General features: G+C 65.4%; 52 protein-coding genes (2 of these 52 only partly in view). 23 read left to right on the forward strand and 29 right to left on the reverse strand.

The features are described 5' to 3' along the window. Positions 1-775, forward strand: the 3' portion of a protein-coding gene (locus tag ACTUWL_RS13700; protein WP_021080187.1) for a M48 family metalloprotease. The gene continues 719 nt to the left of window position 1, outside the view; only the last 775 of its 1,494 coding nucleotides appear in the window; the start codon falls outside the window, past its left edge; it ends in the stop codon at positions 773-775. A 164-nt stretch (positions 776-939) separates the two neighbouring features. Here the strand turns inward: ACTUWL_RS13700 and ACTUWL_RS13705 are convergent, their stop codons facing one another. After that, positions 940-1,341: a c-type cytochrome gene (locus ACTUWL_RS13705; RefSeq protein WP_021080186.1), complete on the reverse strand. Its 402-nt coding sequence runs from the start codon at positions 1,339-1,341 to the stop codon at positions 940-942. Between the two features lie 279 nt (positions 1,342-1,620). Between ACTUWL_RS13705 and ACTUWL_RS13710 the strand changes: the two genes are divergently transcribed. Then, positions 1,621-2,385, forward strand: a complete 765-nt coding sequence (locus ACTUWL_RS13710; RefSeq protein ID WP_021080185.1) for a transporter — start codon at positions 1,621-1,623, stop codon at positions 2,383-2,385. Between the two features lie 65 nt (positions 2,386-2,450). Here the strand turns inward: ACTUWL_RS13710 and ACTUWL_RS13715 are convergent, their stop codons facing one another. Next, positions 2,451-3,761: an MFS transporter gene (locus tag ACTUWL_RS13715; RefSeq protein ID WP_373010339.1), complete on the reverse strand. Its 1,311-nt coding sequence runs from the start codon at positions 3,759-3,761 to the stop codon at positions 2,451-2,453. A gap of 171 nt (positions 3,762-3,932) precedes the next feature. Between ACTUWL_RS13715 and cyoA the strand changes: the two genes are divergently transcribed. The 7 genes from cyoA (at position 3,933) to ACTUWL_RS13750 (ending at position 11,033) form a co-directional block, all read left to right on the forward strand. Next, positions 3,933-5,099 carry a ubiquinol oxidase subunit II gene (gene cyoA, locus ACTUWL_RS13720; protein WP_035652122.1) on the forward strand — a complete coding sequence of 389 codons (1,167 nt, stop codon included), beginning with the start codon at positions 3,933-3,935 and terminating at the stop codon, positions 5,097-5,099. 10 nt (positions 5,100-5,109) lie between these two features. After that, positions 5,110-7,113: a cytochrome o ubiquinol oxidase subunit I gene (gene cyoB / locus ACTUWL_RS13725; RefSeq protein WP_021080182.1), complete on the forward strand. Its 2,004-nt coding sequence runs from the start codon at positions 5,110-5,112 to the stop codon at positions 7,111-7,113. Beyond that, on the forward strand, positions 7,110-7,745 hold the full coding sequence (gene cyoC, locus ACTUWL_RS13730) for a cytochrome o ubiquinol oxidase subunit III (RefSeq protein WP_021080181.1): 636 nt from the start codon (positions 7,110-7,112) through the stop codon (positions 7,743-7,745). Before cyoB ends, cyoC begins: the two co-directional genes overlap by 4 nt. Continuing rightward, positions 7,742-8,146: a cytochrome o ubiquinol oxidase subunit IV gene (gene cyoD / locus ACTUWL_RS13735; protein WP_021080180.1), complete on the forward strand. Its 405-nt coding sequence runs from the start codon at positions 7,742-7,744 to the stop codon at positions 8,144-8,146. Before cyoC ends, cyoD begins: the two co-directional genes overlap by 4 nt. A 200-nt stretch (positions 8,147-8,346) precedes the next feature. Continuing rightward, entirely contained in the window at positions 8,347-9,150 is an 804-nt protein-coding gene (locus tag ACTUWL_RS13740) for an SURF1 family protein (RefSeq protein ID WP_035652119.1), read from the forward strand. Next, positions 9,122-10,507: an ATP-binding protein gene (locus ACTUWL_RS13745; RefSeq protein ID WP_021080178.1), complete on the forward strand. Its 1,386-nt coding sequence runs from the start codon at positions 9,122-9,124 to the stop codon at positions 10,505-10,507. The genes ACTUWL_RS13740 and ACTUWL_RS13745 overlap by 29 nt, the downstream gene beginning before the upstream one ends. Beyond that, positions 10,497-11,033, forward strand: coding sequence for a response regulator transcription factor (locus tag ACTUWL_RS13750; RefSeq protein WP_021080177.1), 537 nt, complete (start codon positions 10,497-10,499; stop codon positions 11,031-11,033). Before ACTUWL_RS13745 ends, ACTUWL_RS13750 begins: the two co-directional genes overlap by 11 nt. 42 nt (positions 11,034-11,075) lie before the next feature. Here ACTUWL_RS13750 and ACTUWL_RS13755 read toward each other — a convergent pair whose 3' ends face one another. From ACTUWL_RS13755 to ACTUWL_RS13780, 6 genes are all read right to left on the reverse strand, one after another. After that, positions 11,076-12,296, reverse strand: a complete 1,221-nt coding sequence (locus ACTUWL_RS13755) for an MFS transporter (RefSeq protein ID WP_021080176.1) — start codon at positions 12,294-12,296, stop codon at positions 11,076-11,078. A gap of 224 nt (positions 12,297-12,520) precedes the next feature. Then, entirely contained in the window at positions 12,521-13,321 is an 801-nt protein-coding gene (locus ACTUWL_RS13760; protein ID WP_168470977.1) for a CarD family transcriptional regulator, read from the reverse strand. Positions 13,322-13,740: 419 nt separating this feature from the next. Further along, positions 13,741-14,079: a ferredoxin FdxA gene (gene fdxA / locus ACTUWL_RS13765; protein ID WP_016844914.1), complete on the reverse strand. Its 339-nt coding sequence runs from the start codon at positions 14,077-14,079 to the stop codon at positions 13,741-13,743. 195 nt (positions 14,080-14,274) lie between these two features. Further along, entirely contained in the window at positions 14,275-14,559 is a 285-nt protein-coding gene (locus ACTUWL_RS13770; protein WP_106940345.1) for an RNA-binding S4 domain-containing protein, read from the reverse strand. A 19-nt stretch (positions 14,560-14,578) separates the two neighbouring features. After that, positions 14,579-18,121 carry a helicase-related protein gene (locus ACTUWL_RS13775; RefSeq protein WP_035652116.1) on the reverse strand — a complete coding sequence of 1,181 codons (3,543 nt, stop codon included), beginning with the start codon at positions 18,119-18,121 and terminating at the stop codon, positions 14,579-14,581. 498 nt (positions 18,122-18,619) lie between these two features. After that, positions 18,620-19,450 (reverse strand): DUF3108 domain-containing protein, encoded by an 831-nt coding sequence (locus tag ACTUWL_RS13780; RefSeq protein WP_106940344.1) that lies wholly within the window; start codon positions 19,448-19,450, stop codon positions 18,620-18,622. Positions 19,451-19,804: 354 nt separating this feature from the next. On the opposite strand from ACTUWL_RS13780, the gene rpmB reads away from it, so the two are divergent. Next, positions 19,805-20,113: a 50S ribosomal protein L28 gene (gene rpmB / locus ACTUWL_RS13785; protein WP_021080171.1), complete on the forward strand. Its 309-nt coding sequence runs from the start codon at positions 19,805-19,807 to the stop codon at positions 20,111-20,113. Positions 20,114-20,292: 179 nt separating this feature from the next. On the opposite strand, the gene ACTUWL_RS13790 is transcribed toward rpmB, so the two are convergent. Next, positions 20,293-22,425, reverse strand: a complete 2,133-nt coding sequence (locus tag ACTUWL_RS13790; RefSeq protein ID WP_021080170.1) for a COG3904 family protein — start codon at positions 22,423-22,425, stop codon at positions 20,293-20,295. A gap of 979 nt (positions 22,426-23,404) precedes the next feature. On the opposite strand from ACTUWL_RS13790, the gene ACTUWL_RS13795 reads away from it, so the two are divergent. Continuing rightward, complete coding sequence (locus ACTUWL_RS13795; RefSeq protein WP_448213873.1) at positions 23,405-23,593, forward strand: hypothetical protein; 189 nt, start codon at positions 23,405-23,407, stop codon at positions 23,591-23,593. Positions 23,594-23,865: 272 nt separating this feature from the next. Then, positions 23,866-25,068, forward strand: a complete 1,203-nt coding sequence (locus ACTUWL_RS13800) for an ABC transporter substrate-binding protein (RefSeq protein ID WP_021080168.1) — start codon at positions 23,866-23,868, stop codon at positions 25,066-25,068. A gap of 410 nt (positions 25,069-25,478) precedes the next feature. Here ACTUWL_RS13800 and ACTUWL_RS13805 read toward each other — a convergent pair whose 3' ends face one another. The 4 genes from ACTUWL_RS13805 to ACTUWL_RS13820 form a co-directional block, all read right to left on the reverse strand. After that, the gene (locus ACTUWL_RS13805; RefSeq protein ID WP_021080167.1) at positions 25,479-26,441 is read right to left on the reverse strand and encodes an alpha/beta hydrolase; all 963 of its coding nucleotides are present in this window, start codon (positions 26,439-26,441) and stop codon (positions 25,479-25,481) included. A gap of 9 nt (positions 26,442-26,450) precedes the next feature. Beyond that, the gene (locus tag ACTUWL_RS13810; protein WP_021080166.1) at positions 26,451-28,241 is read right to left on the reverse strand and encodes an NAD(P)-binding domain-containing protein; all 1,791 of its coding nucleotides are present in this window, start codon (positions 28,239-28,241) and stop codon (positions 26,451-26,453) included. Positions 28,242-28,328: 87 nt separating this feature from the next. Further along, positions 28,329-31,781: an acyl-[ACP]--phospholipid O-acyltransferase gene (locus tag ACTUWL_RS13815; RefSeq protein ID WP_021080165.1), complete on the reverse strand. Its 3,453-nt coding sequence runs from the start codon at positions 31,779-31,781 to the stop codon at positions 28,329-28,331. Between the two features lie 288 nt (positions 31,782-32,069). Further along, on the reverse strand, positions 32,070-32,315 hold the full coding sequence (locus ACTUWL_RS13820) for a hypothetical protein (RefSeq protein ID WP_021080164.1): 246 nt from the start codon (positions 32,313-32,315) through the stop codon (positions 32,070-32,072). A gap of 52 nt (positions 32,316-32,367) precedes the next feature. On the opposite strand from ACTUWL_RS13820, the gene ACTUWL_RS13825 reads away from it, so the two are divergent. Further along, positions 32,368-32,988 carry a TetR/AcrR family transcriptional regulator gene (locus ACTUWL_RS13825; protein WP_199196605.1) on the forward strand — a complete coding sequence of 207 codons (621 nt, stop codon included), beginning with the start codon at positions 32,368-32,370 and terminating at the stop codon, positions 32,986-32,988. Here ACTUWL_RS13825 and ACTUWL_RS13830 read toward each other — a convergent pair whose 3' ends face one another. The 7 genes from ACTUWL_RS13830 to cobS form a co-directional block, all read right to left on the reverse strand. Continuing rightward, the gene (locus ACTUWL_RS13830; RefSeq protein ID WP_021080162.1) at positions 32,989-33,408 is read right to left on the reverse strand and encodes a hypothetical protein; all 420 of its coding nucleotides are present in this window, start codon (positions 33,406-33,408) and stop codon (positions 32,989-32,991) included. It abuts the gene before it with no gap. Positions 33,409-33,718: 310 nt separating this feature from the next. After that, positions 33,719-34,819, reverse strand: coding sequence for an LLM class flavin-dependent oxidoreductase (locus tag ACTUWL_RS13835; RefSeq protein ID WP_106940342.1), 1,101 nt, complete (start codon positions 34,817-34,819; stop codon positions 33,719-33,721). Positions 34,820-35,002: 183 nt separating this feature from the next. Next, a complete protein-coding gene (locus ACTUWL_RS13840; protein ID WP_021082247.1) occupies positions 35,003-36,115 on the reverse strand; it encodes an NADH:flavin oxidoreductase/NADH oxidase in 1,113 nt (370 codons plus the stop codon). A gap of 156 nt (positions 36,116-36,271) precedes the next feature. Further along, a complete protein-coding gene (locus tag ACTUWL_RS13845; RefSeq protein WP_035653545.1) occupies positions 36,272-37,366 on the reverse strand; it encodes an esterase-like activity of phytase family protein in 1,095 nt (364 codons plus the stop codon). A gap of 3 nt (positions 37,367-37,369) precedes the next feature. After that, the gene (gene cobT, locus ACTUWL_RS13850; RefSeq protein ID WP_021082245.1) at positions 37,370-39,268 is read right to left on the reverse strand and encodes a cobaltochelatase subunit CobT; all 1,899 of its coding nucleotides are present in this window, start codon (positions 39,266-39,268) and stop codon (positions 37,370-37,372) included. Next, positions 39,265-39,675, reverse strand: coding sequence for a GNAT family N-acetyltransferase (locus tag ACTUWL_RS13855; RefSeq protein ID WP_021082244.1), 411 nt, complete (start codon positions 39,673-39,675; stop codon positions 39,265-39,267). Before ACTUWL_RS13855 ends, cobT begins: the two co-directional genes overlap by 4 nt. Positions 39,676-39,678: 3 nt before the next feature. Then, the gene (gene cobS / locus ACTUWL_RS13860) at positions 39,679-40,677 is read right to left on the reverse strand and encodes a cobaltochelatase subunit CobS (protein ID WP_021082243.1); all 999 of its coding nucleotides are present in this window, start codon (positions 40,675-40,677) and stop codon (positions 39,679-39,681) included. 295 nt (positions 40,678-40,972) lie between these two features. Between cobS and ACTUWL_RS13865 the strand changes: the two genes are divergently transcribed. After that, the gene (locus tag ACTUWL_RS13865) at positions 40,973-41,635 is read left to right on the forward strand and encodes a DedA family protein (RefSeq protein ID WP_021082242.1); all 663 of its coding nucleotides are present in this window, start codon (positions 40,973-40,975) and stop codon (positions 41,633-41,635) included. Positions 41,636-41,638: 3 nt separating this feature from the next. Here ACTUWL_RS13865 and ACTUWL_RS13870 read toward each other — a convergent pair whose 3' ends face one another. Continuing rightward, complete coding sequence (locus ACTUWL_RS13870) at positions 41,639-42,862, reverse strand: citrate/2-methylcitrate synthase (protein WP_021082241.1); 1,224 nt, start codon at positions 42,860-42,862, stop codon at positions 41,639-41,641. 76 nt (positions 42,863-42,938) lie between these two features. On the opposite strand from ACTUWL_RS13870, the gene ACTUWL_RS13875 reads away from it, so the two are divergent. Next, positions 42,939-44,033 carry a citrate synthase/methylcitrate synthase gene (locus ACTUWL_RS13875; protein WP_021082240.1) on the forward strand — a complete coding sequence of 365 codons (1,095 nt, stop codon included), beginning with the start codon at positions 42,939-42,941 and terminating at the stop codon, positions 44,031-44,033. Between the two features lie 188 nt (positions 44,034-44,221). On the opposite strand, the gene ACTUWL_RS13880 is transcribed toward ACTUWL_RS13875, so the two are convergent. Continuing rightward, on the reverse strand, positions 44,222-44,857 hold the full coding sequence (locus ACTUWL_RS13880; RefSeq protein WP_021082239.1) for a J domain-containing protein: 636 nt from the start codon (positions 44,855-44,857) through the stop codon (positions 44,222-44,224). Positions 44,858-44,966: 109 nt separating this feature from the next. On the opposite strand from ACTUWL_RS13880, the gene ACTUWL_RS13885 reads away from it, so the two are divergent. From ACTUWL_RS13885 to ACTUWL_RS13895, 3 genes are all read left to right on the forward strand, one after another. Continuing rightward, entirely contained in the window at positions 44,967-45,242 is a 276-nt protein-coding gene (locus tag ACTUWL_RS13885) for a BolA family protein (protein WP_021082238.1), read from the forward strand. Between the two features lie 129 nt (positions 45,243-45,371). Beyond that, entirely contained in the window at positions 45,372-45,821 is a 450-nt protein-coding gene (locus tag ACTUWL_RS13890) for a hypothetical protein (RefSeq protein ID WP_021082237.1), read from the forward strand. Positions 45,822-46,055: 234 nt separating this feature from the next. Next, a complete protein-coding gene (locus ACTUWL_RS13895; RefSeq protein ID WP_106940575.1) occupies positions 46,056-47,384 on the forward strand; it encodes an IS1182 family transposase in 1,329 nt (442 codons plus the stop codon). Positions 47,385-47,515: 131 nt separating this feature from the next. Here the strand turns inward: ACTUWL_RS13895 and ACTUWL_RS13900 are convergent, their stop codons facing one another. The 3 genes from ACTUWL_RS13900 to ACTUWL_RS13910 all read right to left on the reverse strand — a co-directional run bounded on the left by ACTUWL_RS13900 (position 47,516) and on the right by ACTUWL_RS13910 (position 50,718). Further along, positions 47,516-48,826 carry an HlyC/CorC family transporter gene (locus ACTUWL_RS13900; protein WP_021081573.1) on the reverse strand — a complete coding sequence of 437 codons (1,311 nt, stop codon included), beginning with the start codon at positions 48,824-48,826 and terminating at the stop codon, positions 47,516-47,518. Positions 48,827-48,943: 117 nt separating this feature from the next. Next, the gene (gene aroB, locus ACTUWL_RS13905; protein WP_021081571.1) at positions 48,944-50,086 is read right to left on the reverse strand and encodes a 3-dehydroquinate synthase; all 1,143 of its coding nucleotides are present in this window, start codon (positions 50,084-50,086) and stop codon (positions 48,944-48,946) included. Then, positions 50,083-50,718: a shikimate kinase gene (locus tag ACTUWL_RS13910; RefSeq protein ID WP_021081570.1), complete on the reverse strand. Its 636-nt coding sequence runs from the start codon at positions 50,716-50,718 to the stop codon at positions 50,083-50,085. The genes aroB and ACTUWL_RS13910 overlap by 4 nt, the downstream gene beginning before the upstream one ends. A 145-nt stretch (positions 50,719-50,863) precedes the next feature. Between ACTUWL_RS13910 and ACTUWL_RS13915 the strand changes: the two genes are divergently transcribed. The 5 genes from ACTUWL_RS13915 (at position 50,864) to ACTUWL_RS13935 (ending at position 55,685) form a co-directional block, all read left to right on the forward strand. Next, positions 50,864-51,010, forward strand: coding sequence for a hypothetical protein (locus tag ACTUWL_RS13915; protein ID WP_021081569.1), 147 nt, complete (start codon positions 50,864-50,866; stop codon positions 51,008-51,010). An 80-nt stretch (positions 51,011-51,090) separates the two neighbouring features. Continuing rightward, complete coding sequence (gene xerD, locus ACTUWL_RS13920) at positions 51,091-52,041, forward strand: site-specific tyrosine recombinase XerD (protein WP_035653089.1); 951 nt, start codon at positions 51,091-51,093, stop codon at positions 52,039-52,041. Positions 52,042-52,243: 202 nt separating this feature from the next. Then, complete coding sequence (locus ACTUWL_RS13925) at positions 52,244-53,206, forward strand: acetyl-CoA carboxylase carboxyltransferase subunit alpha (protein ID WP_035653081.1); 963 nt, start codon at positions 52,244-52,246, stop codon at positions 53,204-53,206. A gap of 229 nt (positions 53,207-53,435) precedes the next feature. Beyond that, positions 53,436-54,893, forward strand: a complete 1,458-nt coding sequence (locus ACTUWL_RS13930; RefSeq protein WP_021081566.1) for a L,D-transpeptidase family protein — start codon at positions 53,436-53,438, stop codon at positions 54,891-54,893. A 396-nt stretch (positions 54,894-55,289) separates the two neighbouring features. Beyond that, positions 55,290-55,685, forward strand: a complete 396-nt coding sequence (locus ACTUWL_RS13935) for a nuclear transport factor 2 family protein (RefSeq protein ID WP_021081565.1) — start codon at positions 55,290-55,292, stop codon at positions 55,683-55,685. 28 nt (positions 55,686-55,713) lie between these two features. Here ACTUWL_RS13935 and ACTUWL_RS13940 read toward each other — a convergent pair whose 3' ends face one another. The 4 genes from ACTUWL_RS13940 to ACTUWL_RS13955 all read right to left on the reverse strand — a co-directional run. Further along, a complete protein-coding gene (locus ACTUWL_RS13940; protein ID WP_021081564.1) occupies positions 55,714-55,944 on the reverse strand; it encodes a cysteine rich repeat-containing protein in 231 nt (76 codons plus the stop codon). A 63-nt stretch (positions 55,945-56,007) separates the two neighbouring features. Continuing rightward, positions 56,008-56,709 carry a branched-chain amino acid ABC transporter ATP-binding protein gene (locus ACTUWL_RS13945; RefSeq protein WP_021081563.1) on the reverse strand — a complete coding sequence of 234 codons (702 nt, stop codon included), beginning with the start codon at positions 56,707-56,709 and terminating at the stop codon, positions 56,008-56,010. Continuing rightward, complete coding sequence (locus tag ACTUWL_RS13950) at positions 56,702-57,436, reverse strand: ABC transporter ATP-binding protein (protein ID WP_021081562.1); 735 nt, start codon at positions 57,434-57,436, stop codon at positions 56,702-56,704. Before ACTUWL_RS13950 ends, ACTUWL_RS13945 begins: the two co-directional genes overlap by 8 nt. Continuing rightward, positions 57,423-57,671: the final stretch of a branched-chain amino acid ABC transporter permease gene (locus ACTUWL_RS13955; protein ID WP_021081561.1), read on the reverse strand. 846 nt of this gene lie beyond the right edge of the window; 249 of the gene's 1,095 nt are visible here — the last part of the coding sequence; the start codon falls outside the window, past its right edge — the gene reads right to left on this strand; the stop codon is at positions 57,423-57,425. Before ACTUWL_RS13955 ends, ACTUWL_RS13950 begins: the two co-directional genes overlap by 14 nt.

A 57,671-nucleotide genomic window follows, 5' to 3' on the forward strand; every position in this document is an offset into this window, starting at 1 on the left:
GACCGCACTTGATCCGCGTGCGCAGGATTTCACCTCGTCGCATCCGGCGACACCGGAGCGCATCGCCAATGCGCAGACCACCGCGCGGCAATACTCCTCGCCCGAGAACGACGAGCGCGACCGCGAGACTTATCTCGCCGCGATCGACAACATCGTCTATGGCGAGGACCCCAGCGAAGGTTTTGTCCGTGGCCGCAGATTCCTGCATCCGAAGCTCGGCTTCACCTTCACCGCGCCCGAGAATTTCACGCTCGACAACACCGCGCAGGCCGTGATCGGCGTCCGCGAGGGCGGCAGCCAGGCGATGCGCTTCGACGTGGTGCGGGTGCCGGCCGAACAGTCGCTCGGCGACTATCTGAATTCCGGCTGGATGGAAGGCGTCGAGAAGTCGTCGACCGAGGACCTCAACATCAACGGCTTTCCGGCCGCGTCAGCCACGGCGCATGGCGACCAGTGGCAGTTCAAGGTCTATGCGCTGCGCTTCGGCAGCGACGTCTACCGCTTCATCTTCGCCGCCAAGCAGAAATCCACCGAGAGCGAGCGCAACGCGCGCGAGACCGTCAATTCATTCCGTCGCCTGACGCTGGATGAGATCCAGGCCGCACGGCCGCTGCGCATCAAGGTCATCACCGTACAGCCCGGCGACACCGTGGAATCGCTGTCGCACCGCATGGCCGGCGTCGATCATCCGGCCGAGCGCTTCCGGATGCTCAACGGCCTCGACGCGCATGCCCAGGTGAAGCCGCGCGACCGCGTCAAGATCGTGGTGGATTGAGGCTGCGTTGGCGCATCGCCGCCGCCGTCGTCCCGGCGAAAGCCGGGACCCATAACCACCGTCGTTCATTGTCGGACGAAGCTGGGGCCACAGCGCGCTCGAACAACGCAGCCCTGTGGTTATGGGTCCCGGCGTTCGCCGGGACGACGGAGAGAGAAAACGGCCTACTTCGCCTTCTCCTTGAGGAAGGCGATGATGTCGGCCCGATCCCTCGGATCCTGAACCTCGTAGAACATCTTGGTGCCCGGAACCATCGCATCGGGACCGGTCAGCCATTTGTCGAGATTGGCCTCGGTCCACACGATCTTCGAGTTCTTCAACGCAGGCGAGTAATTGTAGCCTGCGACCGATCCGGCAAGCCGGCCGACGACACCCTTGTGCATCGGTCCGACGTCGTTCTTCTCGATCGAATGGCAATCGCCGCAGCCCTGATACAGCGTGGCGCCGCGCGCGGCATCTCCCGCCGCACGGGCGCTGTTCAGGGCGAGCAGGATCGCGATCGCCGCCATCGCGGCGGTTTTGGCGTGCCGCGGCGCCAGCGCGCCTGCGATCGAACGGATGGTCATTCCCGGGGGTCTCCTGTTTGTCACCACAACAGGAGCAGCCCCACCGGCGATCTATTCCCGGGAATTCCGCCGGTTCGCGATTGAGCTGGACGCAAGCCGGATCGATCGCCGAGAATGGCAGTTGTTGCCGAAGTTTTTTCCCGCCCGCGTGGAATATCCGCGCGGCCCACCGATCTCAATTCGCAGCTGCCACCTCCGCAGCGGCGCCGGGCTATTGGAGCATCCCCAGTGTTTCGCAATCGGCTCGGCGCCGTCGCTCGACTTGCCGGACTCGCGTGCATGCTGCTCGCTGCGCTCACAGCCGCAGCAGCCACCACCGCCGCGCGCGCGGACGGCTGCCCCAGGTCGAGCGACGAAATTGCGACCGACCGGCCCGACGTCACCAATTCAAGTATCGTCGTGCCGGTCGGGAGCCTGCAGAGCGAGAACGGCGTCAATGCCACCGGCCGCTCCGCCGGCCGCAGCGTCGACGGCAGCAACAGCCGCTGGCGGCTCGGGATCGCGCCCTGCCTCGAGGTGCTGGTCGACCTGCCGAGCTGGTCCGGCAGCGTGAAATCGCCCGGCGTATCGGGCTTTTCCGACGTCGCGCCCGGCATCAAATGGCAGATCAGCCCGCTGCCGGGGAAGATCGCCCTGTCGATCACCGCCGGCGTCGCGCTGCCAACCGGCGCGACTACGATCGTCGGTCGTGGCGCGCAGCCCTACATCCAGCTGCCATGGTCATGGGAGCTGCATGACGGCTGGGGCGTCAGCGGCATGTTCACGGAATTCTTCCACCCTGCCGAGCTGACCGGCCGGCAGGTGTCGGAAGCGACCTTCGTGATCGAGAAGAAGCTGACCGAGCGGATCAGCATGTTCACCGAATATGTCGGCGACTATCCGGGCGGCGCGCGGCCGACCCAGCTGATCAATTCCGGCGGCGTCTACCGGATCACGCCGACCCAGCAGCTCGATCTTCATGTCGCGTTCGGGCTCAACCGCAACTCACCGAACTACATTGTCGGCCTCGGCTATTCGTTCCGCGTCGACGGATTGTTCCGGTAACGAAGGTCCGTGGCCCGGATGCAGCGCAGCGCAATCCGGGCCACAAGACGAACGAGGCTGCCTGATCAATTGACTTCGGCTTCGCGCAGGCCGCTCAGCCACAGCGCCAGCAGCGTCCACACCGCGCCGGACAGCAGATAGGCGCCGGCCGAGATCAGGCCGAAATGGGTGGCGAGCAGCAGCGCTGCGAGCGGCGCGAAGCCGGCGCCGAACAGCCAGGCGAAATCCGAGGTCAACGCCGAGGCGGTGTAGCGATAGTTGCGCGCGAAGCTCGAGGCGATCGCGCCCGACGACTGGCCGAACGACAGGCCGAGCAGCACGAAGCCGAGCACCATGTACACCGTTTCGCCGAACGCACCGGCGTCGAGCAGTTGCGGCGCAAAACCGCTATAGACCGCAATCGCGACCGCCGAGCCAAGCAGCAGCGGCTTGCGTCCGACGCGGTCGGCGATCATGCCGGAAGCGACGATCGCAACGACGCCGACCATGGCGCCGATCATCTCGATGATCAGGAAGCGCACCGGGCTTTCCCTGGTGAACAGGAACACCCAGGACAGCGGAAACACCGTGACCATGTGGAACAGGGCAAAGCTCGCCAGCGGCGCGAAGGCGCCGAGCAGGATGTGACGGCCTTCCTGCGCGACGGTCTCGCCGACGCGCGCCGGCTCCAGGTCGCGGCTTTCGAACAGCTCGGAATATTCATCGGTCGCCACCATGCGCAGCCGCGCGAACAGCGCCACCACGTTGATGGCGAAGGCGACGAAGAACGGATAGCGCCAGCCCCAATCGAAGAAATCATCCGCCGAGAGGTTGCCGGCGAAGAACGCGAACAGCGCGCTCGCGACGATCAGCCCGAGCGGCGCGCCGAGCTGCGGCACCATCGCGTACCAGCCGCGCTTGTTCGGCGGCGAGTTCATCGCGAGCAACGAGGCGAGGCCATCCCACGCGCCGCCCCAGGCGATGCCCTGCAGGACGCGCGCGGCGGCAAGCAGCCAAATCGCCGCGACGCCGATCGTGTCGTAGCCGGGCAGGAAGGCGATCGCCACCGTCGAGGTACCGAGCAGGAACAGCGCGATGACGAGCTTGGCGCCCTTGCCGTGGCGGCGGTCGACCGCCATGAAGATCACGGTGCCGAGCGGCCGCGCGGCGAACGCCAACGCGAAGATGCCGAATGAATAGAGCGTGCCGGTCAGTTCGTTGACGAACGGGAACACCAGCTTCGGGAACACGATCACCGAGGCGATCGCATAGACGAAGAAATCGAAGAATTCCGAGGTGCGCCCGATGATGACGCCGATGGCGATTTCGCCGGGTTTCGCCTGCCCGTGACCTGACGCGGTCGGGGTGCCGTGAGCCATTGCTGGGGCCTGTGCCATCGCGCCGAAATCCATCCTTAGAGATGCCACCGCAGGCGCTTTGCCACGCGGTCCATCTCACCTTCTGACCTCCCATCCCGCAGTGCAACATTGGACAAATTGTCCAATGTCAACTTTGCTGCATCGCAGCTACCCCTTGGCGGAACTCATAAAATTCAAGTGGGGTGAGCCGTGCGCGCCTTGAAATTATTGGCCTTATTGCCGTTCGCGGCGCTTCTTGGCGGGTGCGATTTCGTCGTCCTGGCGCCGGCGGGCGACATCGCCGCCCAGCAGCGCGACCTCGTCGTCATCTCGACCATCCTGATGCTCATCATCGTGCTTCCGGTGATGGCGCTGACCATCTTCTTCGCCTGGCGCTACCGCCAGTCCAACACCGCGGCACCCTACGAGCCGGAGTGGGATCACTCCACCCAGCTTGAGCTGGTGATCTGGTCCGCCCCGCTGCTGATCATCATTTGCCTCGGCGCGCTGACCTGGATGGGCACCCATCTGCTCGATCCCTATCGCTCGCTCGGCCGCATCGCCGCCGACAAGCCGATCGAGAGCAAGGACGCCCCGCTCAATGTCGAGGTGGTCGCGCTCGATTGGAAGTGGCTGTTCATCTACCCAGATTACGGCGTTGCCGCCGTCAACGAGCTCGCCGCGCCCGTCGACCGCCCGATCCGCTTCCGCATCACGGCCTCGTCCGTGATGAACTCGTTCTACATCCCGGCGCTTGCCGGTCAGATCTACGCCATGCCGGGCATGGAGACCAAGCTGCACGCGGTCGCCAACAAGGAAGGCAGCTTCCGCGGCTTCTCCGCCAATTACAGCGGCGCCGGCTTCTCCGGCATGCACTTCGAATTCAAGAGCCTGTCGGCCGGCGGCTTCGACAAATGGGTCGCCAACGCCAAGGCCAGCACCAACATGCTCGGCCGCAGCGACTATCTGCAGCTCGAGCGTCCGAGCCAGGACGATCCGGTGCGGCTCTACGGCACCGTCGATCGCGATCTATACAAGGCGATCCTCAACATGTGCGTCGAGCCCGGCAAGATGTGCATGAGTGAGATGATGGCGATCGACGCCAAGGGTGGCCTCGGGCGCGAAGGCCTCAACAACACGCTGCCGCTGACTTACGACAAATACGCCCGCCGCGGCGCGCCGCTCGGCACCGAGCCGACCTTCGTCGCCGGCATCTGCTCGATGGACGAGATCAAGAACGCGCCGTCACGCGAGGTCACCGCGCCGCTCGACCTGACGCCGCTGCGCGGCTTCGGGCTGAAGCGTCCGCCGTTCTCGCCCGCGCATCCGTCGTCGACATCCCAGCTGCTCGGCCAGCGTCCGAAATCAGAGTCCTGAGGAGGACCGCATGAATCCCGATCTCGTCAAGATGATCTTCGGCCGCCTCGATCTGGATGCGCTGCCGCTGCATGAGCCGATCCTGGTCGGAACCTTCGCGGTGGTCGCGACCGGCGGCCTCGCGCTGTTCGCGCTCGTCACCTACTTCCGGCTCTGGGGCTATCTGTGGCGCGAGTGGTTCACCACCGTCGACCACAAGCGCATCGGCATCATGTACATGATCCTCGGCATCGTGATGCTGCTGCGCGGCTTTGCCGACGCACTGATGATGCGCATGCAGCAGGCGATCGCGTTTGGCGGCTCTGACGGCTACCTCCCGGCGCATCACTACGACCAGGTCTTCACCGCCCACGGCGTGATCATGATCTTCTTCGTGGCGATGCCGCTGGTGACCGGCTTGATGAACTACGTGGTGCCGCTGCAGATCGGCGCCCGCGACGTCTCCTTCCCGTTCCTCAACAATTTCTCTTTCTGGATGACGGTCGGCGGCGCCGTGCTGGTGATGATGTCGCTGTTCGTCGGCGAATTCGCCCGCACCGGCTGGCTCGCCTACCCGCCGCTGTCGAACATCGGCTACAGTCCTGATGTCGGCGTCGACTATTACATATGGGGACTACAGGTCGCCGGCGTCGGCACGACGCTATCGGGCATCAATCTGGTCTGCACCATCGTCAAGCTGCGCGCGCCGGGCATGACGATGATGAAGATGCCGGTGTTCACCTGGACCTCGCTCTGCACCAACGTCCTGATCGTCGCCTCCTTCCCGGTCTTGACCGCGGTGCTGGCGCTGCTGTCGCTCGACCGCTACGTCGGCACCAACTTCTTCACGAACGACTTCGGCGGCAACCCGATGATGTACGTGAACCTGATCTGGATATGGGGCCATCCGGAGGTCTACATCCTGGTGCTGCCGGCGTTCGGCATCTTCTCCGAGGTGACCGCGACGTTCTCCGGCAAGCGATTGTTCGGCTATACCTCGATGGTCTACGCCACCGTCGTCATCACCATCCTGTCCTACCTGGTCTGGCTGCACCACTTCTTCACGATGGGCTCCGGCGCCAGCGTCAACTCGTTCTTCGGCATCACCACCATGATCATCTCGATCCCGACGGGCGCGAAGATGTTCAACTGGCTGTTCACGATGTACCGCGGCCGCATCCGCTTCGAGCTGCCGATGATGTGGACGGTGGCGTTCATGCTGACCTTCGTGATCGGCGGCATGACCGGCGTGCTGCTCGCGGTGCCGCCGGCCGATTTCGTGCTGCATAACAGCCTGTTCCTGATCGCGCATTTCCACAACGTGATCATCGGCGGCGTGCTGTTCGGCCTGTTCGCCGGCATCAACTACTGGTTCCCGAAGGCCTTCGGCTTCAAGCTCGATCCGTTCTGGGGCAAACTGTCGTTCTGGTTCTGGGTCTCCGGCTTCTACTTCGCCTTCATGCCGCTCTACGTGCTCGGCCTGATGGGCGTGACGCGACGGCTCCGCGTGTTCGACGATCCGTCCCTGCAAATCTGGTTCGTCATCGCCGCCTTCGGCGCCTTCCTGATCCTGCTCGGCATTGGCGCGATGCTGGTGCAGTTCGCGGTCAGCATCCTCAGGCGCGAGCAGCTCAAGGACACCACCGGCGATCCCTGGAATGCGCGGACGCTGGAATGGGCGACCTCGTCACCGCCGCCGGACTACAACTTCGCCTTTACTCCGGTGGTCTACGACAACGACGCCTGGTGGGACATGAAGCGCCGCGGCTACAAGCGTCCGCTGACCGGCTTCAAGCCGATCCACATGCCGTCCAACACCGGCACCGGCATCATCCTCGCCGGCCTTGCAACCGTGATGGGCTTCGCCCTGATCTGGTACATCTGGTGGCTCGCCGCCGTCAGCTTCGTCGCGCTGCTCGCGGTCGCGATCGGCCATACCTTCAACTATCACCGCGACTTCCACATCCCGGCGGATGAGGTGGTGCGGACCGAAGATGCGCGGACGCGCGTTCTCGCCGCGGGAGCCCAGCCATGAGCGTAGCAACCACCCAAATCTCCGTCCAAGGCTCCGAGCCGATATTCCACGTCATCGACGAGCACGATCATCCGGAAGGCGCCAGCACCATGCTGGGCTTCTGGATCTACCTGATGAGCGACTGCCTGATCTTCGCGATGCTGTTCGCGGCCTATGGCGTGCTCGGCGGCAACTATGCCGCCGGCCCGGCGCCGAAGGACCTGTTCGACCTCAAGCTGGTCGCGCTCAACACCACGATGCTGCTGCTCTCCTCGATCACCTATGGCTTCGCCATGCTGACGATGGAGAAGTCGAAGGTCGGCCAGACCCAGCTCTGGCTCGCGATCACCGGCCTGTTCGGCCTCGCCTTCCTCGGCATCGAGCTCACCGAGTTCGCCCACATGATCCATGAGGGCGCGACGCCGCAGCGCAGCGCCTTCCTGTCGTCGTTCTTCACGCTGGTCGGCACCCACGGCCTGCACGTCACCTTCGGCCTGGTCTGGCTGGTGACGCTGATGGTGCAGACCGCGCGTTTCGGCCTGACCACGGCGAACCGGCGCCGCCTGATGTGCCTGTCGATGTTCTGGCACTTCCTCGACGTGGTCTGGATCGGCGTCTTCACCTTCGTCTATCTCCTGGGAATGCTGCGATGACATCAAATTCTCACGCCGACGCTCATACCCTCGAAGCCAATGCCGGCGGCCACGGCCATGACGACCATGGCGGCGCCGCCCACGGCTCGCTGAAGAGCTATCTGATCGGCTTCGGCCTCTCGGTCGTCCTCACGGCCATTCCGTTCTGGCTGGTGATGACCGGGACCATCGCCGACAAGGCGGTCACCGCGCTGATCGTGCTGGTGCTGGCGGCGGTGCAGATCGTGGTCCACATGATCTACTTCCTGCACATGAACACCCGGTCGGAGAACGGCTGGACCATGATGGCGCTGATATTCACCGTGATCATGGTGGTGATCGCGCTGACCGGCTCGCTGTGGGTCATGCATCATCTCAACATCAACATGATGCCGATGCACGACATGAGCCAGATGCCGTGACGATGCGGGGCGCCTCAGGCCCCTCTTCACCTCTCCCGCTTGCGGGGGAGGTCGACGCGCGCGCAGCGCGCGGCGGGTGGGGGCTCCCTCCACTCAATGATTCTTCCGATTCGCGGCGACACCCCCACCCCAGCCCTCCCCCGCAAGCGGGAGAGGGAGTGCAGTCCCGACGCGGGCGCAAGATTGCTCTGCGCCGTTACGTGTTGCTCACGCTCGGCATGCTGGGCGTGGTGCTGCTGAGCGCGCTCGGCGTCTGGCAGATCGAACGCAGGACCTGGAAGCTGGCGCTGATCGAACGGGTCGAGCAGCGCATGCATGCGGCACCGGTCGCCCCGCCGCCGCCCTCGTCATGGCCTGATGTCGCGGCCGCGCGCGACGAATACCGCCGCATCACCGTGCACGGCACCTTCCTGAACGCCGACGAGACGCTGGTGCAGGCTGTGACGAACGAAGGTCCCGGCTTCTGGGTGCTGACCCCACTTCAAACCACGGGCGGAGCCATCGTGCTGGTCAATCGCGGCTTCGTGCCGCCCGACCGACGCGATCCCGCGACGCGCAGCGGCGGCAACCCGCAGGGGCCGGTCAGCGTCACCGGGCTGCTGCGGATGTCGGAACCGAAGGGCGGCTTCCTGCGCAGCAACGATCCGGCGGCCGGCCGCTGGTATTCGCGCGACGTCGCCGCGATCGCCGCCACGCGCGGATTGTCGCAGGTCGCCCCCTACTTCATCGACGCCGATGCGACGCCGAATCCGGGCGGCACCCCCCTCGGCGGACTCACGATCGTGCGGTTTCCGAACAACCACCTGATTTACGCGCTGACATGGTTCGCGCTGGCCTTTATGCTGGCCGGCACGCTCCTGCGCATCGTCAGCAGGAACCGTGCCGGCGCCTCCGATCCAGGGTGGAGTTCAAGGCGCGCCGCCGTGCGCCGCCTGATCGGCGCAGCCCGCAATCTGTCTCGCGACCCAGGCCCAGATGCTCGAGCGCACATCGGATCTGCATGAGGAGAACGCCGCGACCGGCAGGGCCGTGATGCCGTCCGCCGTGAGCGCGGCCGCCGGCATGCCGTTCGATCTCGCAGCACCCGCCGACATCGCGACCAATCGCAAGAACATGGCCCTTTTGGTCCAGTTGCGCTGGATCGCCGTGATCGGCCAGATCATCACCATCGGCTTTGTGCAGTTCTGGATGGGCGTTGCCCTCCCGCTGCTGCCGTTGGCCGCCGTGATCTCCGGGCTGGTGGCCCTCAATGTCGTCAGCCTGCTGTGGCTGCGCTACCGGGCGGACATCAACAACCGCGAGCTCTTGATCGCGCTGGCGCTCGACGTCGCGGCCCTGACCGCCCTGCTCTATCTCAGCGGTGGCGCCACCAATCCCTTCACCTCGCTCTATCTGCTGCAGGTGACGCTCGGCGCGGTGCTGCTCGATGCGCCCTCGACCTGGTCGCTGGTGGCGCTGGTCTGCGTGAACTTCGCCTGGCTGACCAGCTACTACCGCCCGCTGGAGCTCCCGCAGCACGGCTTTGCCGACGCCTTCAACCTCTATATCGCCGGCACCTTCATCGGCCTCGTGCTCGACGCGGTACTGCTCGTGGTGTTCATGACCCGGATCAACCGCAACCTGCGCGATCGCGACCTCCGCCTCGCCGCGCTGCGCCAGCATGCCACCGAGCAGGACCACATCGTCCGGATCGGCCTCTTGGCCTCCGGCGCCGCGCATGAGCTCGGCACGCCACTCGCCTCGCTCTCGGTCATCCTGGGCGACTGGCGCCGGATGCCTGCACTCGCTTCCGATCCCGAGCTGTCGCAGGACCTCGGCGAGATGGAAATCTCGGTGCAGCGCTGCAAGTCGATCGTGACGGGCATCCTGCTATCGGCCGGCGAAGCCCGCGGCGAAGGCTCCTCGCCGACCACGGTGGCGGCGTTCCTGACCGCACTGGTGCAGGAATGGCGGACCACGCGGCCCTCCGCCACGTTGTATTTCCGCAATGCGTTCGGCGCCGACCTGGCGATCGTCTCGGATATCGCGCTCAAGCAGGCGATCTTCAACGTGCTCGACAACGCCGCCGAGGTCTCGCGCGACTGGATCGAGCTGATGGCCGAGCGCAATGCCGACAAGCTGCTGCTGTCGGTGAACGATCGCGGCCCGGGCTTCTCGCGCGAGATGCTTTCACATATCGGCAAGCCGTATCAGTCGACCAAGGGCAACCCCGGCAGCGGCCTCGGCCTGTTCCTGGTCGTCAACGTGGTGCGCAAGCTCGGCGGCGTGGTGACGGCGCGCAACCGGCCGGACATCGGCGCGGCGGTCCGACTCGAGCTGCCGCTCGCGACGCTTGCGATCGGAGACGATCTTGACGGATGACCGCCAGCTCCTGATCGTCGAGGACGATTCCGGCTTTGCCCGTACCCTGAAGCGCTCGTTCGAGCGCCGCGGCTACGGCGTCGCGGTATCGGCCTCGCTCGACGAGGTCCGCGCGCTGCTCGAGCAGCAATCGCCGGGCTATGCGGTGGTCGACCTGAAGCTCGCCGGCGGCGCCTCGGGCCTTGCCTGCGTCGAGGCGCTGCATGCGCATGACCCCGAGATGCTGATCGTGGTGCTGACCGGCTTTGCCAGCATCGCGACCGCGGTGGAGGCGATCAAGCTCGGTGCCTGCCACTACCTCGCAAAACCGTCGAACACCGACGACATCGAGGCCGCATTCCAGAAAGCCGCCGGCAACGCCGCCATCGAGGTCGGCGCGCGGCCGACCTCGATCAAGACGCTGGAATGGGAACGCATCCACCAGACCCTGATCGAAACCGACTTCAACATCTCCGAAGCCGCCCGCCGCCTCGGCATGCACCGCCGCACGCTGGCGCGGAAGCTGGAGAAGCAGCGGGTGAGGTAGCAACTCCATCCACGGCTACCTACGAGGACCGCGGCCGCAGCATCAAGCAGCGCTCATGTTGAGCGCGCGGCGCGGCAGCAGCAGCGGGGTCAGGAGCATCAGCAGGCCACTGAGCGCAATCGCCGTGCGCACGCCGGCAAGGCCCGCCAGCACGCCCCACAGCGCCGTCAGCAGCGCGGTCATCGCCAGGCTCGAGATCGACCAGGCCGCCAGCATCCGCGCGGTCCGCTCCATTTCGATATGGCCGAGGCGATAGGCCGCCAGCACCGGATTGAAGACGCCGGCGCAGGTGACGAGGCCGAGCTGAAGACAGAGCACCACCACGATGCCGGCCGTGCCGCCAGGTATGAAGGCAAGGCCGAGCGACCAGCACGCGCGCAGCGCACCGGCAGCGAGCAGGATGTTGTGCTGCCCGAACCGCGCCGCCAGCACCGGCGCCAACCGTGCGCCGAGCAGCCCGCCGACGCAGGGCGCCCCGAAAGCGAGGCCGTATTGCCACGGCGCGAATGCGAGATCGCGGAGCATGAGCAGCGCCAGCGGCGGTGCCGTCGCCATGATCAGGCCATTGACCAGCACGGTGTTGAGGAACAGCGACCGCAGCACCGGATGTGCCAGGATGTATCGCCATCCCGCGAGCAGATCGGTCATGCTGTAGGACGGCGCCGCGCGCCGTGCGGGCTCCGGCTCGGTCGCGCCGATCGAACGAATTCCGGCCGCCGATAACAGGAAGCTGACGGCATCGGCGATCACGGTGACGACCGGACCGAACAGACCGATCGCGACGCCGCCGAGCGGCGGGCCGACCGCGGTCGCCATCCACATGGTGGATTCGAGCCGCGCGTTGGCGAGCACCAGATCCTCGCGCCTGACCAGGCTCTTCAGGCAGGCGCCGCTCGCTGCACGGAACGTGATGTCTGCGGCCGCCGCGATCACCGACACGATGACGAGCTGGATGAAGCTGAGCTGGCCGAGCGCGAATGCGATCGGGACGCTCATCATCGCGGCAAAGCGGATCAGGTCCATTGCGATCATCACCGGCCGCTTACGGCGGAATTCGACCCACGGCCCGAGCGGCACCGCCAGCACGGCACCGGCCAGCATCCCGACCGCAGCGAGTGCAGAGACCGCCGCCGGCCCGACATGCAGCACGAGGATTGCGATCAGCGGGAAGGCATCGAAGGCCAGTCGCGTGCCGAGCGACGAAACCGCGAACGCGGCCCACAGCGTGTCGAACCCGCGCCCCAGCGATCGTCCCGCAAGCATGCCGCGCCCCTTGCCGGCGCGATATCGCCGCCAGCGCGCCGCAAGAGGTCATGAGTCGCGGCGATCCGCCAAGCGGCAATTGCGCAAGGCTGCGTGGCGCGCGCGGAGCACAGTTCCGCGCTGCGCCGCTTGACGGAGGACCGTGGCGCGACGGAAGTCTGCTTCAGACAGCAAAAAGCCCGGTCTTGCGACCGGGCTTTTGTTTTTCAGTCCGTCGAACCCTTTCAGGCCGCCTCGTCCTCGACGGCGGTATCGTCGCCATCGTTGTCGAGATCCTCACCGTCGGCATCGCCCTCGGCGTCGCCTTCAGCAGATTCGGCCTTGGCGCCGCGGCGCGGGCTCTTGGCGAGCTGGCCTTCGATCTCCTTGATCGCCTCGGTCTCGGTCGAATGCTGGACCACGGCGATCTCGCGCGACAGACGGTCGAGCGCCGCTTCATAGAGCTGGCGTTCGCTGTAGGACTGCTCGGGCTGCGATTCCGAACGATAGAGATCGCGGACCACCTCGGCGATCGCGACGATGTCGCCCGAATTGATCTTCGCTTCGTATTCCTGGGCGCGGCGCGACCACATCGTGCGCTTGACGCGGGCGCGGCCCTTCAGCGTCTCCAGCGCCTTCTTGACCAGCGCCGGCTCCGACAGCTTGCGCATGCCGACATTGGCGACCTTCGCCGTAGGCACCCGCAGCGTCATCTTGTCCTTCATGAAGTTGATCACGAACAGCTCGAGCTTGGCGCCCGCGATCTCCTGCTCCTCGATGGCCAGGATCTGGCCGACGCCGTGAGCGGGATAGACGACGAATTCATTGGCCTTGAAGCCCTGACGCTGGGTCACGACCTTCTTCGGCTCCTCGACGCGCGGCGCGGCGGCCGGCTTGGCGGCAACCTTCGGAGCGGCGGCGGGGACGGCAGCCTTCGGAGCAGCCGGCTTCGGCGCAGCAGCAGCAGTTTTGGGGGCGACCTTCGCGGCGGCAGCGGGTTTCGCAGCCGTCGCCTTCGCGGCAGGCTTGGCAGTCTTTTCTGGCATCACGCTTCTTTTGTTCTTTGAGGACTTTGCAGCCGCCGCCTTCTTAGGCCCCTTCACGGACGCCTTGGCACGGCCCTTGGTTGCGCTGCGAGCAACGACAGCGGCTTTTTTCGTCGTCTTTGAAGCACTCTTTTTACGCGTTTTCTGTGACACAGCCTGCGCGCGGAAACTGCCACGCCCCTGTTCGATGTTGCGGGAACCTCGAAGCCACAAGGTACGCATGGCAGGGGGTTCTTGGCCTGTAATGTGCTGAATATAGCACATTTTCCGCAAAAATCAATGATTTACGCCCGATTCCGGGCATAACAGGGGATCCTCAGGTCATATGTCCGTCATTAGGGTTAAATCCGCGGCCGAACGGACGGCTGCGGCAGGCCAAGCCTGCCCTTATCGGGGTAGTCCCGAAGAGGTAAGGCGAATCAGTCGCCGCTGCCCGGATTCGGAGAAAAATATTTCTCGAACTTGCCTTCCTTGCCTTCCCACTCCTTGGCGTCTTCGGGCGAGTCCTTCTTCTGGGTGATGTTCGGCCAGCTCTTGGCGTAGTCGCGGTTGACCTCGAGCCACTTTTCCAGGCCCGGCTCGGTGTCCGGCTTGATGGCGTCGGCCGGACATTCCGGCTCGCATACGCCGCAATCGATGCATTCGTCAGGATGGATGACCAGCATGTTCTCGCCCTCGTAGAAGCAATCGACGGGGCAGACCTCGACGCAGTCGGTATATTTACACTTGATGCAGGCTTCAGTGACGACGTAGGTCATCCAAAACTCCGAAACGATCCACTTTTTCTGGGGTTGCGTAGCGCAGGAATACCGGAGCCGCAAGGGAAGCCGGCCCCGAAAAACACCTGCATTCTGGCGACCCTGCCAGCCGGTTTTGTTGGGAGCATGATCCTATCGCGCGTCCGGCCCCACAGTCCGGATCATGCTTCGGCCGAAATAACAGACGTGAGATAACTACTCCTTACCGGCTTGCAAATTGCTCCCTTGCAAATCCTCGTACAGCTCGCGCGCCGAACTGGCATCGCCGCGCCGCTCGGCAAAGCCGATCACCTTGAGCACCCGGACGCTGTTGTCGAGCGCAACGGTGATGACATCGCCCGGCTTCACCGCATGGCCCGGCGATTTCTCGCGCGTGCCGTTGAGGCGGACATGACCTGATGCGACGAGCTCGGCCGCGCTGGTGCGGGCCTTCACCACCCGCGCGTGCCACAGCCATTTATCGAGCCGCTGTCGATCCAAGCTTCAGACCAGGGTTGCACTATTCCTTCCGGCCGGCGAGCTGCTCCTTCAGGGCAGCGAGCTTGGCGAAGGGCGAGTTGGGATCGATCGGCCGGTCGCGCTCGCGCGGCGCACTCGAGGCATAGGGCCGGTGCGACGGTCCGCTCTCGCGTTTGTCGCGGCCGCCCTTGTCGCGGCCGCCGCGGTCACGATCACCGCGCTCGCCCTTGCGATCGCCGCCGCCGAACTTGTTGTCGCGGCGCCGCTCGTTGTTGTCGCGATCGCGACCCTTGCCTTCGAAGCCCTTGCCTTCGAAGCGCTCGCGGCGCTGGCCGCGGTCGTCACGATTATCCTGGCGATTGTCGCGCGCCGGTGCGCCGTCGGCAGGCGCGGCCGCGGCTGCGGTCGCATCGGCCGGTGCGCCGGGGCGCGGCGTGCGGAAATCCTGATGGCGGCGCGGACGGCGATGATGCTCGCGCTTCTCGCCCTCGCCGCCGCCTTCCGCGGCCTGTGCGCCCTCGGCGGGCTTGCCCTGGTGGCGGCCGCGGTTGCGGTCGTGACCGCCGCGATGATGCGGACGGCGCTCGTCGGAGCGGCCGCCGGGACGCCAGACTTCGACCAGTTGCGGCTCAGCCGGCGTCTCCGCTGGCGCAGGAGCGGCCTCGGCAGTTGCGGCCTCGGTGCCCGCGGTCTGCGCCGGTGCCTCAGCGGTGGCCCCGGACGGCGCCTCCGCAGCGGCTTCCACCGCAGGCGCAGCTTCGGAAGCGGGCACCTCGGCAACTGGCTGTTCGGCGAGAGCGGCAGGCTCCGCGGCAACTTCCGCCACGGGCTCGGGTTCGGGCCTGGTCTCGATCACGACCGGCGTCGCCTCGCTGGCGACGACCTCGGCGAAGCCGACGTCGGGCAGCAATGCGGCCGACGGCGCGGGATCGCCGGACACGACCTGATCCGTCGCAGCCTCCGGCGCATCGGCCGTGAGCTCGGCGGCGGCCTCGGCCGGCGCATCGACGGCGGCGTCAGAACCGGCCTCGACCGACGCTTCGGCAGCTGGTGCCTCGGTGGTCTCGGCGGCGACCGTCTCGGTGGCCTCGACCGGCGTGGCCGCGACGGGCTTCGGCGGCAACGGCGGACGACGGTCCATGCGGTAGCCGAGCGCGCGCAGGATCGAAGCAAAGTCTTCGCCGGCGGAGCCGGTCAGCGAGGTCATCGCCTGGGTCACGACAAAGCCGCGGCCGTCGAACGCACCGGCGGGCTTCTCGCCAGGCGAGGTCTCGCGCCAGGCCAGCGCCGGGCGGATCAGATCGGCGAGCCGCTCCAGGATGTCGACGCGCACCGCGCGCTCGCCGCACTGGCGATAGCCGAGCACGCGATAGCCATCGCGCGGCAGGGCCTTGTCGACCGGGAACGAGGTACGGCCGCTGGAGGCAAGATGCTGCACATTCGACAGCGCAGCCATGTCGACATTGCTCTGCTTCTCGGCCCACAGCAGCGAAGCCAGCGAGCGCGCCGCGGGCTTCAACAGTTGCGGGAAATAGATGTGGTAGGCGCCGAAGCGTACGCCGTATTTGCGCAGCGCCGCGCGCGAGGGCTGGTCGAGATCCTTCATCTCGGCCGCGATCTTGGTGCGCTCCAGCACGCCGAGCGCCTCGACCAGCTGGAAGGCGATGCCGCGGGCGATGCCCTGCAGATCCTCGGCCTTGGACAGTTCGAACAGCGGCCCGAGCAGCTTCTCGATATGCGTCTTGAGCCAGAGGTCGAGCCTCGTCTGCACCGCCTCGCGCGAGGCGCCGGTCAGCCGCTCGTCGGAAATGATGCGCAGCCGCGGATGCAGCGCGTCGTCGGCGGCGACCAGCTTGGCGACCGCATCGCCGGTCCAGCGGATGGTGCCGTCGGAGGTCAGCACGAACTGCTCGTCGGGCGCCGCACCCAGTTTCTCCGCGCGCGCATCGATCTCGCGCGCCAGCACCTGCTGGGCGGCGGCTTGCAGCGCCTTGGCGTCGCTGCCGGCCTCGGCCGCATCAGGTGCGAAGGTGAAACCATCGAGCCGGCCGATCGCATGGCCTTCCACGATCACTTCACCGGTCTTGCCAATTTCCGTATTCAAAACTGAGTTCTCCCGCAGGCGGCGCATCAATACACTGGTCCGCCTGTCAACGAAACGCTCCGTGAGCCGTTCATGCAGCGCATCGGACAATTTATTTTCGAGCTCGCGCGTGATCCCCTGCCAATGGTCCGGGTCGTAGAGCCAGTCCGGCCGGTTGGCAACAAAGGTCCAGGTCCGGATCTGCGCGATCCGGCCCGATAGCGTGTCGATATCGCCGTCGGTCCGGTTGGCCTGGTCGACCTGGGCCGCAAACCATGCGTCAGGGATACGACCCTTTTGCATCAGGAAGCCGTACAGCGTGGTCACGAGTTCGGCATGGGCGGCCGGCGACAGCTTTCGGTAGTCCGGAACCTGGCAGGCCTCCCATAGCCGCTCCACGGCCTTCGGCCCATGCGCCCATTCGCGCACCTCGGCATCGCGTGCGACATGTTCGAGCACGCGCTGGTCCTCGGCGACCGGCGCTCGCGTCAGTGCCTCATGATTGGGCGCCTGCGCCAGTGACACCTGGAGCGCGCCGAGCGAGGAGAAATCCAGCCTGGCGTTGCGCCACTGCAGCATCTTGACGCTGTCGAAGGTGTGGTTCTGCAGCGCATTGACGAGCTCGGGCTCGAACGGCGCGCAACGCCCCGTCGTACCAAATGTGCCGTTGCGCGTCGCGCGCCCGGCGCGGCCGGCGATCTGGGCGAATTCGGCCGGCGTCAGCCGGCGGAATTGATAGCCGTCATACTTGCGGTCGGAGGCGAAGGCGACGTGATCGACGTCGAGATTGAGCCCCATGCCGACTGCGTCGGTGGCGACGAGGTAATCGACATCACCGTTCTGGAACATCGCGACCTGCGCATTGCGCGTGCGCGGTGACAGCGAGCCCAGCACCACAGCCGCGCCGCCATGCTGACGGCGGATCAATTCGGCGATCGCGTAGACTTCATCGGCGGAGAACGCGACGATCGCCGTGCGCCGCGGCTGCCGCGTGATCTTGCGGTCGCCGGCGAATTCGAGCTGCGACAGCCTCGGCCGCGTGATGATCGAGGCGCCCGGCAACAGCCGCTCTATGATCGGACGCATTGTCGCAGCGCCCAGCAGCAGCGTCTCGTCGCGGCCGCGGCGGTTGAGGATGCGGTCGGTGAACACGTGCCCGCGCTCCAGATCGGCGGCGATCTGGATCTCGTCGACGGCGAGAAAGGATACATCGAGATCGCGCGGCATCGCCTCGACCGTCGAGACCCAGAAGCGCGGCGCCTTCGGCTTGATCTTCTCCTCGCCGGTCACCAGCGCGACATTGTCGACACCGGCGCGATCGACGATCTTGTTGTAGACCTCGCGCGCGAGCAGCCGCAGCGGGAGGCCGATGAGGCCCGACGAATGCGCCAGCATGCGCTCGATGGCGAGATGCGTCTTGCCGGTGTTGGTCGGGCCCAGCACCGCGGTGACACCAGCACCGGGCACGCGGTCATTTCCGAACGAAGTTGAGAAAGCCATATTTTGCAGGTGTTTCTTGTTGCGGCAGCCGACTGTCTGTCAGCCGTCATTGCGAGGAGCGAAGCGACGAAGCAATCCATCCATCCGCGCATACCCGAAGCATGGATTGCTTCGCTTCGCTCGCAATGACGGAAAAGCAGTCATGGACACCATCTGAGGCCGAATCTGTCTCACAATGCGACGCTTTCCGCGCCGTTCTTAAGCTTCGGAACGAGTCTAGAACGAATCGCGGCCGAATCGGTGACTCCATTCCAGGCCTGAAACGTTCACCGCAACATCTCGGGTAGGCTGACGGCGGCGGCACTAGATCAAGTTTGAGAGGGCTCCACAAGCAGGGGATATGCGGACTGAATTCCTTAAGTTCCAGGGGTGGCCGAGTCGAATCAGAACCGGGCAAGAGTCAACCGGATTCCATGACGTTTGTTGCATGCCGTGGCCGTGGCGCTCGCGCAGCGCCTCCGAAGCACCCTCTCCCACAAGGGGGGAAGCGAAGAGAGGCTACTGCGTCTTCGCCACGCGCGGCGGCGCGGCTGTGGTGACGAACGAGGTCGCTTCCAGCATGGCCTGGCCGAGCGGAGTCGGGATCGTCATGCGGAACGGCACCAGCAGGCGGGTGCCCGCGATCGGCACGAAGGCGATCTCGATGTTGCGCTGGGCGGCGAGGTATTTGATCACGGGGCGATCCGGGATGTAGCCCGAGACCGGCACGAAATAGAGCGCGCAGACCAGCGCCGGGCCGTGATAGCCGCGCTCCGCCTTGACGATCTCGACCCGCTTGAAATCGAGCTTGAGGTCGTAACGCATGCGGCCGTCGAACACGCCGGCGCCGGTGCGGCAGACATCCGGGCTCATCAGTTCGGCATTGCCGGGCGCACGCAGGAACGAGCCGGTCATCGGATCGAACACGTTCTTCTTCTGCGCGTCCGACACCGGCAGGCGGTCGGCATCGACAGGCGGCTCCGGCTCGATCGAAGATTCCTTGATGCCGCCATTGGCCAGCACCATCCGGATCGTCTCTGACTTCTTCGAGGTGGTGGTGGTCGCGGTGTAGGAGGCGGCCACGAGCGAACCGTTGACGACGCGGCCCTGCGAGGTGCCCGAGCCGCTGCCGCCCGAAAACGCCTTCAAGAGGCCCGCGGTGCCGCCCTGGGCCGAGGCCGAGAAGGTGTCGTCGCCGATTTCGATGGTCCAGCTGCCCTTGCCGACCGAGATACCGGCGAGCGTTGCCTCATACTGGGCATCGAGCCGCCCCTGCGCGTTGGCGCGCTCGGCGCAAAACAGCAGCAAGGCACCCGCGCACAGGCCGAGCAGCCGGCCGAGCGGGGGCAAAATGGCAATGGCGGTGGTCACTTAACCTACCTGACGGTCCTGCTATCGGCGCTCTGTTCGCTGTCCATCGGGACGTTCAATTCGGCCGGACAACGTGCGCATCTCTTATGGAACCAAGACTTGCAGCCGAATACGCCCTTTATATGGTTGCCATTTCAGCCGTTAAGTGGCTGGAACGGCTTATGAACCGGCATTCTCCGATACCGCCATGCGGCGATATAATCTTGACGGTTGGGCGATCTCCCCCTATACACCCGCGGTTCCTGGAAAATGGACGCGAATTCAAAACCCCCGCGCGGGCCGTGTGATTGCACGCCTGGCAGAGCGGCGGGGATGCAATAAGGATTTTGTAAGATGTCCCGGCGCTGCGAACTGACGGCCAAGGGCCCCCAGACGGGCCACAAGGTGAGCCACTCGAATATCAAGACCAAGCGGCGCTTCCTGCCGAACCTGGCCAACGTGACCTTCATCTCGGATGCGCTCGGCCGCAACGTGCGCCTGCGCGTCTCGACCAATGCCCTGAAGAGCGTCGACCACAATGGCGGCCTCGACGCCTACCTGCTCAAGGCCAAGGCCGACGTGCTCTCGCCCCGCGCCCTCGACCTGAAGCGCGCGATCGAGAAGAAGGTCGGCAAGCCGGCCCCGGTGAAGAAGGCGAGCTGAGCGAGCTGCGAGAGCGGAATTCGCGAAGAGAGTTTTGAAACGGCCGGGTCGATGACCTGGCCGTTTTTGTTTTCCGCCTGTCCTTTGCGAGACGCGCGCATGGAAGCGTGCAAGCGACGCTTCCCGTTTCGCCGGTTTCGGCAAGGCAAAGCGCTCCACCATCGAACCGATACGTCGCTCTATTCTTTCTTCTCTCCCTCGGCATCCTTCGCGGCCGGCGTCGGCCATGCCGGCTTGGTCGGAAACGGCTGCATCCATACGCGCTCGGTCTGATAGGTCCCGGATTCCAGATGCAATGGCGGGCCGGGCGTCGGGAAAGCGTGGCCCGTGCCCGCCGCGGCAGGCGGCGTAGCCGGCGCCGGCGGTGCGGCAACCGCGGCGTTGCTTGCCGCCGCGGATGTCTGTGGCATCGCCGTCGCGGGCGGCTGGTTGCCGCTCGCTGGATTGTTCGCAGGTGGCGGCGGCGCGTAGAGCCGTGTCACCACCTTTTCACGCAGCAGTTCGTCCTTGTCGGGGTACCACATGCCGCTCGGCGGCGTCTTCATGGCGCGCTCGGCGAAGCTGCGGCTAAGGCCGAAGCGCTGCAGGCGCGCGATCTCCCGTTCGATCGAGGAGCTGCGATCGGCCGCGGTCATGCCACGAAATGAAGCCTGGTGAAATCCGAGCTTGCCGCCGCCTGTGAACAGTCCGCGCTCCTTGCCGCCGAGAAACACCACCGTGCAGGCGGAGACACAGGTGTCCTTGACGAAGGTCGCAAGTCCGCGCGCCTTGATCAGGTCGGCCATCTTCTGCGCCTCGTTCATACGCCCGCCGATCGAATTGAGCCGGACCACCTTGAGGTCACTCATCGCGTTGAGGAAGCCCTCGAGCTCCTTGGCGACACCGAAGGTTATGCCGCCCGAGAATTCCAGCATCTGGCCGTTCAACAGCACGCGGAACTGGTGCGGCCCGAGGCGGGTGTCGCCGGAGACGATCTCGTAGACACCAGCGATCTGCGGCGCCGCGACGAACAGGCAGCTATAGGCGAGGTACGCCACGCCGAGTGCGGTGGTGACCTTGGCCGCACCGCCCCAGAACGACTTGCCAAGCGCCCGGTAGCGCGAGGCCGAACGCCAGACGCCGACGGTGACCCAGATCCGCAACAGCACGATCGACGCCCAGATCGCGATCACCGAGCCCAGCCACAACGCCGGATACTCGCTGCCGCGCTCGTAGAGCAGATGGCCGACCACGGCAATCGCAACGCCGAGGCCGGCGCCGAGCGCGGTGCCGTTGACCCAATAGGAGACCGGCAGCGACAGCTCGCCGCGCCAGTGCCGCACGAAGTAATTGGCCGGCCGCGGCAAGGGCGGAGGAAGCACGACGGCTGGCGGCGGCGCAGCTGCGCTCGGCTGGGCAACGCCCAATGCATCGGCAGCAGCCTGCTCGGGCCCGTCGAAAAGAGCAGCTTCGACTTGACCCGGCGTGACGTCCGGCAATGACGGCGGCAGCAACGGTGGCATGGCCGCGGCCCGCATCACGGCACCGGCGCCATCGGTCCGCAGCACGCTGGTCTGCGCAAAGGAATCGTAGAAGGCATCCTTGCGATAGATCACGTTATGCAGCGCGATCAGGGCGCCGATGCCGCCGCACACCGTGGGCAGGATCAACGCCATCCACCAGGCCTCGCCGAGCGGCACGATGTGCACCCCGGACAAGGACAGCAGCACCGGCTCGACGGCGTAGGGTGCGAGCGGCAACGCCTGCATCAGATAGCGGCGCACCACCGCGCTCGATGATGGCGGACGCTGCCCGCTCGCGGCGTCAGTCAGGCGAAGACCGAGCAACCGGCGACCCGGCGTGCCGCCCCGGCGATCGAACAGCAGGCGCAGCACGAAGAACAGCGGCAGCCAGAACAGGCCGAGGATCGGTTGCTCGACCGGTTTGCCCTCGACATCGCGCAGGAAGGTGATTTGCTTTCTCGTGGTGAGGACGCCGTTTTGCGTGACCTGCACCAGGTTCAGCGCCCGTGCCGACGTCAGCTGAAACAGGCCCTGCCGGCAATCGACGATCGTGGTGGGGACGAAACCTGCCGGGACGTCGAAGCCTTGGGGGACGGCCTTGAGCTGATCGCAATACAGCAGCATGAAGCCGCCGGGAAACTGCACGCGCCCGCCGGTCGCGGGATACAGGGCGAACGCCAGCACCTGGAGCAACAACGTTGCGATGGCGATGTCGATCGCGAACGCCGTCACGCGGCGCCAGAACCCACCGCGTTCGCGCGCCACGCCGTTGACGAATTCAAGCGGGGGATCGGTCGCAAGGTCACTCAAGACAAACTGCCAAACAATATCGGCCCACCCGGAAGCCTGCCCGCATCCCACAACATGCCCGAATACGCGGCAGTCGCATCGTGCCGAAGTTCGGTTGCCGTGACAAGCCGTTGCAACTGCCCGTCATTCCGCGATGCTCAAGGCTTGCAGCCGACCCGCGCCAAACCGCGAATTTCGCCCGCCTTTTCGACGCGACACCCCCTGTCCGGTCCGTACAAAGAAAATGTTCCTATTTCTCGACCACTCACGGGTACAAGCAGCGCGTCCCGCCTCCTCTGAGAGGGGCATATCGCGATCGTCACGAACGTGGAGGCGGATGCGGTGGACGCGGAGTGCACGCAAGACAAGCGCGCCGCACGCAAACGCGGCGCGAGTGGATTCTCCTCTACATCAATCAGTGAAGAGCAAGACAATCTACCGTCTCGCGACGGGAGAGATGGTTGCTTCCCGCCTTCGCTAAAGCCTCCGCCAAGCGGCTCGACGGACGAGACCGCCTGACAAGCCCGGTTACTCTCTGCCGAACACGCCCGTTGCCACCTGCTGCCAATGACAGCGGTGTCATCGCTCGCCACAGCACGAATCTATTTTGATGCGCTGTCCGTGCGTGAAGAAACGCTTAACGCGTACGCCTCTCCCAGTTCAGAAACCCTATAAATCAAGGCAAAACGGCCTTCTCGCGCCGGCATTAATCACAAACTCATTCGCATCATCACGAGCGCATGAGGCGCATGCAAAACGCCACGATCTCTTCCAGATGTTAGTGTGCAAACAAGCCGTCCGACACGATTCCGATTCGATGCGGCCAAGCTGCGCGGCTCGAAATCCGTGAAGGACATCACGGACGGTACAACTGATTGTGAGGCATGTGCGCCGCACTCTTGGGAACAAGCCTGGCCGTTCTTATGTCAGGTCCAAAGAACGACCCCGATAAAGGAATTGATCAATGCAAGTTCGCGCAGCCGATACGCGCGGAAGACTGATGCCTGCGATCGCGACCGCCGCCGTGGCGGTGCTGGCGACCGCGGTCCTCGTCATCCTCGAATTCAACCCGCCCCGCAATGTGTTGAAGGGCGAGCCGGGCATGATCACCTCCGCCGCCGCCAACCGCGCCGGCGCCACCGTGCTGCCGACCGACCCGGTCACCACCGGCAGCGTGCGCTATCGCTGAGGGCGCTATCTCGTCATCGTCGTCCCGGCGAAGGCCAGGACCCATTACCCCGGCTATTTGTGTGATGCGACGCTGGGGCAACATTCCGCGTAACGGCAAACATTAGTCGTTATGGGTCCCGGCTCCCGTGCGCAATTGCGCACTAGGCCGGGACGACGGCAATAGCCGCATTTTCGCATCCCTGCCCCGGCGTCTCCCCACAAGCCCGCCCTTCTCGACCTGCGTAAGCTCTCCCGCGCGAACAAAACAAAAAAGCCGCAGGGAGGCTCACGATGAGATGGAAGGCCATCACAGCCGCAGCGCTTGTGCTCGCGACGCAGGCTCAGGCCGCCGAGAAGAAATACGGACTGGGGGCCAGCGACACCGAGGTCAAGCTCGGACAGACCTCGCCATTCTCCGGCGCGGCATCGGCCTACAGCGTGATCGCGAAGACCCAGGCCGCCTACTTCAAAATGATCAACGACCGGGGCGGCGTGAACGGGCGCAAGATCAATCTGATCACGCTCGACGACGGCTATTCGCCGCCGAAGACCGTGGAGCAGACCCGCAAGCTGGTGGAGCAGGAGGAGGTTGCCGCGATCCTCAATCCGCTGGGCACGCCGACCGGCCTTGCCGTGCGCAAATATCTCAACGACAAGAAAGTGCCGCAGCTGTTCGTCGGCGCCGGCGCCACGCTGTGGGGCGACTATCAGCATTTTCCATGGTCGATCGGCTTCCAGCCGTCGTACCAGGCCGAGACCGCGGTCTATGCCAAGTATGTGCTGACCAACAAGCCGGACGCGAAGATCGCGCTGTTCTACCAGAACGACGATGCCGGCAAGGATTACGGCAACGGCTTCAAGAAGGGGCTGGGGCCGGACAACACCGCCAAGATGGTGGTGGCGGAAGCCACCTATGAATCGACCGACCCGACGGTCGACAGCCAGATCGTGAAGCTGAAGGCCTCCGGCGCCAACGTGCTGTTCATGCACGCGATCCCAAAGCAGGCGGCGCAGGCTATCAAGAAGATCGGCGAGATCGGCTGGAAGCCCGACATGTTCTTCCTCGCCGCGACCTCGACCTCGGTGTCCTCGGTGCTGAAGCCGGCCGGCTTCGAACACTCCAAGGGCATCATCTCGTCCTACTCGCTGAAGGATCCGAACGATCCGCAGTGGAAGGACGATCCCGATGTGATCGCGCTGAAGACGTTCATGAAGGACTATTTCCCCGACGGCAATCTGCAGGACCAGCTGATCGTCTACGGCTATGTAGTGGCGGAGGCGACGGTGCAGGTGCTCAAGCAATGCGGCGACGACCTCACCCATGAGAACATCATGAAGCAGGCCGCCAACCTCGACATCGCGCTGCCGATGTTCCTGCCCGGCATCAAGGTGAAGACGTCGCCGACCGACTATTTCCCGGTGGAGGCGATGCGGCTGCAGAAGTTCAACGGCGAGACCTGGCAGCTGTTCGGCGACACCATCGGGAACGATTGAGGGGGTTGCTGAGGCGGAAGTTGTAGAACGCAAAACCACCCACATCGTCGTCCCGGCGCAGGCCGGGACCCATAACCACCGTAGCCTGTCGTTGCAGCGGGCTGCGGCCCCAGCGTCGCGCCAAACATCCAATCGGGGTAATGGGTCCCGGCCTTCGCCGGGACGACGGAAGTTAGACTCCCTTCGTCAACCAATACCAGGACGACGCGGAAACGTCAGTTCAGACGCACGCAAATGCCATATGTACCCCTGGGGCGCACACGCGTGCCAGATTTCGGAATATTAGAAATATAACCCTGAGTTGCCCGACGCGTCAAGTCACCTGAAGGAACGCCCCGGGCTACCGCCGGCTCCTTTGCATGGGGTTGTTTTCACAGTTTTGGTAACGCGCGCCGCCCCGCGGGGAGGAGTTACACCCCCTTCTCCAACAACACCTTGAAATCGGCTCGCGCGCGCTGCGCCTCGGCGCGCGCGGCGGCCGAGGCGTCGCCGAGGCCGAAATAGCCGTGAATGAGGCCATCGCCCGTGTGATAGGTCACAGGCACGCCGGCCGCCTGCAATGCCCTCGCATAGGCATGGCCCTCGTCGCGCAACGGGTCGAACCAGGCCGTGGTGACGACCGCCGGCGCGGCACCCTTGAGGCTCGTCGCGCGCAGCGGCGAAACGCGCCAGTCGGTGCCCAGCGCGGGGTTCGCGAGATAATGGCCGCAGAACCATTCCATCACCGCGCGTGACAGGAAGTAGCCCTCGGCATTCTCGGCGCGCGACGGGAATTTGGCATTCTCCGCGGGATCGGCGAAATTGCCGACCACGTCGGTGACGGGATAGACGAGCAGCTGCCCGGCGAGCGCGATGCCGGCGTCGCGGCAGGCGAGCGCTGCGGTCGCGGCAAGATTGCCGCCGGCGGAATCGCCGGCGACGCCGACGCGGGAGAGATCGCCGCCGAATTCGCTGATGCGCCCCACCACGTCGCGGACCGCGGCGAACGCATCCTCGAACGCGCCGGGAAAGCGCGTCTCCGGCGGGCGGCGGTAATCGACCGAGATCACGACAGCGCCGGTCTCGATCACGAGGTTGCGGGCCTGGCGATCATGGGTCTCGAGATCGCCGGCGACCCAGCCGCCGCCATGGAAGAAGATCACGGTCGGCGCCGAGCCGCGGCCGTTGCGGTAGAGCCGAGCGGCGAGCTTGCCGCCGGCGCCCTGCACCTCGATGTTGCTGGCGACATCGACCGGCGGTGGCGGCACCGCGGCGCGCGCATCGGCCAAAGCGCGCAGCGAGTCACGCGCGCTCTGCGGCGTCATGGTGGTGGGATCGCGCAGCGGCAGCAGCGGAATGATGTTGGCAATGACGGCATCGAGCGGGAGCGGCATGGGGGTCCTTCAGTTCGCGTGCTTGCAGTTGAATGATTTGGAAAGCGTGCCGGCTTCGATCGCGGCGATCTGCAGCGCGATGAAGCGGCTGTAGATGCGGGCCTGCGAGAAGGCGCCGCCAGTGAACCAGAGGCCGGGCTGGGGTGTGCGCGTCCACATGTTGCGCAGCTCCTGCGTCGCCTCGTCGAAGCCCCAGACCCGGCCGACGCGCGCGGCGACATCCTCGCCGAACAGTCGGCCGACGAGATGGTCGGGGCCCTTGTAGCCGGTGGCGAGCACAAACAGCTCGGCCGCGAGCGTCTTGCCGCCCTTCAGCGCGAGGCCATCGGCGGTGAAGCCGGTGATGTCGGCGGCCTGGATCAGGCGGATCTTGCCGTCGGCGATCAGCTCGGAGCAGCCGACGTTGAAGTAGTAGCCGCCGCCGCGGGAGCGGAATTTCAGCGGCCAGCCGGTGCCGTCCTCGCCGAATTCGAGCCGGAAGCCGGCGCGCTCCAGCCGCGACAGCAACGGCGCATCGAGCCGCTTCACCTCGTCGGTGATGATCTTGTGCGCGACCTTCATGACCGGCAGCGGCACGCCGGAATTGAGGATGTCGCGCACCTCGATCGGCGGGCCGTCGCCGAGATAGGTCCTGTCGTAGAGCTGTGCCGGCTCGACATTGACCACCATGGTCGGGCTGCGCTGGACCATGGTGACGTCGGCGCCGGCAGCGTGCAGCTCCTGGCAGATGTCATGCGCGCTGGTGCCGGTGCCGAACACGACGACCGAGCGGCCTGCCCATTCGCGCCCCGCCGCGAATTGGCTCGAATGCAGCACCTTGCCCTTGAAATTCTCGATGCCAGGGATGGTGGGGATATTCGGCGTGCCGCTGACGCTGGTCGCGAGCACGATGTGCTTCGGATGCAGCGTGCGCGGGCCATCGCTCCGTTGCAGCGTCACCGTCCAGCGTTGCATGGCATCGTCATAGCGCGCGCCGTCGAACGAGGTCTCGGTCCAGAAGTCGAGCTCCATGATGTCGACATAGCTTTCCAGCCAGTTCGCGATCTTGTCCTTCGGGATGTAGTCCGGGAAGGTCGGCGGGAACGGCAGGTAGCGAAACAGATTGACCGGCGTCTTGTTGTGCAGCTTCAAGCCGCGATAGCGCAGCCGCCAATTGTCGCCGATGCGCCGCTCGCGATCGACGATCAAGGCGTCGAGCCCGATCCGCTTGCACTCGACCGCGGCCGCGATGCCGGCATGGCCGCCGCCGACGATCAGCACGTCAGGCTCGCGGTCGGCATAGGCGCGCGAGGCATGGCGCTGCTCGAGCCAGTCGGGTGCGGCGAAATCGCGCGCATGGGATTGTTCGGCGGTGTGCCCGGCGCGCGCGTCGCAGACGCGATCGAAGTCGAGCATGGTGGAAAACGTCCACGCCGCGGAATTTCCATCGACGTCTGGAAGCAGGCGGATCGCGCCAGTGCCCGGCCCGTTCGACGTGTCGAAGGTAAAAACGGCCTCGATCACCTCCCGTCCGGCCACCACGGCGCGTCGCGGTATCAAGGCACGGCCATCGAGACGGAATCCAGTGGCGTTCACCGAGGCGACGCGGGCCAGCAGCTCGGCAACGACGCCTTGCCGCCCACTGAATGTCGCAAAATGCCAGGAAATACCGAAGATATTGCGCCAGTGGCTCTCGGGCGCGAACAACGCGGTGAGAGCATGAGCGGAGCGGCCGGCAAGCGCCGCATCGAGCGCGCCGATCCAGCGCTCGGCGATCAGTTCAGGCGCGTCCTCGGTAGCCGGGTTCAGTTTGTCCAGCATGATCGTGCTTTCTCGGGAGCAGTTGCCGTCTATCTGACAACATGCTCCCGAAAAGCACAACCATCCTGCCAAGACTCATGCCAGGACTCATGCAACGTGTTGCTGCAGCGACTCCGGCTCGGGCTCGTCGCCGGCGGGCTCGGACTGCGTCGCAGGCGCTGTGGCGAGTTCCTTGGCCAATGCCGTCGCTCCAACATAGTCGGTCTTGCCGGTGCCGAGCAGCGGCACCTTGTCGACGACGCGGATGTCGGCAGGCACCGAAAGCTCCGAGGCGCCGACGCTCTTGGCCTGGCGCTGCATCGCGGCGCGGTCGGCATTCCTCTCGGTGGTGAGCAGCACGATGCGCTCGCCCTTGCGTTGATCGGGCAGCGTCACCGCAACCGACATCGCCTGCGGCCACAGCGCCGATGCCATCGCCTCCACTGCGGAGAGCGAGACCATTTCGCCCGCGATCTTGGCGAAGCGCTTGGCGCGGCCCTTGATCGCGATGAAGCCCTGCGCATCGACCGTGACGATGTCGCCGGTGTCGTGCCAACCATCGGGCAGCGGCTCCAGCACGCCGGGATTCTCGACACGGAGATAGCCGATCATGACGTTCGGCCCCTTCACCGACAGCCGGCCGCCCTCCTCGATGCCGGGGACCGGATCGAGGCGGTACTGCATCAACGGCGAAATCCGGCCGACGGTGCCTTGGCGGTTGGCCATCGGCGTGTTCATCGCGAGCACCGGCGCGGTCTCGGTGACGCCGTAGCCCTCGAGGATGCGAATGCCATAGCGCTCCATATAGACCTGCCGCGTGCGCTCCTTCACCGCTTCCGCGCCGGCGATGACGAGCCGCAGCGTGCGGAAATCATAGGCATGCGCCGAGCGGGCGTAGCCGGTGAGGAAGGTGTCGGTGCCGAACAGGATGGTGGCGCCGGTCTGGTAGATCAGCTCGGGCACGATCCGGTAATGCAGCGGCGACGGATACATGAAGATCGGGATGCCGCCGAGGATCGGCATCATCATGCCACCGGTCAGGCCGAACGAGTGGAATACCGGCAGGACATTGAACACCTTGTCGTTGGCATTGGCATCGACCCGCGCCAGCGCCTGCGCTGCGTTGGCGAGGATGTTGCGGTGGGACAGCACGACGCCCTTCGGCGTGCCTTCCGAACCCGAGGTAAACAGGATCACCGCGGGATCATTCGCGCTTCGCGCAATGCGCGGCGCGATGCCGGCGCGGAAGCCCGCAATCTTGTCGGAGAGGCTGATGCCGGCTCTGACATCCTCGAGATAGATCACGCGTGCCTGGCCGGCCATCGCCGCGATCAGCTTGTCGAGCTTGCCCTTCTCGATGAAGGCCTGCGAGGTCAGCACGGTCTTGACCTGCGCCGCCTTCATCGCGGCCAGCACGTTGACCGGCCCGGCCGAGAAGTTGAGCATCGCCGGCACGCGGCCGATGGTCTGCAACGCCATGAACACGACAGCAACGCCGGCCGAATTCGGCAACAGCACGCCGACATTTTCGCCTACCGAGGTCCCCTGCTCGAGCTTGCGGCTCAGAACCTGCGCCCCGAGGATTAGCTTGCGATAAGTCAGCTTGGTGCCGAGCGCGTCCTCGATAACAGGCTTGCCGGTGTCGCGGTCGCGATAGGCATGGCCGAGACCTTCGAACAGCGTCTGGTCGAGCATCGCGTTCTGGACCATGGCATCGATCATGACGTCCTGCAGCGCGGCGCCGGCGGCGTTGCGGCGCGCCTTGCCCCTCAGCGCCTGGTCGACCGGCAGCTTCACCGGCGGCAGGATCGAGATCGTCACCTTGGGAAACCAGGAGCGCTTGATCTCGCCGTTCTTGAGATAGCTGAGATGCGAGCGCTGCGCGCCCTCGATGCGGACCGGAACGACCACCGCATCGGCCTTGTCGGCGATCATCGCGGTGCCGTCATAGACCTTCATCAGCGAACCGGACACCGTGATGCGGCCTTCCGGGAAGATCACGACCGGCTCGCCGGCGGCGACCAGCTTGATCAGGTCGCGCGCAGCCAACGGCTTCGACGGGTCCATCGTGTAGTGCTTGATCATCTTCAGGAACGGCTTGGCCCACCACGCCTTGGCGATGCCGGTGTCGACGGCAAAGCTGGCGTCGATCGGCAGCATGGCATGCAGCAACGGACCGTCGACCAAACTGACGTGATTGGGCGCGATCAGCATCCGCGTGCCGGCGGGCGGCAGGTTCTCCATGCCGCGCACTTCGAGGCGGAACAGCGCGCGGAACAGCAGCGCGCCGAAATCGCGGACGCCCTCCTTGCCCCACTTGGTCAGCACGAACCAGACGGTGCCGAAGCTCGCGATCGCAAGGCCGAAGAAGATCCAGGCGATCGGCAGACCGGTAGCCTGCAGCGCGCCGACGAACACCGCGCCGGCAACCATGAAGCCCGCCTGCAAAATGTTGCCCGCAGCGATGATGCGGGCGCGCTCGGACGGCGCGGTCCAGGCCTGCACGGCGGCAAACGACGGCACCACGAACAGGCCGCCGCCGAAAGCGAACAGGAAGAAGTCGGCCAGCATGCGGAAGCCACCGAACGAGGTCGCGAACGCAGCCGCGGTGACGTCCTTGCCGAGCGAGGTGGTGGCGATCGCAAGTGCGAGGTCTAGGCCGACCACGCCCATCACGATGGCGCCGATCGGCACCAGCGCGAGATTCGGCCGAACATGGCTGAGCTGCGCGGCGAACAGCGAACCGGCAGCGATGCCGATCGCGAACACCGCGAGGCACAGCGTGACCACGCCCTCGGTGCCGCCGACGCCCTCCTTGATCAGCGCAGGCAGCAGCGACAGCACGATCGCGCCGACCATCCAGAACCAGGACACGATCACCATGCCGTCCCACAGCCGCGGCTCGGCATAGAGCGACTTCAACAGGCGCACCGTCGAGGTCCACGGGTTCTTGGTAATGGCAAGCTCAGGCGCGGAAGGCTGTGTCACCGGAATGCGCGACGCAAACCCCCAGGACAGCACCGACAGGCCGACCACGGCGGCGCAGATCCAGCCCATATGGCTGGCACCCGCGACGAACAGCCCGCCCGCGATGGTGCCGATCAGGATCGCCATGAAGGTCGCGCCCTCGACCAGTGCGTTGCCGGTCGCAAGTTCGGACACCGACAGTTGGTCGGGCAGCACGGCATATTTCACCGGCCCGAACAGCGCGGCGACGATGCCGAACAGCGCCAGCGCAATGAACAGCAGCGGGATCGAATGGGTGAAGAAACCGGCGGCGGCGAAAGCCGCGGCGAAGATCTCGAAGAACTTCAGCCGGCGGGCGACGATCGATTTGACGTAGCGGTCGGCGAGTTCACCGCCGAGTGCCGACAGCACGAAGAACGGGAAGATAAACACCGCACCCGCGAGCTGAACCAATGCCGGCCCCTGCTCGTTGGCGACGCCATACAGCAGCATGATGACCAGCGCGTTCTTCAGCACGTTGTCGTTCAAAGCAGAGCAGAACTGCGACCAGAACAGCGGCGCGAAGCGGCGGGACGTCATCAATTCCTTGATCATGACCGGTTCCTTGGGTTAGCGCGCACGGCGCTGGCAGGTCTGCGAATTGGTTGGGCAGAGAATGGGTGAACGGGGTGAAATTGACGGAAATGCCGCAGCCTTTAGTCTTTTCCGCAACGGTTCGGTTCGAACCGGCGCACATCCACACGCGCCGGGCCGCGGCGACATTGCCCGCCAGAGATGTATGAGACCTTATCCAGACCTGGGGTTGATCGATCTCGAGACCAGCTCGCGGCGACATGGTGAGTGCTTTGTTGAGGTTTCGGCGACAATTGCGGCCGGAGCGCTTCAGGTCAGTTCACGCAAGCCGCCGAACGGCGACCAGCTGCAGTTGCGCGACTTGCAGCGGCCGCCATGCTGTGCCGCCGGGCGCTCGGCGCGCCGCTGCTCCAGCACGCCCGCGACGTCGCAGGCACGGGCGATCCGCTCGATCGGCTCGGTCGCCAGCGAGTGGACGACGCGGCCAAAGCCCTTCACGAGCTCGATCGCATCATCGACGAAGGTGGTGGTCAGTTGAAGTGCTAGGGTCTGCATCTGAGTGGCCTCCTATGCCAACTTGAGCAACGCTCAAATTAGTAGCCTGAAAATGAACATTGTTCAAGAAGAATCACGACGGGACCGGAAAAAACTTCAGCGGCGAGCTCTGCTGATCGAGATCGCGCGTCGATATATCGCGATTAAAGGATTGAGATCATTGAAGGTTCGTGATGTCGCCGAGGCCGCCGGCTGCTCCATCGGCAGCGTCTATAACGAGTTCGGCGACTTCGACGGCCTGATCCTGACCGTGAACAGGGAGACCGTTCAGGCCCTGGCCGCGCGGCTCAAGGCCGTCCCGGCCGAGGATCCCCTGCGCCAGCTCCACGGGCTCGCGGACGCCTATCTCGGCTTCGCCAGCGAGCACGCCAATCTGCTGCGCTCGCTGTTCGAGCACCGGATGGAGGACGACCGGCCGTTTCCGGAGGATATCCTGGCGATGGTGATGGATGCGTTCGCGCTGATGCATGCGCCGCTGGTGCGGCTGTTGCCCGATCGCGATCCGAACGAGGTCGCGCTACTGTCGCGGATGATGTTCTCCGCGGTCCACGGCATCATATCGCTGGGCCTCGAGGAGCGGATGGTCGCGGTGCCGCCGGAGATGCTGCGCGAGCGGCTCACGCAGTTCGTCGACACGCATCTCGCCGGATTGGGCGTGGCGCGCGGCGCGTAATTACACCCGGGTGCGGGCGATCGTGCCGGCGACGATCTGCATGGCGACACCGAGCACCCAGCCGGCCATGATCGCCGCAGTCCAGCCGATATCCGGCTCGCTGCGCAGCACGACGACACCAACCGAGAAGAACGCCACCATGGTCGCCAGGAAAGTGCCGATCGCGCTGAGTAGTTCCGCCGCGTCGATCTTGCGCGTCGAGGCGCCGTCCTTCGGGTGGAAGAGCTTCGGCGGCGTGTCGATGCCGAGATAGAAGCCGATCGCGCCGCCCAGCATCATGATCAGCAGGAACGCCTGCGAGGTCAGCGCCGACACGCTCGAGCCGACATGGATGGCGACGAACAGACCGCTTGCGGCGCCCGCCAGGGCAAGGCCGAAGCGCTCCAGGATATGGGCAAATTTTCTGACGCGGCTGCGCATCGCTATGCCTCATCAAATGAACTGCGCCGTCGGTCAGGCTAGGCCTTTTCGTCACGTCGCGAAAGTCGTGACGCCTCACATGGCCGCGACCTCGTGATGCTTTTGGGCGCCGATTCACACCCAGCGCGGCATGGAATGATGATCGATCGATCCAAGGTAGCACTCGATCCCGTTGCTGCGGTGCTGTGCGATCCGCTTCATTCATTCCGGTGTCGGCGGCGGCTCTCCGGACAATGCACTGGGCGTAAGATCGGGCGGGACATGAAGCACGGGGCAGCGTTGAGGCTGCCCCGCATGTTCATCCTGACGCCTACGCCGCGCGGCCGACCGAGGCGTCGAGGTGCTTCAGCCGCGGCAACACTTCCTGTTTCAAGAGCCGCAGCGAATTGTGCCAGGCCTCGGGCTTGTGCTTGTAGTCGAAGCCGAACACCAAGAGCACGCCGAAGCCGCCGACCTCCTGATAGATCTTCTCGATCTTCTCGGTGACCGTCGCCGGCGAGCCGACGATCCAGTTGTTGCGCGCGCAATATTCGACCGTGACGTCGCTGTCGGGAACGTCGGGCGATGCCTTCAAATAATCCTTGAAGCCGAAATGGCCGAGCAGCGGCAGGAAATACTCGCCCATCATCCGGCCCATCATGTCGCCAGTCGAGAGCTTCCAGGCCTCTTCATCGGTATCGGCGACAAAAACCTCGCGCACCATCCGCCAGTCCTTGCGGCTCGGCTTGCGGCCGGTCTTGGCGGCGCCGGCTTCGACCGAGTCCCAGTGGCTGCCGACGTAGGCGGGATTGAGGTTCAAGCTCATCGGGATGAAGCCGCGCTCGCCGGCGAGCTTCAAGGTGTCGGAGTTCTTGGACAGGCCGGCGACGCCGATCGGTGGATGCGGCGCTTGCTGAGGCTTGATGTGGGGTTTCAGGAAGTCGAACATCGTGTCCGGCTTGGTCACCGTCCAGAACTTGCCCTTATGAGTCCACGGGGCCGGCTCGGTCCACATCTTCAGGATGATCTCGAGCGCCTCGCGGGTCATGTCGCGGTTCTGGCCGGACATGCCGTCGACGTTGAACATCGCCCAGTCGCTCGGCAAGCCGGAGGCCGCGACGCCGAAATTGAGCCGCCCGTTCGAGAGATGATCAAGCATCGCGACGCGGTTGGCGAGCTCGGCTGGATGGTGATACGGCAGCAGGAAGCCGCCGGGTCCGATGCGGATGTTCTTGGTCTGCAGCAGTGCCTGCGCCACCAGCAGATCGGGCGACGGGTGCGGCTCCCAGGGCGCGGTGTGGTGCTCGCCGATCCAGGCTTCCTGGTAGCCGAGCTCGTCGAGCCAGCGCAGCACCTGCAGGTCCCAATCGTGGCCCTCTTTCAGTCCGCACTCCGGCGGATGCGACGGCATCGCGAAGTATCCGAGTTCCATGGGTTTCCTCTCCTTGTTCGTTGCGTGTCTTCCGCACGCGATCGGAGAGTAGCTGCCCGGGCTGCGGCAGGACAATGGCTCAATGGATCACATCGTCATTCCCTGGCGATGCGCAGAGCTAGCCCGGATGGCGCGACGCGCGATCCGGGACAATTCTGCAGGCTGCGCGATTCCCGGATGGCGCTACCGCGCGCCGAATGTGGTCTTGCCGAACAGCGTCTTCTGGGTGGAGGGCTGCGAGCGCCAGTATTGCGGCGGCGCGCTTACCTCGCCGCCAAGTTCGGCGGCGGCGTGCCAGCCCCAGCGTGGGTCGTAGAGCATGCCGCGGGCGAGCGCGACCATGTCGGCCTTCCCTGATGCGACGATCTCCTCGGCCTGCTTCGCTTCGGTGATCAGGCCGACCGCCATCGTGGTGACGCCGGTCGCTTCCTTCACCGCCTGCGCCGCCGGCACCTGGTAGCCCGGACCAAGCGGAATCTTCTGCAGCGGCGACACGCCGCCGGAAGACACATCCATCCAGTCGACGCCACGCTTCTTCAGCTCCTTGGCAAATTCGATGGTCTGCGCGAGGTCCCAGGCACCGTCGACCCAGTCGGTCGCCGACACCCGCATGCCGATCGGCTTATGATCCGGGAATGCTGCGCGCACCGCGTCGAACACTTCCAGCGGGAAGCGCATGCGGTTTTCGAGCGAACCGCCATACCGGTCGGTCCGTTTGTTGGCGATTGGCGACAGGAACTGGTGCAGCAGATAACCGTGCGCGCCATGCAGCTCGAGCGCATCGATGCCGAGCCGGTCGGCACGCCTGGCGGCCGCGACAAAGGCATCGCGAATGCGCTTCAGGCCGGCATCATCGAGCGCCACCGGTGCAGCCTCGCCGTCCTTGTGCGGGACCGCCGACGGCCCGACCGTCTGCCAGCCGCCGTCGGCAACCGGGATCAACTGCCCGCCCTCCCACGGACGCTGGCTGGAAGCCTTGCGGCCGGCATGGGCAAGCTGCATCGCGACCGCCGCCTTGGAATGCTTGCGCACCGAGGCGAGGATCGGCTTCAGCGCCGCCTCGTTGGCGTCGCTATAGAGGCCGAGGCAACCTGGCGTGATCCGCCCGATATCCTCGACATGGGTGGCCTCGATGCAGAACATCCCGGCACCCGACAGCGCCAGCATGTTGATGTGGGTGAAGTGCCAATCATTGGCGGAGCCGTCGTCGGCCGAATACTGGCACATCGGCGAGACCATGACGCGATTGGCGAGATTGAGTCCACGCAGTTCGATCGGGGAAAACAGGGTGCTCATGCGGGATATCCGGGATCGGGGAAAGGGCACGCCCAAGATAGAGGGCGGGGCTGCGATCACCAACAGGCAGCAGCGGCGGACCGGCCGGGACGCAGACCAGCAATGCGGATATGGCGTCGGTTCGCCCTGCCCTTGAGGGGAAGGTGAAGCGATGCCTCACTCCACCAGCGTGAATTGCAGCAGCAGATTGCGCTGGATCAGGGAGAAATTGTCGTCGGAAACCATGGTCAGCACGGTCTCACCCTCCGCGCTGACATGGGCGTCGATCCCTTCCATGTTGTCGATCTCATTGCCGAGATCGGCGTTGAAGATCGCCGGGCCATCGACGACGGCGCCGGGCGCGATGTCGGACAGGACGAGCCGGCGGATGCGGATCCCGACGCCGCCGAGCCAGGAGAATTTCCGCTCCAGGATCAACAGATCGCCCGACGGCAGCAGCACCGCATCGCTGATGTCGAAATTCTCGGTGCGCCGGATGCTGAACTGGCCCGGCGTCTTGCCGCCGACCAGGAAGGCCATGAGATTGCCGCTTGCATCGAGCCCGCGCTCCGAAAACGCGATCAGCGTGCCCGCAAGCGGTTGAGGCTTGGCCAAGGCCCTGGGCACGAAGACCAGCGCCTCCAACCCCTTATTGTTGGGCAGCCTGCGCGCAGCCGGTGGCAGCGGCACCACTTCGCCGCGCGACCGCGTGAAGCCCTTGGAGAAATCGTAGCGCAGCACCTGGTTGACCCGCTCGAGACCGACATAGGCGATCGAGCCGTCGAGCGCGAGCGATTCCGAATCGTACCAGCCGCGGGTGGCGGTGATCGGTTTGCCGTGGGCGTCGAGCAGCGGCGCCGCCTCGACATCGTCGAGCCCGGCCATCTCGCGGCCGCGATAGACGATGCGGCCGGTGAACCAGGTGCCTTGGTCGCTGACCGCGATGAAGCGTTCGCCCTTGGCGTCAAGCCTGAGCGCAGAGAGGCCGCCGAAGCCGGCGAACGACGAGGTCAGAATGAGACCGCTGCGATATTCCAGCGAACCGAACCGCGTGCGCGCACGATCGCGGATGTCGAACGACGGCAGCGGCCGTGCGTTGACCTCGATCGAGGCCGGTTCATCGACGCGGTGACGGCCCGGCCTGCCGGGCGGTCCCGGCGTCAGGGCCGGCTGGCTCGCGCCCTGTGCCTGCACGAGGCGCGGCACTGCTGTGGCCGACAGCCCCGCCGCCATCCCTTGCAGGACATGGCGGCGGCTAACGGGTGAGCGCATGTCTCACGAGTGGAGGCGACGGCGGGTACCCGGTGCGGGTGCCGAACCATGGGTCTCGCTGAACAGCTCGGCGAGCTTCTCGGTGATGGCACCGCCGAGCTCTTCGGCATCCACGATGGTGACGGCGCGGCGATAATAACGCGTCACGTCGTGCCCGATGCCGATCGCGATCAGCTCGACCGGCGAGCGGGTCTCGATCTCCTCGATGATGTGGCGCAGATGCCGCTCGAGATAGTTGCCGGGATTGACCGACAGCGTGGAGTCGTCGACCGGCGCGCCGTCGGAGATCATCATCAGGATGCGGCGTTGCTCGGGACGCGCCAGCAGGCGCTTGTGCGCCCAGTCGAGCGCCTCGCCGTCGATGTTCTCCTTCAGAAGGCCTTCGCGCATCATCAGGCCGAGATTCTTCCGGGCACGACGCCACGGCGCGTCGGCCGACTTGTAGATGATGTGCCTGAGATCGTTGAGGCGGCCGGGGTTAGCCGGCTTCCCGGCGGCGAGCCAGGCCTCGCGCGACTGCCCGCCCTTCCAGGCGCGGGTGGTGAAGCCGAGGATCTCGACCTTGACGCCGCAACGCTCCAGCGTGCGCGCCAGGATGTCGGCACAGGTGGCGGCAACCGTGATCGGACGGCCGCGCATCGAGCCGGAGTTATCCAGCAGCAGCGTCACCACGGTGTCGCGGAAGGTCGCCTCCTTCTCATGCATGAAGGACAGCGGATGATAGGGATCGGTGACGACGCGCGACAGCCGCGCCGGATCGAGGATGCCTTCCTCGAGATCGAAATCCCAGGCGCGGTTCTGCTGCGCCATCAGGCGGCGCTGCAGGCGGTTGGCAAGCCGCGCCACGATGCCCTGCAGATGCGCGAGCTGCTTGTCGAGATAGGAACGCAAGCGCTCCAGTTCGTCATGGTCGCAAAGATCCTCGGCGGCGATCACCTCGTCGAATTTCGGCGCGAAGGCGTGATATTCCGGGCCGCGCGGTTCGTTCTGGCCGCGCGAATTCGGCCGCGTCGCCTCGCCCGGCGTCTCGTCGTCGCCGAGCTCGCCGTCGTCGAACGTATCCGACGTCGAGGCCTGCGCGCTCTCCATCGCGCTTTCGCTCATCTCTTCCGCCGACGTCTGGGCCTGGTCGGCGCTCATCTCCTGCGCGGCGTCGGAATCGGGCGAGCCTTCGGCGCCGGACTGATCGTTCTCGCCGTCCTGGTTCTCGTCCTGGTCATCGTCGTCGTCGGAATCCATGTTGCGGTCGTCGCCGAGATCGAGCGCCGACAGCAGGTCATGGACGAGGTCGCCGAACCTCGCCTGGTCTTCGGTGAAACGGCTGAGCTGGTCGAGCCGCGAGCCGATCTTGTCCTCCAGCGTCGGACGCCAGAGATCGACCATCTTCTTGGCGGCCGCGGGCGGCGCCATGCCGGTGAGGCGCTCGCGCACCAGCATCGCCAGCGCATCCGACAGCGGCGCATCGGCGCGGTCGGTGATCTCGTCATACTTGCCGCGATGGAAATGATCGTCCAGCATCGCGGTGAGGTTCTTCGCAACGCCGGCCATCCGGCGCGAGCCGATCGCCTCGACGCGTGCCTGCTCGACCGCCTCGAACACGCCGCGCGCCTGCGGATTGCCCGGCATCAGCTTGCGGTGCACCTTGGGATCGTGACAGGCGATCTTGAGCGCGATCGAATCGGCGTGGCCGCGCACGATCGCCGCATCGCGCTTGGTCATCTTGCGCGCCGGCTCCGGCAGCCGCGCCTTGCCTGGCGCAAGGCCCGGCCGCTCGGCCGCGAACGAGATCTCGAGCTCCGGCTTCTTGGCGATCGCCTTCAGGCAGGCCGACACCGAGCGCTTGAACGGCTCGGTCGGCGCTTCCTTCGAACCGGGACGGAATTTGATATTGGAGGTTGTCATAGCGATTTCGTAAACCAGTGGCGCGTGACGCCGCCGGGATACCCCTCAATCGAACCGAACTCTTTATATCCATTGGCGCGGTAGAAACCCGGCGCCTGGAAGCTCATCGTATCCAGATAGGATTGCGTGGCTCCGAAGCGCCGCGCCTCGTCTTCGATCGCCTTGATCAGCTTCGCGCCAAAGCCCTTGTTGCGAAACTTCTGCTCCATCCAGAACAGCTGGATGAACAACACCGCGGTCCAGACCTCGCCGACGACGCCGCCGACGATCTCGTCGCCCTGTCGCAGCGAGATGGCGAAGCGCTTGTACTTCTGCTTCCCCATCTTCTCGTTGTTGTAGCGGAGCAGTCCGCCGAGCACCGCTTTCTTCGTCTGTGTGACTGTGCGCTCGACGGAGATTTTCGGCATGGACTAGCTGAGCGCCACGTTGACCGAGGATTCCGGCAACTCGACGTTGAAGCAGCGCTGGTAGAACTCGGCGACCAGCGGCCGCTCCAGCTCGTCACACTTGTTGAGGAAGGTGACGCGGAACGCGAAGCCGATGTCGTTGAAGATATCGGCGTTCTCGGCCCAGGTGATCACCGTGCGCGGGCTCATCACCGTCGACAGGTCGCCATTGGCGAACGCGTTACGGGTGAGATCGGCGAGGCGCACCATCTTGTTGACGATGTCGCGGCCTTCCTGCGTGCGATAGTGCTTCGCCTTGGCCAGCACGATCTCCACTTCCTCGTCATGGGCGAGGTAGTTCAGCGTCGTGACGATCGACCAGCGGTCCATCTGGCCCTGGTTGATCTGCTGGGTGCCGTGATAGAGGCCCGAGGTGTCGCCGAGGCCGACCGTGTTGGCGGTCGAGAACAGGCGGAACGCCGGATGCGGCTTGATCACCTTGTTCTGGTCGAGCAGCGTCAGGCGGCCGGAGACTTCCAGCACGCGCTGGATCACGAACATCACGTCGGGGCGGCCGGCGTCGTATTCGTCGAACACCAGCGCGATGTTGTGCTGCAGCGCCCAGGGCAGGATGCCGTCGCGGAATTCGGTGACCTGCTTGCCGTCCTTGACCACGATGGCGTCCTTGCCGACGAGATCGATACGGCTGATATGGCTGTCGAGGTTGACGCGCACACACGGCCAGTTGAGTCGGGCCGCGACCTGCTCGATGTGGGTGGACTTGCCGGTGCCGTGATAGCCGGTGACCATCACGCGGCGGTTCTTGGCAAAGCCGGCGAGGATCGCAAGCGTGGTGGCGCGGTCGAAGCGATAGTCGCTGTCGACTTCCGGCACGTGCGGATCGACTTCGGAATAGGCGGGAACTTCCAGATCGCTATCGATCCCGAAGACCTGCCGAACCGAAACCTTCATGTCGGGCAAGCCGACGGGTTGTTGCTCTTTGGTCTGGACGGCGGTCGTCATTCATCCTCCGAGGTCCCGGGCATTCCCGAAACCAGATTGTAGGTCATTTGGCTGCGGATGGGGTGCTACGCACAAGCCTAGCAGAGAGCATCGGCCGGCAGAAGCCCACGGGCAAATCAAAGTTCCGTTGTTGTATCATCAAGATAGGCGCGAAACCCGGTTTTTGGAAGGCTGCTCTGCAAATCCCGCCGTACTTTTGCCGCAGCGCCACGGCGGCCTGTCGGGCCAGGCACTTTTCAGCCCCGCGGGGAGTTGTTAGCTCTCGGACCTATTTCACTGCCACCCATGGGCTTCTGTGACTTCATTCCTTGACCCCTTGATCGCGTTCGTTTCGGCGCATGCCTGGCTCGCCTATCTGACGCTGTTTCTGGCCGCCCTGCTGGAAGCCGTTCCGGTGGTCGGCTCGCTGGTGCCGGGCTCGACTATCATCCTGGCGCTGAGCGCGCTGGTCCCGGGCGGCGAATTGAAGCTGTGGCCGGTGCTCGCCGCGGCGGCCTGCGGCGCAATGCTCGGCGACGGCACCGCCTACCTGATCGGCTATCGCAGCCAACGCGAGATCCTCTCCGCCTGGCCGCTCTCCAATTATCCGCGCGTGGTCGCGCAGAGCGAGGCCTTCTTCAACCGCTGGGGCGTGCTCGCGGTGTTCTTCGCCCGCTTCGTGCCGCCGATTCGTGCCTTCGTGCCGATCACCGCCGGCGCGCTCGACATGCCGCCGGCGCGCTTCTACGCGATCAACATCCCCGCCATCCTGCTCTGGGCGCCGGCGCATGTGCTGCCCGGGGTCCTCGCGGTCACTGCGCTGCACGACTATGCCGGCCTGCCGCATCATCAACATGTCGGCAAGCATCTGTGGATGTTCGCGGTGGCGGGCGGCGCCGTCATCCTGATGCTGGCCGTCTGGACCATCCGCCGCCGCCATGGCGGCGGCCTGATCGAACCGTCCAAGCCGGCAGAATAAGACCTAAATGCTGTTGGTCGAACCGGCCCGCCCAGGAGCCGGGCCGACATAACGCGCACGGGGCCTGATCAGCTTGCCGAGTTGAAGCTGCTCGCTGGCATGCGCGACCCAACCGACGCTGCGCGCCATCGCGAACAGCGCAAGCTCGCTGCCTGCGGGCATCCGCAATGCATGCACCAGCACCGCCAGCGCGTAATCGATGTTGACGAACTCGCCGGTTGCCTCCGCGATTCGATCTGGCACTTCCCGGGTGAATTTGCGCGGCGCGCCGGCCCGCGTCAGCGCCTCCAGCAGCGAGATCGCGCGCGGATCGCCCTTCTTGTAGACGCCGTGGCCGAAGCCGGCGAAGCGTTCGCCGAGTGCGACCCGCTCGCGCACCACAGGCGCAACGTCATTGTCGATCATCGTCTTGACGAGGCGCGAGGCCAGCACGCCGGCGCCGCCATGCATCGGGCCCTTCAGCGCGACGAGCCCTGCGATCACGGCATCGTACAGATTGAGCCCGGTCGATGCCGCGCAGCGCGCGGTGAAGGTCGATGCATTCAATTCGTGATCGGCGAGCAGCACCAGCGCGCGGCGAATCAAGTCCGGCGCGTGCTTATTGTCGGGCGCCCACGCCTGCGCCACCTGCTCGTGCAGCGGCTCGGCCGACGGCACTGCGTTCAGCATGGTCGCGACCAGCAACCGCAAGATGCGCCCGCCGACCATCGCGCGGCCATCGGGCGCGCGCGTGAAGGCGCCGGGATCGGCGCTCGCCGCCAGCGCCAGTACCGCGACCGTGCGGTCGATCGGCTGGGCGCGGCGCGCGGCCTCGGCGATCGCGCGCATTTCATCGGAGACATGCGGGCAATTATCCGGCGCGAACGGATCGACGCCGGTGACATCCCACAGCAGCGTCGCGGTGTGCTCCAGCGTGTCGCGCAGGGAGAGATCGACGCAGTTGACGCCGCGGTAGATCGGCCCCTGCTCGGTGATCGTCGCGATCGCCGAATCCATCACCGGCAAGTCGGCATCGAAATTGCGGAAGCCGCGCGGCTCCGGCGACGGCACGCGGCGCTCCTTCAACCCCCTGATGTCCTCGGCGCGGTAGCGGTGGCTGCGCGAATCCGGCGACGGCTCGGAGCGGATCAGGCCGCGGCTGACATAGGCGTAGAGGGTCGCCGGCGAGATCGCGAGCTCGGCGGCGGCCTCGCGGGCGGAGAGGTAAAGCTCGTCGGATTTTTTCATATTGATTTATATAATCAAGATTGATCAACTCGTCGAGTGGCCCGACCTTGAAGCGGTGAAGCAAGGAGATCGGGCCATGAATATGATTCTCACCAAGAGCCAGATCGGTCTGGACGGCGTTCCCGCCGCCGAGACCGTGTTGAGCCATGTCGACGGCGAGCGCGGCGAACTCATCATCGCCGGCGAGCACGTCGCGAGCCTCGCCGGCAAGTCGAGCTTCGAGGGCGTCACCGCGCGGCTTTGGAACGGCGCCACCGGCAAGTCGCTGAGCGAAGCCAATGTCCGCGCCAGCTTAGGTGCCGCCCGCGAACGCGCCTTCGCGCGGCTGCCGGACCTGCTGCCGGCAACCCGCGGCATGTCTGTTGTCGACGGCTTCCGGGCCGCCATCGCCGGGCTGCGCGGCGAGAACGGGCTGGAGCACGAGGCGACCATTGTCGGCGCCTTCCCGGTGATCGCCGGCGCCCTGGTCCAGCAAGCCAAGGGACATGATCCGATCGCGCCGGATCCCAATGTCAGCCACGCCGCCGACACGCTGCATATGCTGCTGGGCCGCAAGGCTGCGCCGCGCGAGGTCGCGGCGCTCGACGCCTATCTCGTCACGGTCTGCGATCACGGCATGAATGCCTCGACCTTCACGACCCGGGTGATCGCATCGACCCAGGCCGATCTGTTCGCGGCCATCACCGGCGGCTATTGCGCGCTGACCGGCCCGCTGCATGGCGGCGCGCCGGAGCCGGTGCTCGAGATGCTGGATGCGATCGGCACGCGCGAACGCATCAAGCCCTGGGTCGACGGCGCGCTGGCGCATGGCGAGCGGCTGATGGGATTCGGCCATCGCGTCTATCGGGTGCGCGACCCGCGCGCCGACGTGCTGAAAGTCGCGATCGAGCGCCTCGAGGCCAGCGGCGCCGACCTGCCGTTTGCCGGCGAGGTCGAGGCCTATATCCGCGAAGCGCTGCGCAAGAAGAATCCGGAGCGGCCGCTCGAGACCAATGTCGAGTTCTTCACCGCGATCCTGCTCGATGGGCTGGGGATCCCGCGGCAGGCCTTCACGCCAATCTTCGCGGTGGCCCGCGCCGCCGGCTGGACCGCGCACGCCCTTGAGCAGCGCCGCACCGGCCGGCTGATCCGGCCGAGCTCGTCCTATGTCGGGGCGGTGCCGAAGGGTTGAGAGAATCGGGACCGCAAGAGGCAGACGCGGCGGAGCCAAAAACTCTGCCGTCGTGCGCAATTGCGCACGGGAGCAGGGACCCATACGCCGCGGCCCTTCAATGGGGCAATCTGGCAAACGTCTCGCGCGAACTATGACCGCTGGTGGTTATGGGTCCCTGCTTTCGCAGGGACGACGATGGAGAGCGCTTACGCCTCGCGCACCACGGTCTTCAGGTAATTATACGCCTTGATGATCTCGATCAGGCGATCCTCGGTGGAGCGGTCGCCGCCATTGGCGTCGGGGTGGTGCTGCTTGACCAGCGCCTTGTACTTCGACTTGACGTCTTCCAGCGTCGCCCCGGCACCGAGCCCCATCACCAGCAGCGCCTTGCGCTCGGCGTTCATCACCTTGCGGGTCTCGGGCTTCGGCTCCGCACCGCCCGGCCCGGGGCGCCAACGGCCGCGGCCGTTGAGCTCGGAGAACACGTGGAACGGATCGGAGGCGGCATCGAGACCGCTCTCCTTCTTGCCGTTGTTGGCGCCCATCTTCCAGGTCGGACGGTGACCGGTCAGCGCATCCTTCTGATAGCGCGCGACGTCGTCAGGATTCATGCCCTGGAAGAAATTATAGGACTGGTTGTACTCGCGGACGTGATCGAGACAGAAGTGCCAATACTCGCGCGAATTCTCGCGGCCCTTCGGGGCGCGGTGCGCGCCCTTGTTCTGGCAACCCGCCCACTCGCAGGTCACAGCCTGCTCGCCGGCCTGCGCCTGGCGCTTCGCACTCACCTTGGTCGGCTTGATGCGAATGGAGTCGAAGAATTTTGATGAATCGATCGGCATGATCTCTTTGACTACGCAATGCACAAATCTTCAAGTCTTGACATTGCGCAGACCTCGTTTCCCGTTAGCACCATTGACGAAAAGCCGTCGCGAACCTAACTCCGCCGCCATGAGCACCAAAGACGCTATCATAAACAAGTTGCGTGAAGCTTTCTTGCCCGAAAGCCTCGACGTCGTCGATGAGTCACATCTGCATGAGGGCCACGCCGGCCACAGCCCAGGCGGGGAGACGCATTTCAGGGTATATATTGTGTCTCCGGCCTTCGAAGGGAAGAGCCGGATCGAACGCCATCGCATGATAAATGCGGCGCTGGCGCAGGAACTTGCCGGCTCGGTGCATGCGCTGGCGATCCATGCGAACGCCCCCGGGGAAAAGCCGCGCTAGCGCGCGCTTGGCTCAAGACGACGCCATGGTTTTCCGTTAAGAGAAACGGACCATCCGGCGATGGACCTGCTCGGTGGATGAGCAGGCAAATGACGGATCGCATCGCCGCGCATTGATATGGGGCCATTGATGATCCCTTGCTGGCCACGTTTCCGGTCGATCGTCACCGCCGCCGGCCTGCTCCTGTTCTGCGCAATACGCCCCGCCGCGGCGCTGGATATGCCGAGCCCGTTCGTCCAGGAGGTGCTGATCAAAAGCATCCTGGTGTCGCTCAACGATGCGGTGGCCGCGAACAATTTCACCGTGTTCCACGCCAAGATATCGAAGCCGTTCCGCGACCAGTTTCCGCCCGACAAGCTGCAGACCATCTTCAAGGATCTGGTCGACAAGCACGCCGTGTTCGACGCCGTGGTCGCCAAGCCGATCGTGCTCGATGAGGACGCCAAGATCGACGACAAGGGCGTGCTGCGGCTGAAGGGCCATTTCGACACCACGCCGAAGCAAGTGAAGTATCAGCTCGGCTTCATCCCCTCCGACGGCGCGTGGAAGCTGTCGGGCATCTCGATCGATATCGAGTAGGCCAAACACAGCTGCCTGATCCGTCATCCCCGCGCAAAGGCTTCGCCTTTGTCGCTGGAGGAGCGCGCAGCGCGTCTCGAAGGATGCACGGCCGCTAGCCAGGCCGCCGACCCTTCGAGACGCCGCTTCGCGGCTCCTCAGAGCGTGTGAATTTTTGTGGCTTGGGCGAAAGATGTAGCGGGAGGGATGGGGGATGTGATTCCCTGCAATCGCTGAATTGCGGGAGAGCGGGAGATGGCTGAAGACCAGCTGTTTGGAGAACTGCCGGAGCAGCCGAAGCCGCAAACTGATGCGGCGCCAGCGGGTTTGCCGCGTCTGCGCGAGCCGCAGCGCGATCAGATTGAACTGCGGGCGGTGGATATCGATAGCCTGATCGGGGAAGATCATCCGGCGCGGGTGATCTGGTGCTATGTCGACGGGCTCGAGCTGCGCGAGCTTGAAGATCGGATCAAGGCGCGGGGCGAGAGGCCGGGTCATCCGGCGACGTCGCCACGGCTTTTGCTGGCACTGTGGCTCTATGCGACCAGCGACGGGGTAGGAAGCGCTCGCGCCCTGGAGCGGCTGTGCGAGAGCCACGATGTCTATCGCTGGCTGTGTGGCGGGGTCTCGGTGAACTACCATACGCTGGCGGACTTCCGGGTCGGATGCGCCGATCTGCTCGATCGGCTGCTCGCCGAACATCTTGCGGCCTTGGCGGAGGTGGGCCTGGTCGACCTCAGCAAGCTGGCGCAGGACGGCGTGCGGATCCGGGCGAGCGCCGGGGCCGCCTCGTTCCGGCGAGAACAGACACTCGATCACCATTTGGAGACCGCGCAGACGATCGTGGCGGAGCTCAAACGCGAGGTCGAGGCGCGCTCCGATGCCAGCAACCAGCGCATCAAGGCGGCCAAGGAGCGAGCGGCGCGTGAGCGCACCGAACGCCTGAAGGCAGCGCAGGCCGCGCTCGCCGAGATCAAGCGGCAGCGCCAGGCGCGCGAAGACAAGCGCAACAACGGCAAGACGCCGAAGGAGCCGCGCGCCTCTACGACGGACCCCGACGCCCGCGTCATGAAGATGGCCGACGGCGGCTTCCGGCCAGGATACAATGTGCAGGTGGCGAGCGCGGCCGGCGAGCAGATCGTGGCCGGGCTCGACGTGACCAATATTGGTTCCGATCGCGGCCTCATGCAGCCAATGCTAGATCGCTTGCGCGCGCGGACCGGCCGCCTTCCGGGCCGCCATCTCGTTGATGGCGGCTTTGGCAGTGCCGAGGACATCGAGTGGGCGCATGATCAAGGGGTTGAGGTCTATTGTCCGCCCACGCAATCCAAGCACGGTACCGATCCCTACCTGCCGCGGCGCGGCGACGGCCCGGGCGTGTTGGCTTGGCGGGCACGGATGGCAAGCGAGCCGGGCAAGGCCCAGTACAAGCTCCGATCGATCTGCGAGTGCATCCACGCTCGATGGCGCAACTGGGGCCTGCGGCAACTCACCGTACGCGGCCTTGAAAAGGTCCGTGCCGTCGCGCTCTGGTTCGCCCTCACCAACAACGTCTTACAAGGGCATCGGCTCTACAGCGCTTAAACACCACATCGGCCACCCGGCCGCAGCTGCGCAAAAAACCAAACCCACCCGACCTACAGACGTAAAAGGCAAAACCCGAAAGCTTCACAAGCTGTCAGGGTGACGGTGATAGATCGACACCAGCCGTACGCCTAGAACGCCGTGCCGGCCCGCTTCGGCTTCTTCTCGTCGAGCTCGGCGGCCTCGCGCGGCACGGCGACGATGCGCAGCGCGGTGATGCGGTTGCGCTCGCGGCGGAGCACGCGGAAACGGAAGCCGTGGAAGGTGAAGCTCTGGCCGCGCTCCGGGATCGAGCGCGCCTCGTGGATCACGAGGCCGGCGACCGTGGTCGCCTCCTCGTCCGGCAGGCGCCAGTCCATCGCGCGGTTGAGGTCGCGGATCGGCACCGAACCGTCGACCACCACGGAGCCGTCCGGCTGCGCCCGCACGCCGGCGACGACGACGTCATGCTCGTCGGAGATGTCGCCGACGATCTCCTCCAGGATGTCCTCCAGCGTGACCATGCCTTCGACCTCGCCATACTCGTCGACCACGAGGGCGAAATGGGTCTTGCGGCGGCGGAACGCCTTCAACTGTTCGGAGACCGGGCGCATCTCCGGCACGAACCAGGGCGGCAGCGCGATCGCGGAGGCATCGATCGCGGACATGTCGCCTTCATTGGCGCGCATCGCGCGCAGCAGATCCTTGGCGTGCAGCACGCCGACGATATTCTCCGGCTTCTCCCGCCACAGCGGGATGCGGGTATATTCGCTGGCGAGCACCTCGCGCACCAGTTCTTCCGGCGGCAGGTCGGCATTGACCATGGTCATCTCGGTGCGATGGACCATCACGTCGGAGACCTGCAGCTCGCTGAGGTCCAACAGTCCGCCGAGCATGTCGCGGTCCTGCTTCTCGACCTTGCCCTCGTGATGCAGCAGATCGACCGCGCCGCGCAGGCGCTCGGTCGGCGACAGGATGGCCTGATGCGCGCCGATCTTGATGCCGAGCAGCTTCATCAGGGCACGGACGATCCCTTCGATGATGGTCAGCAGCGGCCCGAGCACGAACACCGTCAACCGCATCGGCCGGGCCACCAAAAGCGACACCCGGTCCGGCGCATTGATCGCGACGGTCTTCGGCAGCACTTCCGCGAAGATCACCACCAGCACCGTCATCACGCCGGTCGCGTAGAGCACGCCGACATCGCCGAACCAGGCGGTGAAGATGCCGGTGGCAAGCGCGGACGCGCCGATATTGGCGATATTGTTGCCGAGCAGCAGCGCGCCGATCATCCGCTCGCGCATCGCCATCAGGCTCGAGACCACCGTGGCCTCGCTGTTGCCCTGCTTCGACAGCCGCAACATGCTGGCGCGCGAGGCGCCGGTCAGCGCGGTCTCACTCGCCGAGAAGAAGGCGGAGATGAGCAGGCAGAGCAGAACGATCGAGAAGGTGAACCATCCCACTGATTTGATCCGTGGCTAGAGCATGATCCGGAAAAGTGTGTCGCGGTTCTCCGAGAAGATCATGCTCGAATCAAAAAGATAGAGCGGGATGACGATCCAAAGGAGGGGCATCCCGATCTAAGCCTTCAGCTTGGCTTGCAGGAAGTCGCGCACCGGCTGCGGCTCGACATTGTTGGCAATCACGGCGCGGCCGACCGCCTCGAGCAGGATGAAGGTGAGCTTGCCGCGCTTGACCTTCTTGTCCTGCGCCATCAGCGCCAGCAGCGCGTCGGCGTCGGCGAGCCCTTCCTGCGTGAAGCCCGCGATATCCTGCAGGCGCGTCGGCAATCCTACCGCGGAAAGATGACGCGCGATCCGGGCGGCATCGTCGGTCGAGATCATGCCGAGCTGCGCCGAGAACTCCGCGGCCAGCACCATGCCGACCGAGACGCCCTCGCCGTGGAACAGGCGGTCGGAGAAGCCGGTTGCGGCTTCCAGCGCGTGACCGAAAGTGTGACCGAGATTGAGCAGCGCACGCTCGCCGGTCTCGCGCTCGTCGCGGGAGACGACGCCGGCCTTGGCGCGACAGGAGGTCGCGATCGCGTGCTCGCGCCCGGCGCCGCCGGCGAAGATGTCGGCATGGTTCTTCTCGAGCCAGGCGAAGAAGGCCTCGTCGCCCAGGATGCCGTATTTCGCGACCTCGGCGTAGCCGGCGCGGAACTGGCGCGGCGACAGCGTGTCGAGCACCGAGGTGTCCGCAATCACCAGCACCGGCTGATGGAAGGCGCCGATCAGGTTCTTGCCTTGCGGCGAGTTGATGCCGGTCTTGCCGCCGACCGAGGAATCGACCTGCGCGAGCAGCGAGGTCGGCACCTGCACGAAATCGACGCCGCGGCGCAGGATCGCCGCCGCGAAGCCGGCGAGATCGCCGACCACGCCGCCACCGAGCGCGATCACCAGATCGTTGCGCTCGATCTTGGCCGCGATCAGCGCTTCGCTGACCTGCGTCAGGGTGGCGTAGCTCTTCGAGCCCTCGCCTTCCTCGACGACGATCCGCGCCGTCGGCACGCCCGCGGCGGCGAGCGACGCCTCGGTCTGCTCCAGCCAGTGCCTGGCGACGGTGCGGTCGGTGACGATGGCGGTCCGCACACCGGGGCGCAGCGCCGCGACGCGGTCGCCGAGCGAGGCCAGCACGTCGCGGCCGATCACGATGTCATAGGCACGGTCGCCGAGCGCGACGTCGACGGTAACGGAGGCGGAATGTTTCAAGGGCGCAGTCATGAGGTCGTGTTCATTCCATCAGATGGTGGCTCACTGGCCGGACGCACGCCGCACAGATGCGCATGCAGGGCTGCGAGGCATTCGTCGACGATACGGTCATGCGGCACGTCGCGCGAGGCGATCGTCAGGTCGGCGCGGCGATAGACCGGCTCGCGCTCGCTGAGCAGGCGGTTCACGGTCGCCTCGGGGTCGGCGTTCTGCAGCAGCGGCCGATCGGCGCGCCGGCGGACCCGGCGCATGATGATATCACTGTCGGCCTTGAGCCAGATCGAGATCGCGCGGTCGCGGATCCGGTTGCGGGTCTCCTCGCGCATGAACGCGCCGCCGCCGGTGGCCAGCACCACCGGGCCGCTGTCGAGGATGCGGGCGATCACCCGCGCCTCGCCGTCGCGGAAATACGGCTCGCCATGGGTCTCGAAGATCTCCGGGATCGTCATGTCCGCCGCCGTCTCGATCTCGGTGTCGGCATCGGTGAACGGCAGCTTCAGCCGCGCCGCCATCCGCCGGCCGATGGTCGACTTGCCGGCCCCCATCATGCCGACCAACACGATCGACCGCGGCCCCAGCGCGGCCGTGATATCGGCCTCGAGGGTCGGGTGGGTGGTGGACGCTGGGACGGCTGCGTCGGACATCAAAAAGCTCGGATATTGGGACGAATTGTTCAGAATTCGAGCAACCTATACTACCCCCGGCGACACCGTTACCAGCGACTCTTGCAACCGCGCGGGGAACATGTTGGATGATTTCATTGGTTAATTCGCCGCCCGAGTCGCCTCCATGCCCAGCCTGTTCCGCTTCCTGACGGTCGTCGCCGTGATTTTCGGGATCGGCTACGGCATCGTCTTCGCGCTGGCGAATTTCGTGCAGCCGAAGCCGCGCGAAATGACGGTGACCATCCCGCCGGATAAGTTCCTCAAGAAATAGGCGCTATGAGTCTTGGCATGACCGCTTCCGCCAAGATCACCAAGACATCCGCCAAGCCGGGCACCAAGACCCCGGCCAAGATCCCGGCCAAGTCCTCCGACGCCAAACTGACCGCGCTGTTCCTCGACATGCTGGCCGCGGAACAGGGCGCAGGCAGCAACACGCTCGACGCCTACCGGCGCGACCTCACCGATTTCTCCGACTACCTCGGCCATGCCGGCGCCGATTTCACCAGCGCCGACACCGAGGCGCTGCGCGGCTACCTCGCCGACCTGGACACCCGCGGCTTCAAGTCGACCAGTGTCGCGCGGCGGCTGTCGGCGATGCGGCATCTCTACCGCTTCCTGCTCAATGAACGGGTCCGCTCCGACGATCCGGCCGCGATCCTGTCCGGCCCGAAGCGCGGCCGCGGCCTGCCCAAGGTGCTGTCGATCTCCGACGTCGACCGCATGCTGACCCGCGCCAGGGAGCTGACCCAGACCGACGTCTCGCCGGCGCAGCGGCTGCGCGCGTTGCGGCTCTATTGCCTGCTCGAGGTGCTCTACGCCACCGGCCTGCGCGTCTCCGAGTTGGTGTCGCTGCCGGTCTCCGCGGCGCGACGCGATGCGCGGATGATCGTGGTCCGCGGCAAGGGCAACAAGGAGCGGCTGGTGCCGCTGAACGATGCCTCGCGCCAGGCGATGGCGGATTACCTTGCGGCGCTCGAGGTGATGACGCCGAAGGCGAAGAAGGCCGCGCCATCGAAATGGCTGTTTCCGTCCTCCGGCGAGAGCGGCCATCTGACCCGGCAGCATTTTGCCCGCGACCTGAAGGAGCTCGCGAGCGCCTCCGGCCTCGCGCCGCGGCTGGTCTCGCCGCACGTGCTGCGTCACGCCTTCGCCAGCCATCTGCTGCACAACGGCGCAGACCTGCGCATCGTGCAGACCCTGCTCGGCCACACCGACATCTCGACCACCCAGATCTACACGCATGTGGTCGAGGAGCGGCTGAAGAGCCTGGTCCGCGACCTGCATCCGCTGGCGGAGAAGTAAGTCCAGCGCCCACCGGACATCGATACCGCCACCTGATCCGCCTTGACTTCCGCACCATCTCCGCGGAAAGAGCGTCACCTGCCTGCGATCCCGAAGCGCGCATACCGCCCGAATGCGCGTTAACCATTTGAAGTTACGTAACTTCTCTGTATCACGCCGAAACCGCTTCGCCCCTCGCACCGTTCCTCCCTATATTGAGTTGATGCCCGACCCGATGCGCAGCTATCTCGACTTCGAAAAACCCGTCGCCGAGCTTGAATCCAAGATCGACGAGTTGCGCACGCTTGCCGCAAGCGGCAGCGACATCGGCGACGAGGTCGCGCGGATCGAGGACAAGGCGGCGCAGGCGCTCACCGACCTCTACGCCAATCTGACGCCGTGGCAGAAGACGCTGGTGGCGCGGCATCCGCAGCGGCCGCACTTCACCGATTTCATCGGCGGCCTGATCACCGAATTCACGCCGATGGCCGGCGACCGCAAATTCGCCGACGACGAAGCGCTGATCGGCGGCTTCGGCCGCTTCCGCGGCGAGAGCATCTGCGTGGTCGGCCAGGAGAAGGGCGCCACCACCGACAGCCGCATCAAGCACAATTTCGGCATGGCGCGCCCCGAAGGCTACCGCAAGGCGGTGCGGCTGATGGAGATGGCCGATCGCTTCGGCATCCCGGTGCTGTCGATCGTCGATTCCGCCGGCGCTTATCCCGGCATCGGTGCCGAGGAGCGCGGCCAGGCCGAGGCGATCGCACGCTCGACCGATGCCTGCCTGTCGCTCGGCGTGCCCAATATCGCGATCGTCACCGGCGAAGGCATGTCGGGCGGCGCCATCGCCATCACCACAGCGAACCGCGTGCTGATGATGGAGCACGCGATCTACAGCGTGATCTCACCGGAGGCCGCGTCCTCGATCCTGTGGCGCGACGGCACCAAGGCCCAGGAGGCCGCCAACAGCATGAAGATCACCGCGCAGGACATGCTGCGCTTCGGCGTGATCGACCAGATCCTCAAGGAGCCCTCCGGCGGCGCACATCGCGACCCCGCCGCGATGATCGCGACCACCGGCGATGCCATCGCCCAGGCCTTGAACGACCTACGAAATCTTGATCCGGACGCGATTCGCAAACAGCGGCGCCAGAAGTTCCTCGATATCGGCCGCAAGCTCGGCTGAGGCGTCCAAACGGCCGGATTTTTCGTCCAAATCGGCCGATTTCGCCGTAATTGGGCCCCGAGGCGGGTCTTTAACGTTCCTTGAACCATGCCTGCTACCGTGAGGGCTGTCAGCCCCGGTTCAGGTTGCGAGCAGGGGTGGTCGAAGGCTAATATTTTACACAATGGCTTCAGGGCATATTCGCCGTGTTGGGGTCGCGAAAATCGCCCGGTGGGTGTGGAGCTCGGACTTGACTCATCGCACGCTCGTACGCGCGCTTCTGACTTCGGCGGTGCTCGCCGCGGGCGTCATGCTCGCCGGCTGTGACAGCGACCAGATTTCGCTCGCCCAGAACGCCAAGGCCAACCAGCCGGTCCCGCCGAAACTCGTCGCTGCCATGACCGAGAAGGACATGGATATGCAGTCGCCGATCCTGGTGCGGCTGTTCAAGCAGGAGGCCGAGCTCGAGGTCTGGAAGCAGACCCGCTCCGGCCAGTTCGCACTGCTCAAGACCTATCCGATCTGCCGCTGGTCGGGCGATCTCGGCCCGAAGGTCCGCGAGGGCGACCGCCAGGCGCCAGAGGGATTCTACTCGATCAACCCGAGCCAGATGAATCCGCAGTCGGCCTACTATCTCTCGTTCAACACCGGCTATCCCAACGCGTTCGACAAGGCGCTCGGCCGTACCGGCTCGCAGCTGATGGTGCATGGCGACTGCTCCTCGCGCGGCTGTTACGCAATGACCGACGAGCAGATTGCGGAAATCTATTCGCTGGGCCGTGAGTCCTTCTTCGGCGGCCAGAAGGCGTTCCAGCTGCAGGCCTATCCGTTCCGGATGACGCCGGTGAACATGGCCAAGCACCGCAACAATCCGAACATGCCTTTCTGGAAGATGATCAAGGAAGGCTATGATCATTTCGAAGTGACGAAGCAGGAGCCGAAGGTCGACTTCTGCGAGAAGAAATACGTGTTCGACGCCGTCAAGGCACCGAACGCCACGCGCGATCCGGTGTTCGATGCTTCCGCGAAGTGCCCGGCCTATGTGGTCCCCGAGGAGATCGCGAGCGCGGTGCGCGAGAAGGAGCAGCAGGACGCCGCCGAGACTGCCAAGCTGGTGTCCAAGGGCACGCCGGTGGCGCGCCTCAACACCGGCATCGACGGCGGCATGAACGCGATCTTCGCCTCGAAGATTCCGGAAGGAAACACCGGTCTCTCCGAAGGCGGCGACAGCCAGGCGCTGCAATCGATGTCGCTCGCCCGCGCGCCCGGCACGATCCCCGGCACGGTCAATCCGCCACGGCCCAACCTCGCGGTCCAGCAGGACGAGCCGGTGGTGGCAACGACGTCGTCGACAACGCCCGCAGCCAACACCCGTGTCGCTTCGGCGAATGCGTCGGACAAGTCCGAAGGCTTCCTCTCGAGCTTTGCCCGCAAGGTCGGCATCGGTGGCGCCACCGCCGACGCCAGCAAGACCGCCGCACCGGCGCCGGCCGCTGCCGCACCGGCCAAGCCGAAGGTCGCCGATGCCAAACCGCAATCGGTTGTGCGCGTCGCCCCGAAGGCCGAGCCGAAAGTCACCGCCAAGCCCGCACCGAAGCCGCAAGCAACCGACACCGCCGCAGCCGCGCCGGCGGCGACCCAACTCGCCGGCTCTGCGCCGGTTGTGCAGACCAACTCGTTCGACACCCGCTTCTCCGCGGTGAAGTAAGCGCGGCGCGACTGCGCCGCGACGTTGGCGATAAGCATCCCAAACAACACACGATGTCGTCCCTGCGAAAGCAGGGAACCATAACCACAGGGCTGCGTCGTTGGAGCGCGCTGTGGCCACAGCTTGGCAAGGCAATTTGCATTCATGGTTATGGGTCGTCGCTCAGGGCCGGGACGAACACCGAGCGTCTCTGCCCGTCATTCCGGGGCGCGCCTCTTGGCGCGAGCCCGGAATCCATTGACCCGCAACACAAGTGGTGGAATGGATTCCGGGCTCGCGCTGCGCACGCCCCGGAATGACGGGAGAGACCGGCCACGCCCTCTTGATCACATTGCTCTTGCCATCCACGCTCAGACCTTCGCGGAATCACACGCGGGGCACAGCCGGGAGATTACGATGAACGATCAAGCCGTGCGGGCGGCGCTGCAGCGCCATTGGGAAGCGTCCGATGCCAGCGACTTCGAGCGCGAGCATGACATCTACGCCGAGGATGCCGTGCTCGACTATCCGCAATCGGGCGAGCGGATCCGCGGCCGGCATCACATCCAGCAAAGCCGCACGGTGCAGCCGAACAAGAAGCGGTTCGCGATCCGGCGTATCCTCGGCGGTGGCGAGCTGTGGATCACCGAGTACATCCTGACCTATGACGACAGGCCATCCTACGTGGTGAGCATCATGGAATTCCGCGACGGGCTGGTCGTCCACGAAACGCAGTATTTCGCGGACCGGTTTGACCCTTCGCCGTCGCGGGCACATCTCGTCAAGCACGTCGACGGGACGTCATCGCACTGAGCCGACGCATTGCCGCAGCAAGCGACGGCTACATGCCGTGGCTCTTGAACACCTTCTTGCAGCTTCGGCTCAAACTGTCGCGATTGGTCTGAAGACAGTTCTGCACGGCGCCGTCATTGCCGAGGTCCTTGCGGCAAAAGCGCTGTGCATCGCGCGAGCACGCCTTCTGTTCCGCCGAGGTGCCTGCATGCTGCGCCAGCGCTGCACCGCTGCTCATCGCGACAACGGCAAAAAGGGCTGCAATCGAAAAATAACGCATCGGTGAAGTCCTCCCGCGGGCCAACGGCAACCGGGGACGCTTCGTTCCTGTGGAACCGGAAATCTATGGCGCGAGATACCGCAGCAGTTCCGGATCGCTCCGCACCTTACCTGCCTCGCCCTGCAGCGCGACGCGGCCGCGGTCCAGCACATAGGCGTAGTCGGCGACGCGCAGCGCAAGGTCGAGATGCTGCTCGACGATCACGACCGAGATGTTCTTGGCGAGCTCGATCAGCCGCTCGGTGATCTCCTCGATCACGCCGATCCAGACGCCTTCGGTCGGCTCGTCCAGCAGCAGCAGCTTCGGGTTGCCGAGCATGGCGCGGCCGATCGCCAGCATCTTGCGCTCCCCGCCGGACAGCGTACCGGCCGGCTGGTCGAGCCGCTGGCCGAGCTTCGGGAAGATCGCCAGCACCCGATCGACCGCACTGGCGTCCGAATTGGACAGCGAGCCGACCGCGAGGTTGTCACGCACCGAAAGGCGCGCGAACACCGAATGCTCCTGCGGTACATAGCCGATACCGGAGCGCACCCGCTCCTCGGTACGGCGGCGGGTGATGTCGCGGCCATCGAAGGACAACTCACCCTGCGAGCTCGCGAGCTCGCCGACGATGGTCTTCATCAGCGTGGTCTTGCCGGCGCCGTTGCGGCCGAGCACGGCGACGCCGCCACGCCAGGGAATGCCGATGTTGACATCGAACAGGACCTGGCTGCGGCCATAGCCGGCATCGAGATGCCTTATATCGAGGAAGGTTTGCTCAGGCACGGCGAAGATAAATCTCCTGGACGCTCTTGTTGGCCTGGATTTCCGCGACCGTCCCCGACGCCAGCACCTTGCCCTGGTCGAGCACGGTGAGGCGATCGCAGATGTCGCGGATGAAATCGAGGTCGTGTTCGACGATGACAAGCGAGCAATGCTGCTTGATCGGTTGCAGCAGCTCGCCGGTGACGCGGCGCTCCTCGAGGCTCATGCCGCCGGTCGGCTCGTCCAGCAGCAACAGCCGCGGCTTGCCTGCGAGCGCCATCGCGATCTCGAGCCATTGCTGCTGACCGTGCGACAGCGCCGCCGCCGCATCATGCGCGCGATCGGCGAGCCGGAACTGGGTCAGCATCGTCATGACCTGATCGTGGAGCTTCTTGCGGGTGCGCGACAGCACCAGATCGAACAGCGAGCAATGCGCCTGCAACGCCAGCAGGATGTTGTCATACAGCGTCAGCGTGGGGAGTACCGAGGTGATCTGGAATTTCAGGCTCATGCCGGCGCGAGCGCGCTCGGTCGGCGTGAATGCCGTGATGTCGGTGTTGACGAAGGAGACCTTGCCCGTGGTCGGCACCTCGGCGCCGGCGACGCATTTCATCAGCGTGCTCTTGCCCGAGCCGTTCGGGCCGATCAGGCCGTGAAACTCGTTCTCGCCGACGGTCAACGCCGCGCCGTCAAGCGCAGTGAGCTTGCCGAACACCTTGCTGATCCCTTGCGCCTCAAGGAGCGGCATTGCCGGTCTCCTTTGGCGCCTTGCCGAAACTGCCCACCCGCTCGCGCTCGCCAAGCACGAACGAGATCAGCCCGAGCGGGCGGAACATGATGACGAGCAGCAGCAGCACGCCGAGGATGATCGGCCAGATGTCGCGGTAATTGTCCGACAGCCAGAAGCTGACGCCCTCGATGATCACGGTGCCGATCACGGCGCCGATCAAGGTGCCGGAGCCGCCGAACAACACGTAGAGCAC

This window comes from Bradyrhizobium sp. WCU1 (assembly GCF_053474805.1).

Coding starts and splice junctions, on each gene's coding strand:
- ACTUWL_RS13705 (WP_021080186.1), bottom strand. CDS start 1,341: ATGACCATCCGTTCGATCGCAGGCGCGCTGGCGCCGCGGCACGCCAAA.
- ACTUWL_RS13710 (WP_021080185.1), top strand. CDS start 1,621: ATGCTGCTCGCTGCGCTCACAGCCGCAGCAGCCACCACCGCCGCGCGC.
- ACTUWL_RS13715 (WP_373010339.1), bottom strand. CDS start 3,761: ATGGCACAGGCCCCAGCAATGGCTCACGGCACCCCGACCGCGTCAGGT.
- cyoB (WP_021080182.1), top strand. CDS start 5,110: ATGAATCCCGATCTCGTCAAGATGATCTTCGGCCGCCTCGATCTGGAT.
- cyoC (WP_021080181.1), top strand. CDS start 7,110: ATGAGCGTAGCAACCACCCAAATCTCCGTCCAAGGCTCCGAGCCGATA.
- cyoD (WP_021080180.1), top strand. CDS start 7,742: ATGACATCAAATTCTCACGCCGACGCTCATACCCTCGAAGCCAATGCC.
- ACTUWL_RS13745 (WP_021080178.1), top strand. CDS start 9,122: ATGCTCGAGCGCACATCGGATCTGCATGAGGAGAACGCCGCGACCGGC.
- ACTUWL_RS13755 (WP_021080176.1), bottom strand. CDS start 12,296: ATGCTTGCGGGACGATCGCTGGGGCGCGGGTTCGACACGCTGTGGGCC.
- ACTUWL_RS13760 (WP_168470977.1), bottom strand. CDS start 13,321: ATGCCAGAAAAGACTGCCAAGCCTGCCGCGAAGGCGACGGCTGCGAAA.
- fdxA (WP_016844914.1), bottom strand. CDS start 14,079: ATGACCTACGTCGTCACTGAAGCCTGCATCAAGTGTAAATATACCGAC.
- ACTUWL_RS13775 (WP_035652116.1), bottom strand. CDS start 18,121: ATGGCTTTCTCAACTTCGTTCGGAAATGACCGCGTGCCCGGTGCTGGT.
- rpmB (WP_021080171.1), top strand. CDS start 19,805: ATGTCCCGGCGCTGCGAACTGACGGCCAAGGGCCCCCAGACGGGCCAC.
- ACTUWL_RS13795 (WP_448213873.1), top strand. CDS start 23,405: ATGCCTGCGATCGCGACCGCCGCCGTGGCGGTGCTGGCGACCGCGGTC.
- ACTUWL_RS13800 (WP_021080168.1), top strand. CDS start 23,866: ATGAGATGGAAGGCCATCACAGCCGCAGCGCTTGTGCTCGCGACGCAG.
- ACTUWL_RS13805 (WP_021080167.1), bottom strand. CDS start 26,441: ATGCCGCTCCCGCTCGATGCCGTCATTGCCAACATCATTCCGCTGCTG.
- ACTUWL_RS13810 (WP_021080166.1), bottom strand. CDS start 28,241: ATGCTGGACAAACTGAACCCGGCTACCGAGGACGCGCCTGAACTGATC.
- ACTUWL_RS13815 (WP_021080165.1), bottom strand. CDS start 31,781: ATGATCAAGGAATTGATGACGTCCCGCCGCTTCGCGCCGCTGTTCTGG.
- ACTUWL_RS13820 (WP_021080164.1), bottom strand. CDS start 32,315: ATGCAGACCCTAGCACTTCAACTGACCACCACCTTCGTCGATGATGCG.
- ACTUWL_RS13825 (WP_199196605.1), top strand. CDS start 32,368: ATGAACATTGTTCAAGAAGAATCACGACGGGACCGGAAAAAACTTCAG.
- ACTUWL_RS13830 (WP_021080162.1), bottom strand. CDS start 33,408: ATGCGCAGCCGCGTCAGAAAATTTGCCCATATCCTGGAGCGCTTCGGC.
- ACTUWL_RS13835 (WP_106940342.1), bottom strand. CDS start 34,819: ATGGAACTCGGATACTTCGCGATGCCGTCGCATCCGCCGGAGTGCGGA.
- ACTUWL_RS13840 (WP_021082247.1), bottom strand. CDS start 36,115: ATGAGCACCCTGTTTTCCCCGATCGAACTGCGTGGACTCAATCTCGCC.
- ACTUWL_RS13845 (WP_035653545.1), bottom strand. CDS start 37,366: ATGCGCTCACCCGTTAGCCGCCGCCATGTCCTGCAAGGGATGGCGGCG.
- cobT (WP_021082245.1), bottom strand. CDS start 39,268: ATGACAACCTCCAATATCAAATTCCGTCCCGGTTCGAAGGAAGCGCCG.
- ACTUWL_RS13855 (WP_021082244.1), bottom strand. CDS start 39,675: ATGCCGAAAATCTCCGTCGAGCGCACAGTCACACAGACGAAGAAAGCG.
- cobS (WP_021082243.1), bottom strand. CDS start 40,677: ATGACGACCGCCGTCCAGACCAAAGAGCAACAACCCGTCGGCTTGCCC.
- ACTUWL_RS13870 (WP_021082241.1), bottom strand. CDS start 42,862: ATGAAAAAATCCGACGAGCTTTACCTCTCCGCCCGCGAGGCCGCCGCC.
- ACTUWL_RS13875 (WP_021082240.1), top strand. CDS start 42,939: ATGAATATGATTCTCACCAAGAGCCAGATCGGTCTGGACGGCGTTCCC.
- ACTUWL_RS13880 (WP_021082239.1), bottom strand. CDS start 44,857: ATGCCGATCGATTCATCAAAATTCTTCGACTCCATTCGCATCAAGCCG.
- ACTUWL_RS13885 (WP_021082238.1), top strand. CDS start 44,967: ATGAGCACCAAAGACGCTATCATAAACAAGTTGCGTGAAGCTTTCTTG.
- ACTUWL_RS13890 (WP_021082237.1), top strand. CDS start 45,372: ATGATCCCTTGCTGGCCACGTTTCCGGTCGATCGTCACCGCCGCCGGC.
- ACTUWL_RS13895 (WP_106940575.1), top strand. CDS start 46,056: ATGGCTGAAGACCAGCTGTTTGGAGAACTGCCGGAGCAGCCGAAGCCG.
- aroB (WP_021081571.1), bottom strand. CDS start 50,086: ATGACTGCGCCCTTGAAACATTCCGCCTCCGTTACCGTCGACGTCGCG.
- ACTUWL_RS13910 (WP_021081570.1), bottom strand. CDS start 50,718: ATGTCCGACGCAGCCGTCCCAGCGTCCACCACCCACCCGACCCTCGAG.
- ACTUWL_RS13915 (WP_021081569.1), top strand. CDS start 50,864: ATGCCCAGCCTGTTCCGCTTCCTGACGGTCGTCGCCGTGATTTTCGGG.
- ACTUWL_RS13925 (WP_035653081.1), top strand. CDS start 52,244: ATGCCCGACCCGATGCGCAGCTATCTCGACTTCGAAAAACCCGTCGCC.
- ACTUWL_RS13935 (WP_021081565.1), top strand. CDS start 55,290: ATGAACGATCAAGCCGTGCGGGCGGCGCTGCAGCGCCATTGGGAAGCG.
- ACTUWL_RS13940 (WP_021081564.1), bottom strand. CDS start 55,944: ATGCGTTATTTTTCGATTGCAGCCCTTTTTGCCGTTGTCGCGATGAGC.
- ACTUWL_RS13950 (WP_021081562.1), bottom strand. CDS start 57,436: ATGCCGCTCCTTGAGGCGCAAGGGATCAGCAAGGTGTTCGGCAAGCTC.